Here is a 54,167-nt window from a genome sequence, read left to right as displayed (position 1 = left end):
ATCCGGCCGAGAGCTGCGAACCCTGACGGGAACCCTCGTGATGGGATCACCGCTGCATGAGCAGATGCAGACAGCGCTGCGCAGTGCCGAGGAAACGGGCATTGACTATGAAGTCTTGGAAGCGGATGCCTTGGCCTCCCGTTTCCCGCAGTACCGGGTCGACGACGGCGACCTGGCAATCCTGGATGTCAAGAGCGGCTTCGTCCGTCCCGAGCTCACGGTGTCGACCGCCGCCAGGCTCGCCCAGGCGCGCGGCGCCAGCCTCATCACTGACACCACAGTGACCTCGGTCAGCGGAACGCCTAGCGGGGCAGTCGTGACGACGGCCCAGGGCGAGCACCATTTCGACCGTGTCGTTGTGAGCGCAGGCGGATGGACGGCGAAACTCCTGCCGGACTTCCGCGGAATCGTCGAGACTAGGAGGCTGATCTCCAGTTGGCATTTTGCGCTTGAACCCAACTATGTGCCCGGGATCCTTCCTTTCATCCGGACAGAGCCGACATATTGCTATGGAATTCCCACCGCGGACTATACGGCGATGAAAATCGGCCTCGGCTATTCGTCCCACCTTGAAGTGGATGACCCCGACGAGGTGGAGCGGGTCGTGCGTCCCGATGAAATGGCGCCTTTTCAGGAGACCATCTCCCGCTACCTTCCGGGCCTTGATCCCCACCCGATGCGCACCGAGACCTACCTCGAAACCTACACAGACTCGCGCCGAGAATGGATCGGCGCCCATCCCGGGACGGACAACATCATCGTCCTCACGGGTTTCTCCGGCCATGGCTTCAAGATGTGCCCGGCGATCGGCGAAATCGGAGCCAGCCTGGTCCTCGGCGAACCCTCGCCTGTGGACCTTGGCTTCCTCCAGAAGTTCCATGCGGAAGGACCGGTTCTTACCTGAGCTGCCGGCCTCCCCATCATGAGTCCGCGCAATGACGCGCGTCCCACAAACCCACCGCACCCAGACGATTTGAGGTGACGAACCATCATGACCAGTCACGGGTCCATGTCCCGGATCCCCCCACCCCTAGAACGCAACCTCAGCCGCCGCAGCCTGCTCAAGGCTGCTGGGCTGGCAGGTGTGAGCGCCCTCGCGCTCTCGGGATGCGCCGCACTCGGAACCCAGCGCGAGAACGCCGTTGTTTTCGTGTCCGACGGCGGCGAGTACCAAGCCGCGCAGCGAAAGGCGTGGCTCACGCCCTTCCAGCAGCAGAATCCTCGGCTTCGGCTGGTGGAAGACGTACCCAAGAACTACGCGAAGCTGAAGGCCATGGTCACCAGCGGCAATGTTCAGTGGGACCTGATGACAGCCACCGGCGACTTCGGGTACGGCAGCGACCGGGCGGTCCTGGAGGCCTGGGCCGGCCTGGATCTCCCCACAGGCCAGCTGCTTCCGCAGTACGTCCACGAGTGCGTGGTCGGGCACACGATCTTCTCCAACGTCATGGCCTACCGCACGGACCGCTTCAAGGGTGCAGGCCCACAGAGTTGGGCCGACTTCTTCGATCTCGACAAGTTCCCCGGAAAGCGGGCGTTGCGGAACTCATCCAGCGGGTCCGTTCTGGAAATCGCCCTGATCGCCGACGGCGTGGCGCCTCAGGATCTCTACCCGCTCGACTTCAAGCGGGCCTTCGCGAAACTCGACACCATCCGCCACCAGACGATCTTCTGGACCACCGGGGCCCAGTCCGCCCAGCTGCTGGCGGATGGGGAAGTGTCCATGGCCCAAGTGTGGAACGGGCGCGTGTACAACCTGCAGAAATCCGGCGCCCCGATCGCCATCCAGTGGAACCAGCATTTCATCCAGGCAGACACCCTGGTGGTTCCGCGGGGCGCAAATGCCGAGTACGCCGCGAAGCTGGCCGCATACATGCTCGCCGCTGAGAACAACGCCAAACTCTCCCAGTACATCCCCTACGGCCCCACGAATCAGGAGTCCCTGGCGCTCGTGGACAAGAACATGAAGGAGCACCTTCCGACGAGCTATCTCGACATCGGAATCAATCCCAACAATGAATGGCTCAATGCCAACCGTGGGGATGTCAGTTCGCGGTGGCAGAAGTGGGTGACCTCGGCATGATCCAAGAAGTGGCTCCACCGGCACAATCCTCCCCAGCGCCGTCCAGACGGTCTCCGGCTCGGTCGCCATGGGGTGCCATGATCTGGCCGGGACTGGCGTTCATGGCACTGCTCTTCATCCTCCCGTTCGTGCAGACGGCCGTACGCGCGCTCACGGACCCGGGCCCGCAGAATTTCGCCATCTTCGTCACCGATCCGGTCTATTCGAGGTCTCTGGTCACGACGTTCGTCACGGCGTTCTTCGTAGCGACGGTTGCGCTCCTCATCGCCTACCCCTACGCCTACATCATGTATGCCGCCCCGAAGGCGATGGCGGCCGTGTTGATGGTCCTCGTCCTGCTGCCGTTCTTCACCAGCCTGCTGGTCCGGACCTATGCCTGGACTGTGTGGCTGCAGGAGACGGGAATCATCAACTCGGCACTGCTGAACATGGGACTCATCCACGAACCCCTGCAGCTGATGCGCAACACCTTGGGGGTCACCATCGGTATGACGCATTCGCTCCTGCCGTTCCTGGTCTTCCCGATCTACTCCTCCATGCTGCGGATCCCGCCGGATCTGGTCCCGGCGGCCCGGACACTGGGAGCAACACCCTCCACCGCCTTCCGGACCGTGTTCTTGCCGCTGACCTTGCCCGGCGTGCTCTCAGGATTCCTGATCGTGTTCGTCATGTCTTTGGGCTACTACGTGACACCGGCGCTTCTGGGATCCCCCAAGGACTCGATGCTCTCCGAACTCGTGGTCAATCAGGTAGAGCAGCAGATCCAATTCGGCACGGGCAGTGCCATCGGCATTGTCCTGCTCGTGCTGACCCTCGTGATTCTCTTCGTGGGGACCAGGGCCGTGAGCTTCAAGGACATCGTCACGGGAGGCCGTCCATGACCAAGAACATCCCCTGGGGGCTGAAAGCCTTTGGGGTGGTCGTCGGCATCCTGCTGATCATGCCCACCCTGGTCGTCATCCCCATGTCGTTCTCCTCGAGCGCCCTGCTCAAATTCCCGCCCGAGGGCTTCAGCCTGCATTGGTACGAGGTGTTCTTCACCGATCCGCTCTGGAGCTCCGCGGCGCTGCGCAGCCTTGAGGTGGCATCTCTTACCGTGGTGTGCTCGGTCATCCTGGGCCTGGGAACGGCCCTGGCCATGATCCGAGGTCGCTTCCGCGGCAAGTCCCCGATCCAGGTGCTCATCCTCAGCCCCATCATCATGCCCATCGTGGTGCTGGCCGTCGGACTGTACTTCGTCTACAGCGACTGGAAGATCCTCGGCTCCGTCGGCGGACTGGTCCTCGCCCACACAGTGATCGCCTATCCGCTGGTCTACCTCTCGCTGTCCACAGCGCTCAAAGGCCTGGACAGCCGACTGGAGGATGCATCGGCCAGTCTTGGCGCTTCGAAGGCGTACACCTTCCGGCACATCACCTTGCCTCTGATCGCGCCTGGCCTGCTCACGGGAGCCTTGTTCGCCTTCATCATGAGCTGGGATGAGCTGATCCTCTCCATCTTCCTCACCGGCCCCACCATCAAAACCCTCCCGGTGGTCATGTGGGACCAGGTGCAGACCGAACTGTCCCCAACACTGGCCGTTGCCGCGACCATCGTCATGCTCGTCACCATCGTCCTGATCATGTGCGCACTACTGATCGGCACGCGCAGGAAGGCCCTGAAACCATGACCCAGACACAGCTCACACATCCCGTTGCCATGACCGCCACTGGCGGGGAGCTGCGCATCTCCCACGTGCGGAAGTCCTACGGGAACAGCCGCGGGGTTGAATCAGTCTCCATCGACGTCAGGCCCGGCGAATTCCTGACCATGCTCGGACCCTCTGGGTCGGGGAAGACCACCACGCTGAATCTTGTGGCGGGATTCCTCGATCCGGACGAGGGGTCCATTGCCCTCGACGGCAAGGAACTCTCCGGCGTCCCGCCGCACCGGCGGGGAATCGGCATGGTCTTCCAGCAGTACGCCCTGTTCCCGCACATGACGATCGAGGAGAACGTCGGCTACCCGCTGAGGGTGAGGAAGATTCCCCGCGCCGAGCGGGAAAGCCTTGTGGCGGGCGCGTTGGAGCTGGTGCAGCTCACGCCCTACGCCAAGCGCAAGCCGTCTGAACTCTCGGGCGGCCAGCAGCAGCGCGTGGCCCTGGCTCGTGCCTTCGTCTTCAAGCCCCGGCTCCTGCTCATGGACGAGCCCCTCGGCGCCCTCGACAAGAAGCTCCGGGGAGCCATGCAGGTCGAAATCACACGAATCTGCCGCGAGCTCGGTGCGACGGTCGTCTACGTCACTCACGACCAGGAGGAGGCTCTGGCCATGAGCGACCGGATCGCGATCTACAACGACGGACGGATCGAACAGCTGGGCACGGCCGAAGACCTCTATGAGCGCCCTGCGTCCCTTTTCGTCGCGGACTTCGTTGGCGAGTCCACCGTCATCAAAGGCAGCTACGGGAAGGGGGCGTTGGCCCACGAAGGCCATCGCCTCTCTACCCAGGGCGCCTATGGCTCGGTCGCCGAGGATTCCGCGGCCGCCGTCGTCATCCGCCCAGAAGACCTGACGGTCGTACCCGCATCCCAATCGGTCGGGCTCCCGGAATCCCTCAACACGCTTGAGGCAACAGTCACCGAGTGCGTCTACCTCGGGCAAGCGCGGAAATGCCTGCTCGCAACTGCCTCAGGCTTGGTGATCAACGCGAGAGTGCCTCTGCACGCCTCTAGGGACCACTTCCATCCCGGGGACCGCGCCATCGTCGCGTGGGACCCGGCCAACTCGGTGCTCCTTCCCGCCGCGTAGCCCGGCCACAAAACCCTGTTCCCTACCCATTCCCCATCGAATACGAAAGAAAGCAAGCATGACTACCAAACCCGTTGTCACCTTCGACTGCTACCGAACCCTGGTTGACTTCGACCTCAACCGGGCCACCCTGCCGATCATCAAAGACCGCCTGGACATGGTCGGCGTCGACCACGAGGAATTCCTGGACAACCTGCGCGTCATGCGCTTCCAGGGCGTGGCGAACCCGTACCAGCGCTACACCGACATCGTGAAGCAGACCCTCGAGACGTGCATGCTCCTGCACGGAGTGCCCTTCAAGGACGAAGACCACGAGCAGCTCATGGAGGAGGCGAAGAAGTTCCCCGCGTTCCCGGAGGTTCCCGAGGCCCTCGAGCGGTTGAAGGCCGGTGGCTACGAGATTGCGATCATCACCAACAGCGACAACGATCTGATTCCGTACCACGTGGCGAATATCGGGGTGGAATTCGACTATGTCGTGACGGCCGAGCAGGCCGGCGCCTACAAGCCGCGGGATCGCGCGTTCGAGTACCTCTTCAGCGTGCTGCCCCAGGAACTGGACCAGATCACCCACGCCGCCCAGGGCTGGGAGTACGACATCATGCCGACCAAGAAGTACGGCATTCGGCGGGTCTGGATCAACCGCTACAACCGCAAGGGCAGCGACTTCTACCAGCCGTATGACGAGCTGCCGGACCTGTCCGGACTGCCCGCCCTGCTCGGCGTCTGAACGCAGGGCAGGCGCCCCGGACCTCCGTCTGGCTCACCAGATGGAGGTCCGGGGTGGCCTATCCTGAGGGACCACCTCGACTGCGGGGCCCGCGTAGCCGTGTCGGGGTCCTCCATGGATCACCGGCATACTGGAGAGCGAAAGGGGAGAACGCCCATGAGTCTCGTCAACGGTCCTGTCACGTTTCAGCGGAAAGTGACCGCCGACCTTATTGCCGAGTATTTGCGCGACCGGATCCTCGATGGGACGTTCCCGCCATCAACGAGCATCAATGAGGTCCAGTTGGCCGCTCAACTGGACATCAGCCGCGGTCCGGTCCGTGAGGCGGTTCAGCGGCTGGTCCAGGAAGGGCTGCTCGTCAGTACGCGCAACCGTGGTACATCGGTGGTGGAGCTCGGGCCAGAGGATATCGAGGACGTCTATGCGGCCCGCAATGCCATCGAGCGGGAAGCGGGGCGGCTCGTGCTCCGACGTGACACGACCGAGCTGACCGCGAAGCTTGATGCCGTTCTGGATCGCATGTTCCAGGCCTTGGAGAACGACAAATGGCATGACGTTGCCACGGCGGACTTGAAATTCCACCAGACAATCGTGCAGGCGACCGGCAGCTCACGGCTGGAGAGAATGTTCTCGACGCTCGCCGCTGAAACACTTCTCTGCGTGCGGCAGTTCCAGCACGTTTTTGAGCGCAAGGAAACCATTCTGGAACAGCACAGGCGTCTTCGCGATTTCATCGCAGCCCGCGACGAGGATGGCTATCTCGCCGAAATTGAATGGCACCTCAAGAATTCGATTGTGACACTGGAAGCCGCTCGTAAACAGCGCGACTCCTGATCCGACTCGTTGAGGGGTCACTTCCCACCCCTTGAGTGGCCACCCAACGGAAGCGGACGACGGCGGCCGCGCGCCGCCGTCGTCCGCCCCGCCTGCACGAAGTGGCCAGTCAACGGGCACGAGGTGGCCACTCAGCGGGGGTGCCGTCAGCGCTCGACGGCGGGCCGCCCCTGGTAGCGCGACGCGCCGCCCGCGCCGAACATCGACGAGGCCAGCGGCGTCGCCTTGAAGGACACGACCTGCGCCGTGCCGCCCTCGGCGAAGAGCGAGACGCGGTTCGCCCCCGCCGCCGGGAAGACCTGGTCCGTGATCGTGGCCCGGCCGCCCTGCGCGAAGACCTCCACGGAGGAACGGTCGAGGTAGATGCTCAGCTCGAGGGTGCCGTCCGCCGCGAGCTGGACCGGGACCGACTCGAACGAGGGGAACAGCGGCGAGAACCCGACGTCGCCCGACGTCCGCCGGTCCACGAACACGCGTCCGGTCCCGCGGTCGTAGCCCACGACCGTGCCGGTCGCGCCGTCGGAGTGCACGGTCACGCCCGTGCGCTCCGCGCTCCCCGGCTTGAGCACGACGTCGAGCCGCTGCACCTGCCCGTGCGCCGTCGAGGGTAGCTCGCGGGTGCCCGTCACGTCCGTGCGGGCGAGCTTGTGGCTTGGGCTCGCGCCCAGCGCCGCGGCCTCGGCGACCGGTCGCTGGACGAGCTTCGGGCCCGCGGGCGTGCTCTCGAGCGCGACCTCGCGCGGCAGGGCCATTGCGCTGCGCCACGGATGCGTCGGGATCTGGTTGGCGTAGTCCCAGTTGTTCATCCAGCCGAGCATGACCCTGCGGCCGTCGGGGGCGTGGTTGAACGAGACGGCGGCGTAGTAGTCGCGGCCCCAGTCGAGCCAGTCGTACTGCTGCAAGCGCGGCGTGGCGGGGGCGGGGCCGAGCCGGAACTCGTCGGCGAGGACGTGCCCCCAGCCGAAGCGGTTGTTGTCTACGATCCGCAGGCTCGCCTGCCGCCCGGCGAACTCGCGCACGTCCCAGCTGGCCCAGTCGAGCGCCTCGCTGTTCGCGCCGGTCGCGGTCCGGACCACCTGGCCGTCGACGACGAGGTTCACCGTGGTCTCGTCGGAGCGTGGCACGACGGCCTCGTCGGTGAGGACGACGTGGTCGAGCGTGAGGTGCCCCCAGCCGCCCGTCGCCTGGTCCACGACCCGCAGCTGGGCCTGCCGGCCCGCGAACTCCGCGACGTCCCAGCCCTTCCAGTTCAGCGCGCCGGCCTCCTCGCCCGCCGCGCGCCGCACGACCTGCCCGTCCACGAGCAGCTGGACCTCGAGCACCTGCCCGCTCGCGGTGTCGCGCCGGCCGCCGCCGATGAGCATCGCGAGGTTGCGGTGCGTGATCGCGAACGACGGCGATGTCAGGGTTCCGTGCCGATGGTCGCCGGCCCCGGTGGGAGCCTCGAAGGTGTTCACGCGCCAGGAGCCAAGGTAGTAGTCCCCGCCGCGGTCGACGGGCTGCTCGGCGGCGGCGAGGTCCCCGGTGCCGGACCAGCCGCCGGCCGCGAGCGTGCCGGATTCGAAGCCGTCGAAGAGCAGCTGGCCCGCGGGCGGGGTGTTGTCGAGCTTGTCCGAGACGCGCGGGTGCTGCCCGCCGCCGACGAGGAAGTTCAGGTACGGCTGGTCCACCGTGAACTGCGGGGACTCCATGCGCCCGAGGGGCCAGTCAAAGTCGTTGAAGGAGTTGACCAGGCCCGCGCCGACGAAGCCCGAGACGGCGTTCTGCCCGGGCAGCGTGCCGGCGGCCGGCGCCGAGGCGAAGGGCCCGTCCTTCCAGTTGCCCGGCTCGTTGGCGACGGTCCAGCCCTCGTACGTCCCGCCGTCGAACCCCCACAGCCGCTGCCCCTCGGGCAGGGCGTCCGCGGGCCGCGTCGACTCCGAGGTGAACGTGGTGCCGTCGAAGCTGCCCACGAAGTACTGGCCGCCCGAGCCGCCCGCGACCGCGCCGGGGTTGATGTTGACCACGAGCACCCACTTGAGGTTCGCGGGGTCGCCGTCGACCGCGAGCGGGAACAGGTCCGGGCACTCCCACTGACCGCCTGCCGCGTTCGCCGGGCCGAACTCGCTCAGCGGCGTCCAGTCGACGAGGTTGTCGGAGCGGTAGAAGAGCACCTTGTGCTCCTGGGCCTCGACGGCAGCCATGACCCAGTAGCTCCCGCCTGGCCCCTCGTAGCGGATCACCTTGGGGTCGCGGAAGTTCGCGGAGCCGCGGTCGAGGACGGGGTTGCCGGCGTACTTGGTCCACGTCGTGCCGCCGTCGGTGCTGTAGGCGAGCGACTGCGCCTGCCGCCCCGCGAGCGGGGAGCCGGGCTTGTACGCGCTCGTGTAGATGGCGACGAGCGGCGGGTTGTCGGGGGTGCCGAAGCCGGAGGCGTTCGCCTCGTCCATGACGACCGAGCCCGAGAAGACGTCCTCCTGGTCGTCGAAGCTCAGCGCGAGCGGCTGCTCGGTCCAGTGCATGAGGTCCGTCGAGGTCGCGTGGCCCCAGGACATGTTGCCCCACGTGTTCCCGAGCGGGTTGTGCTGGTAGTAGAGGTGGTACGTGCCGTTGTGGTAGACGAGGCCGTTGGGATCGTTCATCCAGTTCTGCTGGGGCGTGTAGTGGTAGGCGGGGCGGTATGGCTCGGTGCCGAGCTCGCCCGCCTCTGCCGGTGCCCCGGCGAGGGCCGCGGCGAGCAGCGCGGCCGCCGCGCCGAGGCTCGCGGCCCGGCGTCGGGGGTTCGGCCGATGCCCCTGCGTTCCCTCGGTTCCCTGCTCTGATGCCCCGCCTGTCGATTCCTGACGTGCTCGGCCGCCTCGCCGTGCCATAGATTCCGCCCTTCTCTGCGCGATGGTGACAACGTTGTCACCCGGGTTGCACGCTAGGAATTGTCCAGCGGACAAGTCAAGGGTTCGGGGTGGTGCCACAAGGTTTTGGCAGACGACGGCGAGCGGCGGCCTAAGTGCCATCGTGCAGGCGGGCGCCCCGCAGGTTGAGTGGCCAGATCCCCGGAGTTGGTTGGCCGGAGAGCCCTAGGACGTGATGTGGCCATTCAACGTGGGGGCTATGACCCCTCAGCGTGTGGAGATGGGCAGAGGCCCGGACGGGGTCGCCGTCCGGGCCTCTGGGGTGTGGTCCGCCGAGGTGTGGCGGACGGTCTGGGTGGGGCCCGGCGAGGGGCCGGGCGCCCAGGAGCCTGCTACTTGTACAGGCCCTCGCCGCCGACCTTGAGGTTGGTCGGCAGGTAGCCGTACGGGCCGAGCCCGTTCTGGCCGAAGCTGCGGTCCACCTGGGTCACGCCGCCCTTGAAGTTGATCTTCACGGTCGGGGACAGGGAGCCGCCGCGCACGCCGTTGACGTTGTCGATGAACGACTGCACGAGGCCGTTGGGCTGCACGTAGTGCGAGTAGGCCTGGAACTGGCGGCCGTTCTGCTGGGACGAGATGGTCCCGCTCGGGTTGTTGGCCGGCAGGTTCAGGTCCGTCGGCGAGCCGAGGGCGAGGCCCGAGCCGTTCACGGGCTGGAAGTCGGAGCGGATGCCGTCGCCCACGAAGCCGTAGACGCCGTCAGGGCCGCGCATGCCGTCCGAGTAGGTGAACTGGTGCGAGATCGTGTACAGGTAGTACTTGTTCTTGCCGTCCTCGTTCTGGATGAAGATCTGGGGACGCTCAGTCTGGTCGTTGACGCAGTTGGCCGAGAGGATCGGCGGCAGGAACGACCACTTGGTCAGGTCCTTGTTGTCCGCCACGGCGAGGCCGACGTTGGCGGTCTGGTAGTAGGCGCCGGTCGTCGAGTTGACCTGCTCGGCGGTCTCGGCATGCGGGTCGCCCGGACGGTAGCCCAGGTCCTCCTCGGTGCAGCGGTACTCGCCGCGGTTGCCGCCGGTGTTGCCCTCGAAGACCATGAAGGTCTTGCCCGGGTGCGCCGGGTCCTCGAACGTGTACGGGTCGCGGAACGCGAAGCCGGGGTTCTGCTCCCTGGTCTGGTACATCTCGCCGTCCGGCTCGAGCAGCTTGGTGTGCTCGAAGCCGTCGAACCACACGCGGTCCTGGTCGGCGTGGATGTTGCCGAGGGCCTTGGCGATCGCCGCGTCGGGGGCGATCCCGCCGCCGCCCGCGTTGCGCTCGGCCACGTCGTAGAACGTCGTCGCGGTGTAGAAGACGTTCACGTGGTTGCCCTGCATGAGGCGGGTCGAGCCGGACCACTCGGTGTTGCCGATCGAGGAGCCGTCGACGAACAGGTGCCCGCCGTAGTTCCACTTGTCCTTGGCCGGGTCCGCGTTCGTCTTGCGGTAGAAGAAGCCGATGCGCGCGTTCCAGTGGCGCTGGTCGAAGCCGTAGCCAGCGTGGCGGTCCGCCACGAGCGAGAAGATGACGTCGAACCCCTTGTAGCTGATCTGGTTCGCGTGCTCGTCCGTGAGGGACCAGGTGTCCCAGACCCACACGTCGTCGTTCATCGCCGGGAAGTCCTCGGGGATCTCCGGCATCGTGACGTCCGGGCTCATCGAGTTCTCGCCCGGGGCGACGTTCGGGTCGCTCTGCGCCATGATCTGGCGGGCGTCGGCGCGGGTCCACTTGGACGTGAAGTTCGCGGCCGGGTCGAACGCCTGCTGCGAGTGCTCGGTCGGCAGGGCGAAGCCGGGCGTGGGGGCAGGCATCTCGGACGACGGCGGGTCGGCCGGGATGTTCGCGAGCGCGGCGGGGGCGGCGGTGAGGACCGCGGCCGTGACGAGGGCCGTCGCGGCGGCGACGCGCCGCCGCCGGCGGCCCGTGGGCCGCGGAGGCTGCTGGAGATTCAGCATGGTGTGCTCTTTCAGTGGTTCTGTCAGGGGACCATGTTCGGCGGGCACACCGCTGTCCTGGGACGCGTTCGTCCTCAGGACGACGTCGTGCCCAGTGGCCCGCGCACCGGTCGGAACGCGGGCGGCTGTGCGGCCCGAGGGAGGGCCGCAGCTCCAAGCCTAGGAAAGCCTGGAAGGGCCTCTCAACCGGCCTTTGACAGATTGCGTAAGCGCTTGCACAAATTCATCTACGCGCGCGATGCCAAGTCAGAGCGAATGTGTCAAGTAAAGAAATATGACGCGCGGGAGGCGCCGTCAGCCCATCGCTGCTAGGCGAAATGTGTCCAGCTTCACGGCGCCCCCGACGGCCTCGACCCGCAGCGAGCGCTCGCCCGCCGGCGGGAACGTCAGGGCCGTGAGGGTGCTCCGCCCGCCGTCGACGAACACCTCGACCGAGGAGCGGTCCACGTACACCCGCAGCCGCACGGCCTGAGCGCCGGGCGTCCCCGGGGACGTCCGCGGGGCCCGGTACGCCTCGAGCGAGGCCTCCCTGGGGGTGCCTGCCGCAGCCGCGCCCGCGGCCTCCCCGAAGAGCCCGGAGGCGCCCCGGGCGAACGCGTCGTCCCGGGCCACGAAGGCCTGGCCGCGGGCGAAGTCGTAGCCGACGGTCGCGTACGGCTCGTCCCCGGCGAGGAGCTGGATCCGGGCCTCGCTCGCGCCCTGGCCGCGTGCGAGCTCGGCGTCGAGGACGAATGCCCCGCCGCCGGGCTGGTCGGCCTCGAACGCCGACTCGGGGGATCCGGGGGACCCCGGTGACAGGGTGCGCGGCCCGGGGGACGCCTCCCCGCTCTCGGCCTCCCCGAGCGCGGCGATCGGCTCGGACGCGAGCCGCGGCCCGCCGTCGTCCGTCACGAGACGCACCGTGCGCACCACTGAATCCGCGCCCATCCACGTGCCCGTGGGCACGTTGCGCGCGTAGGCCCAGTTGTTCATCCAGCCCATGAGGTAGCGCGATGCGCGCTGGTCCGCGGCGTGCGGGTCGGCCCACGTGAGGGCCGCGTAGAAGTCCGGGCCGTCGTCGGCCCAGCGGTGCGAGGGCTGGGCCTGGTCCGGGACGAACTGCCGGCCGTCCCACTGCCCGACCCAGTACGCGGTCCCCGTCGTGCGGCCCTCGGCGGCTCCGTTCGCGCCCGCCATGAGGACCCAACGCGGCCGCTGCGGGTCGCCGTCGAGGGTCAGCTCGAAGAGGTCCGGGCACTCGAGCGTGCCGAGGCCCGGCGACTCGAAGCCCGAGGCGTAGGTCCACGAGCGCAGGTCGGTGGAGGTGTAGAAGCCGATCTTGGGGCCCTCCGCCAGGGCCATGACCCACTGCCCGCGGGCCTCGTCGCGGAGGACGCGCGGGTCGCGCCAGTCGTGTTGGCCGGGGTTCTCCATGATCGGGTTGGCGGGGTCGCTGCGGAACGACTTCCCGCCGTCCGTCGAGCCGAAGAGCGACTGCCGCTGCACGCCGTCGTGCTGCTGGGTCAGGATCGCGACGACGGCGCCCCGCCCGAAGCCCGCCGCGCCCTCCTCATCGATGAAGGCCGTGCCTGTCTCGATGTCCCCGAGCCCGTTCTGGAACTTCTCGATCGCGACGCCCTCGTCCTTCCAGTGGACGAGGTCCGTGCTCGACATGCGCCGCCACGAAGTGCCGTTCCCGTGCGGGTGGTCCGCATTGAACAGGTAGTAGGCCTGCCACACGCCGTCGACGAGGAGCGGCCGCTGCGGGTCGTTCATCCAGGCCTCGGGCGGGGTGTTGTGGAAGACGGGGCGGTAGGGGTCCGCGGGCTCGGCCGGGGCAGCCGTCTCGGCGGCGTTGGGCGCGGGGGAGGGCTGCGGGGCGAGCGTCGTCAGGACGAGCGCGAGGACCGCGGCGAGGACGACGGCGCCCCCCGCCGCCGCGATCAGCAGCCGGCGGGCGCGGGGCGGGAGGGCTGCGAGCGGGTTCGGGCGGCGGGGCAGAGTGTGACTGGCGGAGGGGGTGCGAGGAGTCTGAGCCATGACCGTAGGGGATTCGGGGGACAAGTCAGCCCTCGATGCTACGCGGACAGGCTGGACGAATCCCGAGAGCATGCTGGACGGGTCAAGTCCGCGGCCAGCGGGCTTTCGGTGGCGGAGGCCACGCGACGAGCCTACCCGCCCGCGGGACTCACGCCTTGTCGCGGCCGGCGGCCTGGTCCCGGATCGTGAGCGTGCCCGCGAGGTCGAGGTCCGCCTGCGTCCCGGGGTAGCCGGACTCGGCGATGAGGATCGCGCCGAAGGCGGCGGACCAGAAGGTCTTGACCTCCTGGCGCGCGGTGCGGTCGATCCGCCAGCCACGCCGCTCGAGCATGCGCTCGAGGTAGCGCTCGGACATCCGGAACAGCAGGCTCAGGTGGCCCTTGACCACGGGGCCGAGCTGGGGCTTGGCGCGGGCGAGTGCGAGGGCGCTGATGACGACGGGCAGAGACGGCGTGACGAGCACGGTCCGGGCGATCGCGCGGCGGAACGCGGGCGCCGAGGACATCCGCGAGCCTGCGCCCTCGATCCGGCCGGCGTCCCGGAGGAGGAGCAGGAAGGCCGCGTGCACGAAGAGGGAGTCCTTCGAGCCGAAGTGGTACGTGATCTGGTTCGGGAACACCCCGGCCGCGCCGGCGATCTCGCCGACCGTGACGGAGTCCGCGGGCCGGGCGGCGAAGAGGGCCGCCGCCGCGCGGACGATGCGCTCGCGGGTGTGCGCTCCCCGCGAGCGGGACGCGTCCCGAGACTGAGTCATGCGTGCCCTGGCCATAGATGAAGTCTAAAGTTCGGCAAAGTTGTATGCTGTACAAGCAAGCTTCTTGTATCGCATACAACTGTTTTCGCAGGGCGTTGAGGGGGACACGTGGGGCACACCGAGATTGTGATCACCGGAATGGGCGCGACCACGCCGCTCGGCGGCACCGTCCCCGAGCTCTGGGACGCCATGCTCGCCCTGCGCTCCGGGGTCCGCAGCCTCGACGGCGCCGGGATCCCCGGCTTCGACGGCTCCCTCCCCGTGCGCATTGCGGGCACGCTCGCCGTCGAGCCCGAGACCGCGCTGACACCCGCGCACGCCCGGCGCCTCGACCGCAGCCAGCAGGCCGCCGTCGTCGCGGCCCGCGAGGCGTGGCAGGACGCCGGCGCCCCCGAGGTCGACGGCGACCGGCTCGCCGTCGTGATCGGCACTGGCATCGGCGGCGTTCAGACGCTCCTCGCCCAGGACGACGTGCTCGAGCGCTCGGGCGCGCGGCGCGTCTCGCCGAGGACCGTCCCGATGCTCATGGCCAACGCCGCCGCCGCGCAGCTCAGCATCGAGTACGGCGCCCGCGCGGGCGCCTCGGCCCCCGCCTCGGCGTGCGCCTCGGGCGCCGAGGCGATCGTCCAGGCGGCCCGGCTCATCGAGTGCGACGAGGCGGACATCGTCATCGCCGGCGGCGCCGAGGCCGCCATCACCCCCCTGACCATCGCCGGCTTCGCCCAGATCGGCGCGCTGTCCAAGGACGCCGGCGACCCTGAGAAGGCCTCCCGGCCCTTCGACGCGCACCGCACGGGCTTCGTGCTCGGCGAGGGCGCCGGCGTCGTGGTCCTCGAGCGCGCCGAGCACGCCCGCGCCCGCGGGGCGAGGGCCCGCGCGGTCCTCGCCGGCTACGGCGTCACGGCGGACGCCTTCCACATCACCGGCACCGACCCCGAGGGCGCGGGCCAGGTCAAGGCGATCCGCAAGGCCCTCGGCAAGGCCGGGCTCGCCGCGGGGGACGTCCAGCACGTCAACGCGCACGCGACCGGCACCCAGGTCGGCGACGTGAGCGAGGCACTCGCGGTCCGCGAGGCGCTCGGCGGCGACGTGGCCGTGACCGCGCCCAAGGGGGCCCTCGGCCACCTCGTCGGGGCGGCCGGCGCGGTCGAGGCGATCCTCACGGCCCGCACCATCGAGACCGGCGTCATCCCCGCCACGCGCAACCTCGAGGAGCTCGACCCGGAGGTCGAGCTCGATGTCGTCGCCGGGTCGCCGCGCGAGCTGCGCGTCGAGGCCGCGGTTTCCAACTCGTTCGGCTTCGGCGGGCACAACGTGAGCCTCCTGCTCACGCGCGCCTGAGCGGTCAGGCGCTTCGCCCCTGGCGCGCCTACCAGAGGCGCGCCTGGCGCAGGAGCAGCTCGCGCCGCACGGCGTCCCGGCGCTCCTCGATCCGCGCGTCCCAGGCCCGGTCGCGCTGGGAACGCGTGAGTCGCGAGCGGACGACGGCGGCGACGGCCCCCCAGAGGCCCCTCGCCTCGCTCCGGGGCTCGGCATCCTCGGCGGGCGTCCCGCGCGGCGGTTCGACGCGGAGGTCGAGGTCGGCGACCTCCATCGCCCGGTCGACCGCCTCCTCGAGGGCCTCCTCCTGCGCGACGGTGAGCCGCACCCCAGGCAACGTGGCGAGCGTGCCCTGACCCGGCGCCGTCGTGCGCCCGACTCCGACCGTGTATTCCGGGCCGATCCAGACGTCCCCTGTGATGACCGTGCGCATGTCCTCTCCCGTTCCCCCCGACCAGTGATGTGCCCTGCGGTCCTCGACCCCAGTGAGACGCCCCTGCCTCCCGCTCGCGACGTGGACTCCCCTGTGGACAACCCTGTTCGTGCTCACGCATCCAGCATCCCGCGCGAAGAGGACAGCATCGGTCCGCTGCCGGGGCCATGATGGAGCCATGCCAGACACGACGCAGCGGGTCCTGACCCTGCTCAGCCTCCTCCAGTCGCGGCCCGTGTGGACCGGCGCCGAGCTCGCCGAGCGGCTCGGGGTCACGACCCGGAGCATCCGCCGCGACGTCGAGCGGCTGCGCGAGCTCGGCTATCCGGTCCGCGCCGAGCACGGCACGGGCGGCGGCTACCAGCTCGGGGCGGGCAAGGCGCTGCCGCCGCTCCTGCTCGACGACGAGGAGGCCGTCGCCGTGGCCGTGAGCCTGCGGCTCGCCGCGGGCGGGACGGTCGCGGGGCTCGGCGAGGCGGCCGTGCGCTCGCTCGCGAAGCTCGACCAGGTGCTCCCGTCGCGGCTGCGCGCCGAGGTCAAGGGCGTCATCGACGCGACCGTGAGCCTCGACAGCCCCGTCACGGCCGTCGACGCGGACGTCCTCGTGGCGCTCGCCCGCGCGATCCGCACGCCCGAGCGGGCGACCTTCGACTACACGAAGTCAGGCGGGGAGCGCTCGGAGCGGCGAGTGGAGCCCTACCGACTCGTGGCCGCGGCCCGGCGCTGGTACCTCATGGCGTGGGACCTGGACCGCGAGGACTGGCGGACCTTCCGGCTGGACCGCATGGCCGCGGCCCGCGGGACGGGCTGGCGGTTCCAGCCGCGCGACGCGCCCGACGCCGTCGCCTACGTCCAGGCCTCGATCACGCAGGCGCCGTACCAGTTCGTCGCGAAGGTGCGCATCCACGCGCCGGCGCACGAGGTGGCCGAGCGCGTCCCCTCGACGATGGCCGTCGTCGAGCCGGACGGGGACGACGGCGCGATCCTCACCGCGGGGGCGGACGACCTCGACTACGTCGCGTACCACGTGGTCCGGCTCGGCTGGCCGGTGACCGTGCTCGAGCCGCCGGAACTGCGCGAGGCCATGCGCACGCTGGGGGAGCGGCTCACGGCTGCGGGGGCGTAGCGAGGGGGTCGGGCAAGACGGCGCGTGCCCGCCTCGGGCGGCGGCGCTCAGCTGCGTGCGGGGACCTTCCGGGCGTCCCTGCCCGTGGGGCGGGGCTGCCCGTCGCGTGGGCCAGCATCGTCCTCTGCCTGCTCCTGGAGCCACTCGAGCTTGTGCTCGTGGACCAGGGTTCGCCGCTTCACGATGAGTCCTTTCGCCATCCGGCGTCTCCGGTGAATCGGAGGCCGGTGAATGTGGGACCGGTAGATTGATGGAGGACTGTTGCCCGGTGGGGGAGGGTTCAACCCACTGAGGAGGGCTCGCTTCGGTTCAGCGGAACGGCCGACGGCGCCCGGCCCACCGACCGCCGCTCCACGAGGTCGGCGGCCAGGCTCGGCCCGGGCTGCGGCGCCTCGCCCCGCAGCTGCGCGAGCAGCCAGCGGGCGGCCTCCTGGCCCATGTCGTACACCGGCTGCGCCACGACCGTCAGCGGGGGCTCCACAAGCTCCGTCCAGGGGAAGCCGTCGTACGCCACGACGGAGATGTCCTGCGGGATCCGCAGGCCCCGCCGCCTGAGCTGGCGCAGCACCTCCATGGCGATGAGGCTGTCCGAGCAGACGACGGCGGTCGCCGGCTCGGGTGCCTCCAGCAGCTCCGCGGTGGCCGCGGCGATGGCCTCGTCCGAGGTCGCGTTGAGCTTCACGAGCGTCCGGTCCCACGATTCACCCGCCTCGTCGAAGGCCCTCTCGATCCCCTCGATGCGCTCGGACACGGGGGAGATCCCGAGCTCCGCCCCGCGGGCGTACGGCTGGGGGGACTTGAGGCTTGAGACGTAGCCGATCCTGGAGTGTCCGGCCCCGAGCAGCAGGCGCCCGACCTGGAGCGCCGCGTCCCGGAAGTCGACCATCACGGACGGGACCTCGAGGGTCCGGACGCGGCGGTCGAAGAGCACGAGCGGGCGCCGGCTGTCGAGGACTGACTTGAGGTGCGCAGTCTCGGTGCTCGAGCACGGCGCGACGATCAGGCCCGCGACCCGCTGCTCCTGCAGCAGCTCGACAGCCTCGACCTCCGCCTCGAGCTCCTCGCCGGTGTTGGCCAGCACCACGCTGTAGCCGGCCTTGCGCATCACGTCCGAGATACCGCGCAGGGCCAGCCCGAAGTGGGGGTTCTCGATGTCGCCCACCACGACCCCGATGGAGGTGGACCTCCCGCTGGTCATGCTCTTGGCCAGGAGGTTCGGCCGGTAGCCCAGGCGGTCGGCGGCCTCGAGCACGAGGGAGAGCACCTGCTCGCTGACGGACCCGTAGCCCCCCAGCGCCCGCGCGGCCTGCGCCTTGGAGACTCCTGCCTCGCGCGCCACATCGGCGACCGTGGCCTCGCGGCCCCGCCGTCCGCCGTCGTCCGTCATCGTGAAATCCTCCGCCGGTTGGGTTGACGCTCACGCTGCAACGTGAGTACAGTCACATTATCCCAATTTTGAGACCGGTCTCAAGCACAGGAAAAGAGACCGGTCTCACGACACCGAAACGGAATCAGATGGAACGTCGCACCTTCATCCGCACCGCTGCTGCAGCCGCGGCGGCCTCGCTCGCTCTGTTCATGTCGGCCTGCGGGGGGAACTCGACTGCCTCCTCCTCCGCGGACAACCCCTACAAGCTCATCACCCCCGGCCAGTTCCGCGTGGCCAGCATGGGCGATGCCAAGCCGTACACCTACACGGACGCGTCCGGCAACTTCACCGGCTTCGACGTGGAGTTCTTCAAGGACGTCGCACACCGCGTCGGCGTGGACAACGTGGTCTTCACCGGCCAGGACTTCGCGGCCATCCTCCCGGCGGTCGCTAACGGCCAGTTCGACGTCGGCGTCGCGGCCATCGGCATCACCGAGAAGCGCAAGCAGACCGTGGACTTCTCAGAGGGCTACCTCGCCGGCTACCTGACCGTGATGACCACCAAGGAGTCGGGCATCACGAACGAGCAGGGCCTGAGCGGCAAGCGCCTCGGCGTCGTGCAGGGCACGCTGCAGGAGCAGTACGCGGTGAAGAACTTCGCCAGCGCGAGCCTCGTGCGCTTCCCGGACAACAACGCCGCCGTCTCAGCCCTCAACGGCGGGACCGTGGACGCCCACTTCCTCGACTACGAGGCCTACAAGGAGTACGCGACCAAGTACCCCTTCGTCAGCGCCGCGGACATCCCCTCCTTCGACGCCCCGGCCGGCTTCGCCATCGCAAAGGGCAAGCCGGAGCTGAAGGCGGCCCTCGACAAGGCCGTCAAGGAGGCCATGGCCGACGGGACGTGGAAGCGCCTCTACGAGAAGTGGTTCCCGGGCTCGCCGATGCCCAAGCAGTACCTGCCCGCCTCGGAGCAGTAAGCCCGACGGCGTCCAGCGCGGCGGGGTGCCCGACCGGGCCCCCGCCGCCCTCCCGCCCCTGACGACTGAGAGTCTGACATGGACCTTTTCGACAACCTCGCCAAGACCTTCCTGGACTTCGAAGCCATGGCCGAGGTCTTCCCCCAGCTGCTGCAGGTCGGCCTGGCCAACACGCTCGTGATCTCGATCGCCGCGACCCTGATCGGCACCGCGATCGGCATGGTCCTGGCCATCATGGGCATCTCGCCCCTGGCCTGGCTGCGCTGGCCGGCCCGCATCTACACCGACCTGTTCCGCGGCCTGCCGGCCATCGTGACCATCCTGCTGATCGGGCAGGGCTTCGCCCGGTTCAGCCAGCAGGTCTTCGGCCCGAGCCCGTACCCGCTGGGCATCTTCGCGCTGTCCCTCATCGCGAGCGCGTACATCGGCGAGATCTTCCGCGCCGGCATCCAGGCTGTGGACAAGGGCCAGCTCGAGGCCTGCCGGGCGCTGGGCATGAGCTACGGCCGGGCGATGCTGCTCGTAGTCGTCCCGCAGGGCATCCGCCGGGTGCTTCCCGCGCTGGTGAACCAGTTCATCGCCATCGTCAAGGACTCCAGCCTCGTGTACTTCCTCGGCCTGCTCGTCTCCGAGCGCGAGCTGTTCCGCGTCGGCCAGGACGCCGCCGTGCTGTCGGGCAACCTGTCCCCGCTCGTGCTCGCGGGCCTCTTCTACCTCGTGGTCACCGTCCCGCTGACCCACCTCGTCAACTACATCGACCACCGCTTCCGCACCGGCCGGCGCAAGGCCGCCGCCCCCGTCTCGGGCCTGCGCGAAGTCGATGAGCTCAACGAGACGAACGCCGTCGCAGGGACCAGGTGAGCGCCGTGCAGACCACACCCCACACCGGCCCTACGGAGACCGACATGACCACCGTCGCCAGCAAAACCCCCGAGACCCGCGCCGCCGCCCGCGCCTCGTCCGCCCGCGCCGCCGCCGCGCAGGACGCGCCGAACGCTGAGTACCACGGCTCGAGCCTCGAGCTGCGCAACCTCACCATGGCCTACGGGCCCATCAAGGTCCTGCGCAACGTCAGCCTGGCCATCGCCCCCGGCACCACGACCTGCATCATCGGCCCCTCCGGCTCCGGCAAGTCCACGCTGCTGCGCGGCATCAACCGGCTGCACGAGCCGAAGTCCGGCGACGTGCTCCTCGACGGGAAGTCCATCCTCAAGGAGAAGCCGGACGTCGTACGGCGGAAGATCGGCATGGTCTTCCAGCACTTCAACCTCTTCCCCGACCACACGGCGCTGCAGAACGTGGCCCTCTCGCCGTGGAAGGTCAAGGGCATGCCGAAGGCCAAGGCCTTCGAGATCGCCCGGGCCCGCCTCGAGGAGGTCGGGCTGGGGGAGCGCGCCGACCACCGCCCGCGCGACCTCTCCGGCGGCCAGCAGCAGCGCGTCGCGATCGCCCGCGCCCTGGCCATGGAGCCTCAGGTCATGCTCTTCGACGAGGCCACCTCGGCCCTCGACCCCGAGCTGGTCAAGGGCGTGCTGAACCTCATGGCCGGCCTGTGTAAGAAGGGCATGACGATGGCCGTGGTCACCCATGAGATGGGCTTCGCCCGCAAGGTCGCCGACCAGGTGGTGTTCATGGACGAGGGCGAGGTCGTCGAGGCCGGGACCCCGGACCAGCTCTTCGACCACCCGCAGTCCAAGCGCCTGCAGAAGTTCCTCTCGGAGGTGCTGTGATGGGGGGACTTCCGGGAGCGGATGAGGAGCCGGGCGAGGCTGAGATTCGCCCCGCCATCCGCACAGCGATTGTCGGCTTCGGCGTCTCGGGCCGCGTGTTCCACGCCCCGCTGCTCGCCGCGAACGCCGACTACGCCGTCGAGGCCGTCGTCACGGGCAACCCCGAGCGGGCCGCCGCCGCACGGCGCCGCTTCCCCGCGGCCCGCGTCGTGCCGGACTACGCGTCGCTCCTGCGCCTCGTGGACGACGGCGAGCTGGCGCTGGACCTCGTGGTCCTCGGCACCCCGCCCGCCGGGCACCGGGCCGAGGCGCTCGCGGCGATCCAGCGGGGCCTGCACCTCGTGGTCGACAAGCCCTTCGCCGCCTCCGCCGCCGACGCCGAGGCCATCATCGCCGCGGCGGACGACGCCGGCACTCGCCTCACGGTCTTCCAGAACCGCCGCTGGGACGCCGACTTCCTCACCCTCGCCCGGCTGGTCGAGTCCGGCCGCCTCGGCCGGGTCCGCACCTTCGAGTCCCGCTTCGAGTGGTGGCGTCCCGAGGGCTTCGGCAACTGGCGCGATTCGACTCCCGTCGCCGAGGCCGGGGGCCTGCTCTTCGACCTCGGCAGCCACCTCATCGACCAGGCCGTGCGGCTCTTCGGCCCCGTCGAGGAGGCGAGCGCGCAGCTCCGACGCCACTCCGGCCCCGTCGAGACCGGCGCTGACGAGGACAGCTTCGTGACCCTCCGCCACGCCTCCGGCGTCGTGAGCCGGCTCTGGATGAACGGGCTCGCCCCCGCCGTCGGCCCGCGCTTCCACGTCCTGGGGAGCGAGGCCGGGTTCACGAGCTGGGGCCTCGACGGGCAGGAGCCGGCCCTCGACGCCGGTGCCGATCCCGCGGAAGCGGACTACGGCGTCGTGCCCCCCACGGCGTGGGGGCGGCTTGCCAGCGGCGGGAGCCAGGAGCCCGTGCCGTCCGAGCGCGGCGACTACCCCGCCTTCTACCGCCTCCTCGCCGCCGCCCTGCGCGGCGAGGGCCCGCTCCCCGTTGACCCGGAGGAGTCCCTCGAGGTGCTCCGCCTGATCGAGCAGCTCCACGAGAAGACGCCCATCCGCACCACCGCAGAGACCCTGCAGACCGCACGAACCTAAGGAAATCCCTCCATGTCTGAAGTGAACGCCCCCCGTTCCGTGGCCGTCATCGGCGGCGGCGTCATCGGCGTCTCGACTGCCGTCCAGCTCCTGCGGCGCGGCGCCGAGGTCACCCTCATCACCGAGGCCGGGCTCGCCTCGGGCGCCTCCGGGCGCTCGCTGTCCTGGCTGAACTCCGCGGGAGAGCGCTCCAAGCCCTACCACGAGCTGCGCCTGGCCGGCATCGACCGCTACCGCACCCTCTTCGCCCAGGACCCGAGCCGCGAGTGGCTGCAGTTCGGCGGCGGCCTCTACTGGGGCGCTGGCGACGGCGAGGCGACCCTGGCCCGGCACGAGTACGAGCTCTCGCACGGCTACGACTCGAAGCTCGTGGGCCCGGAGACCGTCGGCTCCCTCACCCCCGGCATCAACGCCGCCGCGGTGGCCGAGCAGTCGATCTTCAACCCGGGCGAGGGCTGGGTCAGCCTGCCCGAGCTCATCGACTTCCTCATGGCCGAGTTCGCCGAGCGCGGCGGCCGCCTGGTCCAGAACGCGGGCAAGGCCTCCGTAACGGTCGACGCCGGGGGCCGCGCCGCCGGGGTCGAGACCGAGGCGGCGGGCAGCTTCGCGGCCGACGCCGTGCTGGTCGCCTGCGGCCCGCAGACCCCCTCCGTCGTCGCCCCGCTGGGCGTCCACATCGGCGACGCCTCCCCGGTGTCGATGCTCGTGGTCACCGAGCCCTTCGAGACCAAGGCCAAGGCCGTGCTCAACACTCCGCGCGCCGCGATCCGCCCGAACCCGGGCTCGACGATCGCGGTCGACCACGACTGGTACGAGGAGCACATCGTCCAGGACGAGGCGGGCGTGTACTCGATCCCCGAGCCCGTGGTCGGCGAGCTCCTGGCCGAGGCCGGCAGGCTGCTGGCCGGGACCCCCGAGCTCAAGGCGGCCCACTGGAAGATCGGCCTCAAGCCCATCCCCGGCGACGGCGAGCCGGTGTTCGGCGAGCTCGAGAAGGTGCCCGGCTGCTTTGTGGCGTTCACCCACTCCGGCGCGACGCTCGCGCTCATCGCGGGCGAGCTGCTCTCCGGCGAGATCGTGACCGGCCGGAAGCACCCGATGCTCGCGACCTTCCGCCCGGAGCGGTTCGAGAGGAACTGACCACAGCCTCGGACGCGGTTGCCCCTGAGGGGGCAACCGCGTCGTCGTGCTTCCGCGACCTCCGTGGGGCCCGCCTGTCCTTTCGGGTCTTGACCCGGCAGAGCCGCCCTCCTAGCGTCGGGGCAAGCGAAAGGAGCCCTGCGATGACCGCGTCGCACGAGACCGTACTCGCCGAGCTGGCCGGGCATCTGAAGCCGGTGTTGGACCAAAGCCCTGACGGCGTCTACCTCTGGCTCGATGAACAGCACAAGGTCTGCAACGAGCAGTTGGCCACGATGTTCGGGTACGACGTCGCCGAGTGGCAGGCGGTCGACGACTTCGCGGCGGCGTTCATCGCGGAGGAGAGCCGATCACTGTACGTCTGGCACTACCAGCACGAGGTCGCCGAACTGCGGTACCCGGTGTCCTTCCGGTTCCGCGGCAGGCGCAAGGACGGATCGACCTTCGACGCGGAGACGGACATGATCCCGCTGACGTACGCCGGGCATGTCGTGGCGTACCACTTCGTCCGCCAGATCGGCGCGTAGGGTTCTTCGGACAAGGAACAGGTGGGGGCGGTGCGTGCACCGCCCCCACCCGCTCGCGGGAAGACCCCCGATCAGTAGGCGAACTGCCACATGTAGCGGCGCCCCTCGAGCGAGTAGCCCCGCACGGCGGCGTAGTGGGCGGCGAGGCGGAACGCCAGCGTGTAGAACACGAGCGGCGCGACGAGCGCGCGCATGCCCGCGGGGATGCCCGGGAGCTCGAGCTCGCGGCTGTCGATGCGGAAGGTCTCGCCGCTGTACTTCTCGAGGAAGCGGTCGGCCCGCTCGGCCAGGGGCCGCGTCTCGTCCTCGGGCAGGTACAGGAGGGCCTTCGTGTCCCTGTCGAAGACCTCGAAGGGGCCTTGGAAGAACTCGTTCGCGTTGAGGGTGGCCGCGTGCATCCACTGCATCTCCTGGAGGAAGCAGCTCGTGAAGGTCGAGCCCATGCCCTGGAGGGATCCCGAGGCGATCAGGTAGGTCACCCGGACGTCCTTCATGTTCTCCGCGATCTTGGCGGCGTAGGGCTCGAAGGCCAGGACCGCCGTCTCGGCGGCGGCGGGGAGCGCCCGGAGGGCGGCCAGCTCCGCGGACACGTCCTGCCCCTCGCGCTTGAGCAGGGCGAGGGCCAGCAGCTGCAGGAGCATCTGGCTGCCGTCGCCGGCCTGGGCGACGAAGGGAGTGCGGACGGCCTTGGCCAGGCCGCCCTCCGCGTTCAGGGTGACTGCGGCGACGGTTGCCCCCCGTTCGCGGGCCCACGACGCCGCCCGGACGGTTTCGGCGGTCATGCCCTCGGCGGAGAGCGCGATGACCAGGGCTCCCGGCCCGACGCCGGGGGAAGCCCGGTGGTAGAACTCGTCGGAATTGACGGCCGTGACGGGAGTGCCGCTCCGGCTCTCGAGGAGGTACTGCGCCGCATTGAGGCCGGAGAGGGAGCCTCCCGCTCCGACGAGGTACACGCGGCGGATCCCGTCCAGTGAGGCGATGTAGGAATCGACGGCGGGCCAGAGGCCGAGGGCGTGCTCCTGGGAACTGCGGACGGTGGCGGGGATGCCCTTGACGGGCTGGGGGCCGAGGAAGGTTCCGTCGGTCATGGTGGTGCTCCTTGGTTTGCTGGTCGGTGGTGGGCGTGAGGGCGCTGGAGGGAGGTCAGCGGGTCGGTGCGCCGATGTCCGCGGCGAGGGGTTCGCCGTGACCGAAGGCGCCGAAGGCGGTGCAGGTCTTGGCTGCGGCCGCCGCCGCGTCGCGGAGGAGGAGGGCGGGGTCTTCCTGGCGCAGGAGGCCCACGAGGACGCGGGCGCAGAAGGTGTCCCCTGCCCCCAGGGTGTCGACGGCCTGGTCCGTGGGATGCGCGGGGACGGTCCAGCGTCGGAGCCCGCTGCTGAGGACGGCGCCGCGCGTCCCCCGGGTGAGAAGGCTCCACCTCGAGCCCGATGCTTCGGCCAGGGCCACGAGATCCTCGAACTCCCGCTCATCGAGGCCCCCGCCGGAGTAGGAGGCCAGATAGCACGAGCTGCCCAGGAGGCGCACACGCTCCGGGGTGGCACTGACGCTGAAGTCGTACGAGACCCGGGTCCTGGCGGCGAGGTCGGGAATCCACTGGTCCAGTCCGCTCGAGGCCCCGACGTGGACGGCGTCGACGTCCTCGATCCGCCGCAGGTCCGCGACGCTCGGCTGGAATCGCGAGACGCCCAGGTCCGAGGAGAGGAAGACGCGATCGCCGCCGTCGTCGTGTCCGATGAGGCAGAAGGCGGTGGTCCCCTGCGCGCGCCGGAGGCCGCCCGTGTCCACGCCTTCTTCGTGGAGCGCGCGTTCGATGGCGTCCCCGGCGGCGTCGTGGGCGACCTGCCCCAGATAGGAGGATTCGGCTCCGAACCGGGCGGCGAAGGCCGCGACGTTGACGGTGTTGCCGCCGGGGAACATCATGCCCAGGGCCGGGTAGCAGTCCACGACGTTGTCGCCGATGCCGGCGATGCGGACCGATCGCTTCACAGTGCCTCCGGGAGATTCTCAGGTACTTGGGTCCGGACCCAATCCACGGGCTAAAATAAGGTTGGGTCCGGACCCAACCGCTAGGAACGTATCTTGGGCAGTTGGAAAGTGTCAAGGGTCATGCGGCCGCGAACAAGGGAGTAGGGATGTCGGAGGAGTCGAGGGGACGCGACGTTACCGTCGCCGACGTCGCGCGGCTCGCCAGGGTGGGGAAGTCCACGGCGTCCCGCGCCCTCGGCTCCTACGGCTCGGTGAGTCCCGACGTGCGCCAGCGCGTTCTGGCGGCGGCCAAGGAGCTGAACTATCGCCCGAATGAGGTGGCGCGGGCGATGAACACGGGCCGCTCGCGCACCCTCGGCGTCATCGTCGGCGACATCGAGAACCCCTACTTCAGCATGGCCATGCGCGGCATCACCGACGCCGCGAACGCGGCGGGCTACGACGTCATCCTCGCCAACACGTCCGAGAACCTCGAGACAGAGATCCACGCCGTCAGAGTCTTCCTCGACAAGAGGGTCGACGCCGTCGTCGCCGCCCCCTCGTCCGCCTACGCCGTCGACCATCTGCGGGATGTCAGGGCCTCAGGCCGGCCGCTCGTCCTGCTCGACCGCGAGGTGCCCGGCCTGGAGGCCGCGTCCGTGAGGGTGCACATCGCCCCGGCCGCGCGGGAGGCGACGGCGACGCTCGTGCAGCTCGGGCACCGCCGGATCGCCTACCTCTCGGCCCTGCTCACGGACGGGGAGCAGTTCTCGGGCTTCCCGCTCGGGATCTCGTCGGTCGAGGATCGGCTTCGGGGCATCCTCGACGCCCTCGAGGACGCCGGTATCGTTCCGGACCCCGCCCTGCTCCGCTTCCAGGCGTCGACGTCCGAGCGCGTGGCCGCCGCGATCGACGAACTCCTCGGCCTGCAGGAGCCGCCCACCGCAGTCCTCGCCTCGGACAGCACGATCGCCCGGCATGTGATGCTGGCGCTCAGGGAGCGGGGAGTCCGCGTGCCCGACGACCTTTCCCTCATCGTCCTGGACGACTTCCCGTGGGCGCCCTTGGTCTCCCCGGCACTGACGGTCGTGGCCCAGCCGATCTATGAGGTAGGCCTGGCGGCCGGGCGTGCGGCCTTGGACGGCATCGAGGGGCGCCCCAGTGATCCCCCGCCGCTCGAGGCCACCCTCATCCTGCGGAGTTCCCACGGTCCCCGGCGCCAGCCGGTTCGCCCACCCGAGTAGTCGCGGGTCGGCTCGCGAGGGCCGCCACCGCGACCACCTCCGGGCGGCCGGGGCCGGGGCCGGGGGCCATGTCGACGAGCGCTAGCTGTGCGAGCGCCAGCCGCTGGCCGGGGAGCGCCCGGCCCCGGCCCGTCGCCGTGACGTGCGGCCGGAACCCCACGCCGGTGAACTGCGGGTTCTCGAAGCCGAAGCGCCCCGCGAGCTCCGCGGCGAGCCGGCGCGAGAGCCACGCGTGCAGCGCCTCGAGCCCGGGGTGCGGCTCGACGAGGGCCACCAGGGTGTCGTGCCGGGCCCCGAAGAGCTCCTCGGCCCCCGCCACGCACGCGAGCGCCGAGTGCCCTCGCGCCGCGTCGCCGAGGACGTGCGCGAGGAGGGGAGTGCCCGCCGTCGTGCGGAAGACCGGCGCGACGGTGACGTGCAGCGGCCAGTCGCGCACGGCGTAGCGCTCGCCGACGGCCATGGGGGCCAGGGGGAGGACGACGGCGAAGCGGCGCCACCCGCCGTCGCGCGCCCCGCGGTGCGGCGGCTTCATGTGTGCGAGTCTAGGCGGGTCCCGCAGCCCCGCTGGCTAGGCTGGCCCCATGGCTTCCGCACCCGCCCTCCGCGTCGCCGTCCACGGCGAGCCGCTGGCCTACCTCACCGGCGCAATCGAGGCGGGAGGGGGCGTCGTCGTCGGGCTCCGGGACGAGCCCGAGGCCCTCGTCCTCGACCACGGCAACGACAAGGCAGCGCTCAAGGGCATCCTCGACGCGACGCCGTCGATCCGCTGGGTCCAGCTGCCCTCGGCCGGGATCGAGGCCTACGCCGACGCCCTCGCCGCGCACCCCGGGAAGGTCTGGACGAGCGCGAAGGGCGCCTACGCCAAGCCCGTCGCCGAGCATGCCCTCGCCCTGACCCTCGCGCTCTTGCGGCACCTGCCCGAGCGCGCCGCTGCCCGCTCGTGGGGGCGGGCCTCTGGCACCTCGCTGCACGGCCTGCGGGCGCTCGTCGTCGGGGCCGGCGGAGTCGGGCTCGAGATGCTCCGGCTGCTCGCGATGTTCGACGTCGAGGCCGACGTCGTGCGCCGCACCCCCGCGCCCGTCCCCGGCGCGCGCAGCACGACGACGGCCGCCGACCTGCCCGCCCTCCTCCCTGAGGCCGACGTCGTTGTCGTCGCGGCCGCGCTCACCTCCGGGACGGCGAGGCTCATCGGCGAGGCGGAGCTCGCCGCGATGAAGCCGAGCGCGGTGCTCGTGAACATCGCCCGCGGAGGGCTCGTCGACACCGACGCGCTCGTCGCGGCGCTCTCGGACGGGCGCATCGCGGGGGCGGGCCTCGACGTGACGGACCCTGAGCCGCTGCCGGACGGGCACCCGCTCTGGGACGAGCCGCGGGCCCTCATCACACCGCACACTGCGGACACGATCGAGATGATCCGCCCCCTTCTCGGCGAGCGGGTCACCGAGAACGTGCGCCGGCTCTTGGCGGGCCGCCAGCCCGAGGGCCTCGTGGACGCCGCCGCGGGCTACTGACGCCTGCGAGGATGGAACGGTGACGACCCTCAGGACGAGCCGAGCAGGCACCGTGACTCCCCGATCCCTCTACCGCGCGCTCGCGCTGGCCGAGATGGCCACGTGGACCCTCCTCATCCTGGGCATGGTGCTCAAGTACGGGCTCCGCGTCGGCGACTGGCCCGTGCAGGTGGCTGGCATGGCGCACGGGATCGTCTTCGTCTCCTACGCCGTGACGGCCGCGCTCGTCGGGGTGAACCAGCACTGGCCCCTGGCGCGGATCGCCGCGGCGGTCGCGACCGCTGTCGTGCCGTATGCGACGTACCCGTTCGACCGGTGGCTCGAGCGCCGCGGCCACCTCGAGGGCGGCTGGCGGCGCGAGCGCACCGAGGACCCGCGCGACCACACCGCAGCGAGCGCCGTCCTGCGCACGCTGCTCGCGCACCCCGTCGCGCTCGGTGCGGGGATGGCCGTGGCGGTGGCCGCGATCGTGGGCACACTCCTGTTCCTCGGGCCGCCCACGGAGTGGGGCCGTTGAGCGTCGGCCTCGAACCGGGGCTGGGCGTACGAAACTGCACAATTCAGGGGCTGATCGGGCTCGCCGAGGCCGGATCCGCCCCTGAATTGTGCAGTTTCTGACGGTCCGGGCCGCATCCCTTCCAGGCGTGGCCGGGCTAGATTGGGGCGCATGGCAGACGCTGAGGAGACCCAGGACTCGCCGCTCGTGGGGGAGGCCGCGACCGTCGTGCTGCTGCGCGAGAGGTCCGCGAACGCTGGGCCGCACGGGCCCGGCGTGGAGGTGCTCCTCCTCGAGCGGCCGCACTCCGGCACGTTCGCCGGCGCGTGGGTGTTCCCGGGTGGGCGCGTGGACCCCGAGGATCTCGTCGCCGGGGACTCCGCGGCCGATGCCGGCGAGGTCCCTGCCACGGGACCCGAACGCGGCTTCGGCCGGCCCGCCTGGCGGGGTGTGGCACCCGAGCGCGGTGCGGCGCTGGCCCGGGCGGCCCTGCGCGAGACGCTCGAGGAGACGGGTCTCGCCCTCGACCCCTGGGTCCTCGTCCCGCTGTCCCACTGGATCCCGCCGCTCGGGGCGCCGAAGCGGCTGCGCACGTGGTTCTTCCTCGCGGAGCACCCCGGCGGCGAGGTGCGGCTCAACCCCGGCGAGCACGTCGGCTTCGAATGGCTCACGCCCGCCGCAGCGCTCGAGCGGCACGCGGACGGCGACGTCGTCCTCGCCCCGCCCACGTGGATCACCCTGCACGGCCTGCGCGGCGCTGGCAGCGTGCGGGAGGTGCTCGAGGGACGCGGCGCCGAGCCCGGATTCGAGCGCTACTTCAGCCATCCCCTCCGCGGGGAGGGCGGCGTGCGCGCGGTCATGTGGTCAGGGGACGCCCAGTACGAGGACCCCTCCGCGGACGGGCCCGCACGCCACCGGCTCTGGACCGAGTCCCTGCCCTGGCGCTACGAGCGCACCGTCTGAGTCAGAGCTCCTCGAGGCGGGCGCCGTCGAAGAAGCGGCCGGCCTTGTAGACCATGGGATGGGCCTCTCCCACCTCGGCGTGGCGGACGCGGCCGACGAAGATCGTGTGCGTCTTGGCCTGGAAGCGCTCCTTGATCTCCGCCTCGAGCGAGGCGGACGAGCCGTCGATGAGCGGCGTGCCGTGGGGGCCAGCGTGCCACTCGAGGTCGGCGAACTTGTTCGCGGCCTTGGAGGCGAAGGTGCGCACCGTGCCCAGCTGGGCGTTGCTGAGGATGTTGATCCCGAGGTGCGAGGACTGGAACAGCGCGGGGTAGGTCGAAGACGTCTTCTGGACGCAGACCAGCACGAGCGGCGGGTCCAGGGAGATCGAGGCGTAGGAGTTGGCGGCGAGGCCGCGCGGCCTTCCCTCGTTGTCGATGGTCGTCACGACAGTGACTCCCGTGACGAACTGCCGGTTGAACCCCTTCAGGACCTCCGACGGGAGATTGCCGGAGAGGGTGTCCACGACGACGTCCGGGGCCTCCTCGAAGGCGGAGTCGAGGGAGGGGACGCCGAGGTCGGCCAGGAGCTCGGCGGAGTCCCACGTGACGCGCTCGTAGGCGATGCGGCCGTCGCGCAGCGTGAGGGCGTTGGAGCCGCGGGTCTCGACGACGCCGCCCGTGGGCGGGACGCCGCGCAGCGGCTGCGTGAACGTGCCGGTCGTCGTCCAGAAGATCGCGACGTCGTCGCCGCTCGCGATGACCTTGTCGATGCGCGTGGTGAGATCGGGGAATGCTGCCCGGACTTCGGCGATCTCCTGCTTGAGCTCGGCAAGGCCGGTGACCTTCTTCGTCCCGGTGCTCTCGCGCTGGTAGTCAGCCGTGACGATCGCGTCGAACGCGTCGACGTCGCCCTCGTCCCAGGCCGCCCTCCAGGCTGCTGTCACAGTGTCGGTGATCGTCGGTTGCATGCCACAACCGTAGGACTCGATGTGCATCGGCGCGAGGAGACGCGTAGCGCGCTGTGAGGGTCAGCCCGCCGTGGCGGCCTCCGCCCGGTGCTTCGCGAGCGCCGCCCGCACCACGGGCGCAAGCCGCCGCACGCCCTCGCGGATCTGCTCGGGCGAGACGCCGCTGAACGCGAGCCTGAGCTTGCTGCTCGGGATGTCCGACGGCGTGAACGCGGCCCCGGGGATGAACACGACGCCGGCGTCGATCGCCTCGTGCAGGAGCGGGTACGTGTCGATCCCCTCGGGCAGGGTGACCCAGACGAAGAAGCCGCCCTCCGGCGTCGTCCACTCCGCCTCGGCGGGGAAGTGCTCGGCGAGGGCCTCGAGCATCGCGGCGCAGCGCTCGGCGTAGACCGCCCGGGCGTCGGCGAGGTAGCTGCGCCAGTCGAAGGAGCCGAAGAACTCGCTCACGATCAGCTGGCTCAGCGTGGACGGGCACAGCACCACGGCCTCCGCCGCGAGGTAGAAGCGCCGGTAGAGGTGCCGCGGCACGAGGGCCCAGCCGAGCCGCACGCCGGGGGAGAAGATCTTCGAGAACGAGCCGCAGTAGATGACGTCGTCCGGGTTGTCGGCGCGGAGGGGCCGCAGCGGCTTCCCGTCGAAGCGCAGCATGCCGTACGGGTTGTCCTCGAGGACGAGGATGTTGTGCTCGCGGCAGATGTCCACGACCTTCTGGCGCCGCTCGGCGGCGAGCGTGATCCCGGAGGGGTTGTTGAAGCTCGGGATCGTGTAGAGGATCTTGATCCGCTTCCCGGCCTCCTCGAGCTCGCGGATCCTGGCCTCGAGCTCCTCCGGGACGAGGCCCTCGGCGTCCAGGGGGACGGTCTCGACCTGCACCTGGTAGGCCTCGAACGTGTTGAGCGCGCCTACGTAGGTCGGGTCCTCGACGAGCACCACGTCGCCCGGGTTGCAGAAGACCTTCGCCGCGATGTCCTGCGCGGACTGCGAGCCGGTGGTCACGACGACGTCCTCGGGCGAGGCGCCGGCGATCCCCTCCTCGGCCATGATCTCGCAGATGAGCTGCCGCAGCTCCTCGGTGCCCTTGCCGCCGCCGTACTGCAGCGCCGTCATGCCCTGCTCGGCGATGACCCGCCGTGCCGTCTCGGCGACGGAATCGAGCGGCAGGCGGGTCAGGCTCGGGGCGCCGCCGGCGAGGGAGACGAGGCCCGGGCGGATCGAGATGTCGAAGACGTCCCGGACGGCGGACTGCCTGATGTTGTGCGCGCGGGCGGAGAACAGGGATTCGTGGCGGTGGCTGGCTTCGGCGCGCTCGAGGGCCGTCTGCGTCTCGGCGGTGAGCTCTGTGGCGGTCAGCATTCCGGCGGTCATGTCCTGTGAAGTCACTCACACATCCTAACGCCCGAGTTGTTGGATATGCACTTTTTGTTTCTTCTGCGGCCGCTCGTGCCGCGCACGACGGCGGCGCCTCACCGTTGCCGGTGAGGCGCCGCCGTCGTTCTTGCGGGTGCGGGACGCTAGCCCCGCCTCAGGATGCCGTACTCGTTCAGCTACGCATGGTGGCGGCGGCTCGTCACCGCGCCGTAGATGCCCAGGACGACGAGCGAGCCGAGGATCGCGACGATCCAGGTCTGCAGGCTCCAGAACTCGTTCAGGCCCACGCCGAAGATGGCGCTGCCGATCCAGCCGCCCAGCAGGGCGCCCACGACGCCGAGCAGCATCGTGATGATCCAGCCGCCGCCCTGACGGCCGGGCAGGATTGCCTTGGCGATGGCGCCGGCGATGAGTCCGAGGATGAGGAATGCGAGGATGCTCATAGTCAACTCCTTCTCGTCCGGCCGCCAGAGTGGGTCGGCCGGTTGGTTCCGGTTGCTGTGATGAGGCGCTTGATGGGTCGCTGTGGGCCCTAAGGGCCGTCAGCGGTCGGTGACGTCCTTGGCGGCGTCCTTCAAGTGCTCGCCGGCCTGCTTGAGTCCGGCCTTCGACTGCTCGGCCTGTCCTTCGGCCTCGAGCCGCTCGTTGTCCGTGGCGTCTCCGAGGCTCTCCTTGGCCTTGCCGCTGAGTTCCTCGGCCTTGTTCTCGAACTTGTCTCCAATGCCCATGTGCGGTTTCTTCCTCCCGTCGCGAAGCGGCCTGTGTGCCCCTCCTGTGGGCGTGCGCTCCATCCTTTCTCCGGCGGTGCCGGTCGGGGTGGCGCACGCTGGATTATTGCCCTGCGCGCGCCAATCAAAACATCTGCCCCCGACGGCGGGGCTTCATTCTGGCGCCGGGGCGCCCCTACGTGCTGTGGGCGTGGTCGCGCCGCCGGGGGCCATGCTCCCGCTGGGCGCGGGTGCCGTTGGAGTGCCCGGCGTCGACGCGCTCGCGCTCGGGGCGGTGCAGCTCGATGAGCGCCCTCGCCATGTCCCGGGCCCGCGTCGCGGCCTGGGCGTCGCCCTCGAGCGAGGCGACGATGGCGCCTTTGGTGAGGATGTGGAAGGACCAGGCGAAGCCTTGGGGGTCCCGCAGTCCGCTGGCCTCGGCGAGGTCGGCGAGCTGCGCGCGGATGCGGGTGAGGTAGTCGATGCTTGCCCGCCCGAGAGGGTGGTTCGGTCCCATCTCGATCATGACCTGGAGGAACGTGCCCACCTCTGCCACATCGCGCTGGAACCAGTCGTCCAGGACCTCGAACGCCGCGAGGAGCGCCTCCTCGGGGGTGCTGGACCCCTCGGCGGCCTTGGCGAGGGCGGCCCGCCGCTCCGCGAACCATCGCTCCATGTAGGCCATGACGAGCGCTTCCTTGGAGGGGAAGTGGCGGTAGAACGTTGCCTTCGCAACCCCTGAGCGCGCAATCAGTTCGTCCACCCCGACGTCGCGGATGCCGCGCCTGGCGAAGAGCTGGAATGACGTCTCCAGGATCCTCTCTCGCGCGCTCGGGCGCGCAGTAGCCCCGTGGGAGAGGCCGCTTTCTCGACCATTCATGCGCCCATCATACGCGCTAGACAGACCTGTCTGTCTGTGTGTAATAATCCTCGCAGTGAGACAGACAGGTCTGTCTCATCACTGGGCAGTAGCGGCCACGCCGTCGTCTGAGCAGTGACGACGAGCGGCCGTCCAAACAACCCGCACCGGTGCAGCGGTGCGGATGAGGAGGGCACTGTGAGTGAAGTCAGCGGGACCGAGGAGAGATCGGCCCACGCCGCGGAAGCGGATGATGACCTGGGTGCGGATGGGCGGGCCGCCGAACTGGTGGAAAATCACCTCGGCGTGGCCGATGCGCTCGCACGAAGGATGCGGGTGCCCGGGCACGACATCGAGGACCTGCGGCAGGTTGCGCGGCTGGGGCTTGTGACAGCCGCCGCGCGATACCGCGAAGGACGCGGGCACGGATTCGTGCCATACGCCGTCCCGACGATCACGGGGACGGTCAAGCGCTACATCCGGGACCAGTCCTGGGTGGTCCGGCCGCCGCGCTCCCTCCAGGAGCTCCGGCTCCGGGTGAATGCGGCCCGCACACGGCTGGCCCAGGACCTGGGCCGCGAGCCCACCGTCGCGGAGCTGAGCCGGGAGCTCGGGGCGCCCGAGGAGTCCGTGGCGGAAGTCCGCGTGGCGAGCGCGGCCATGTCCCCCGTCTCCCTCGAATCGCTCGACGGAACCCCCGACTCGCCGCCGGATGCGTCGCTGCGGGTCGTCGGCGTCGTCGACCCCGGCTACGAGCGCGTCGAGGAGCGCCAGCTCCTCGCCACGGCCCTCGAGGGCGCGTCCGAGGCCGACAGGCAGCTCCTGAAGATGCGCTTCGTGGACCAGATGAGCCAGAGCGAGATCGCCGCCGAACTCGGCGTGAGCCAGATGCAGGTGTCGCGGCTCCTGAGCCGGCTGCTCGCGCGCATGCGCCGCAAGGTGGCCGCATGAGTGGCACGGGAGGCGGCGCGGCCGGCTGAGACGACCAGCCGGCGGCCGACGGCGCGGGGGCACCGTGCGCGGTGCCCCCGCCCCCGTGCGTCAGCCGATTCCCCGTCCTCGCGTCAACTGCGCGGAACCCAGCGCTTCGCGCTGCCCGGGCCGGACTCCAGGAGAGCGGAGCGGCCAGGCGGCGCCCGGGAGCGCAGGGCCGCCGCGCCCGGGCGGGCGCAGCAAGTGGGCCGGCCCCGAAGGACAGCGTCCGATTGACCGCGCGCGGGCTGTGTGGAGCCGCGGTCGGCGGGCAATAGCCGAGTGCCGGACAGAGAGGAGTCCTCTATGCGCACCGTCATAGCCCACGGCATGCCGGCGGCGGAGGCGGGCGGAAGCTCCGCCGTCGTCGGCACGATCCCACCCGAGCCGCAGCCGCCGAGCATCCCGCCCGAGCCCGGGCCGGAGCCGGGCGGCCCCGAACGGGGCCCGAGCACGTTCCCGCCGATCGACCCCGACGCCGAGCCGCTCCCGGAGCCGGGGCGCCCCTCGCCGGGGGGCCCGGTGCCGGGCGAGCCCCCGATCCCGCCGGACGGCCCCGTGCCGCCGGGCAAGGAGCCGGGCTCGCCAGGCCCCTTCGGGCACGATCCGCTGGGGCACGATCCTCTGGGGCGTCATCCAGTCGGACGCCGTCCCGCCGGGCGCGAGCCCGCGCCCGACCGCGAACCGCCCGGGCCGGCCGAGCCGGTGCCTGGGGAACCGGAACCGAGGGAGCCGTTCCCCGCTGAGCCCGGCCCGGACCGGCCTGGGCCCGACCCCGACGCCCCGCGTCCGGGCCCGCCCGAGGATCCCTACGCCCCCGTGACTCTCCCCCCGGAGTCGCAGGACCCCTATAAAGGGGAGCCTGGAGCCGACGACGGCGGCGGCCCGGGCGAGGGCCAGTGAGGGCGTGATGCCCTGACGGCCCAGCCCGTCACCCCGCGGCGAATTCCCCCGCCGCGAGCGTGCGAGGACCCCGGTGAGCCCGACGATACGGGCCCGGGGTCCTCGCCACGTCTGCGGGACCACATTGAACGACGGGCCGCCGTCGGGCAGAGTCGAGGGGAACCCCAGCTAGGGGAAGCCCGCGAAAGGAGCCCCATGTCTCCCGTCCTGCCGCGCCTCGAGGAGGCGCTCGGCGCGCAGAAGGTCTCGACCGATCCCGGGACCCTCGCCGTCTACTCGCGCGACGAGGGCCCGCACCCCTCGGGCATGCAGGCGCTCGCTGTCGTCTTCGCCGAGAGCGTCGAGGACGTGCAGGCCACGGTCCGCGCGTGCGCCGCCGCCGGCGTGCGGATCGTGCCCCGCGGCGCCGGCTCGGGGCTCTCGGGCGGGGCGGCGGCCCTCGACAACTCGATCGTGCTGAGCCTCGAGCGGATGAACCGCATCCTCGAGATCCGCGCCGAGGACGAGGTCGCCGTCGTCGAGCCCGGAGTGGTCAACGCGGACCTCAACGCCGCGGCCGCCCCCTACGGGCTCATGTACGCGCCGGACCCTGCGAGCTACACGTTCTCCACGATCGGCGGCAACATCGCAACCAACGCCGGCGGGCTGCGGTGCGCGAAGTACGGGGTGACCCGCGAGGCCGTCCTGGGCCTCGACGTCGTGCTCGCGGACGGGACCCTCGTGCGCACCGGGAAGAACACCTTCAAGGGCGTGGCGGGCTACGACCTCACGGGCCTCATCGTCGGCTCGGAGGGCACGCTCGGGATCGTCGTCGGGGCGACCCTGCGCCTGCGCTACCTCCCCGTGGACGTGCAGACGATCGCCGCGTTCTACCCCGACGTCGCCTCCGCGGCCGCGGGCGTCCTCGCCGTCGGCCGGGCCCGCGTGCAGCCGGCCATCATGGAGCTCATGGACGCGGGCACGATCGCCGACGTCGACCGCCTCCACGCCTCGGGCCTCGCCGCCCGTGGCCAGGCGCTCCTGCTCATTCAGACCGACGGCTTCGGCGCGGCGGCCGAGGCCGACGTCGTCCGCCGGGTGCTCGCGGAGACCGGCGCCGCCGTCTCGAGCGAGGACCCCGAGGAGGCCGAGCGGCTCGTGTTCATGCGCCGCAACTCCCGCGGCGTGGGGGCCGACGACGCCTTCCGGGTGGGCGAGGACGTCGCCGTCCCGCGCTCGCGGCTCGTCGACTACGCGCGCGAGCTCGGGGGGATGGCCGCCAGGCACCGCGTCAACCTCAAGATCGTCGCGCACGCCGGGGACGGCAACCTGCACCCGACCTTCTGGGTGGACCCGCTCGCGCCCGGCGCCGCCGAGGCCGCCGCCCGGCTCGACGCCGCCCTCGACGACTCGATCGACGTGGCCCTCGCGATGGGCGGCACGATCACGGGCGAGCACGGCATCGGCTCCTTCAAGCTGCGCTGGCTCCCGCTCGAGCAGGCCGAGCGGGTCCGCGAGCTCCAGGCCGGGATCAAGGCCGTCTTCGACCCGGAGGGCATCCTCAACCCCGGCAAGGCGTTTTGAGCTGACCACGCATCTTGGGGACGTGACCCCGGATCGTTGGGAGGTGACCCCGCAACGCTGGGAGGTGACCCCGGATCGTTGGGACGTGACCCCGCAACGCGTGGGCGGCGGTCAGCGCATGGCCGCGACGGCGGCGAGCCCCGCCGTGGGCGTCGGGTCGGGGAACACGCTTGGCGCGGGCTCGGCCACCGGCTCGAGGCCGATGGACACTGGCTCGGCCCCGACGCTGTACAGCCGCCCCCGCACCTCGACGTCGAGCCGGTCCACCCCGTCCGGACCCTCGGCGAGGCCGAGCGGCCCGGGCTCGAGCGTGAGCGTGATCGCCTCCGCCGTGAGCCGCACGGCGAGCGTGCGGCCGCGCAGCCGGAGCCGGAACGCGAGGCTCTCCCAGCCCTCGGGCAGGCGCGGGTCGAAGCGCGGCGCCGCGCCCTGGTCGCGGAAGCCCGCGAAGCCGTTCGCGAGCGCGGCCCAGACGCCGGCCGCCGAGGCCGTGTGCACGCCGTCGACCGTGTTGCCGTGCAGGTCGTCGAGGTCGATGAAGGCGGCCGTCGTGAAGTGCCCGAGCGCGGTCGCGCGGTACCCGACCTCGGCGGCCATGATGCCCTGGACGCACGCGGAGAGGGTCGAGTCGCCGGTCGTGATCGGGTCGTAGAAGTCGAATGCGCGCTGCTTCTCCTCGGCCGTGAAGTCCTGCCACTGGAGGAACATCGCGAGCACGGTGTCCGCCTGCTTGAGCACCTGGTGGCGGTAGATCACGAGCGGGTGGAAGTGCAGCAGGAGCGGGTACTTCTCCCGCGGCGTCCGCCAGTCCCACGGCTGGAGGGTCATGAAGTCGTTGTCCTGCGCGTGGACGCGCTGCTCCGCGTCGTAGGGCAGGGACATGCGCTCGGCGGCCACGGCCCACAGGAGCCGGTCGTGCTCGCCCACCGAGGGGTGGTCGAGCGCCGCGGCCGCGCGGAGGTTGAACCGCGCCATGACGTTCGTGTACAGGTTGTCGTTCACGACGGCGGTGTACTCGTCCGGGCCGGTCACGCCGTGCAGGTGGAACTTCCCGTCCTTGCCGAAGAAGCCGAGCGAGGCCCACATGCGCGCGGTCTCGACGAGGAGCTCGGCACCCTCGCCGGCGCGGAACGCCTCGTCGCCCGTGGCCCACGCGTAGCGCGACGCGGCGAACGCGATCGCGGCGTTGATGTGGAACTGCGCCGTGCCGGCGGCGTAGTAGGCGCTCGCCTCCTGGCCGTTGATCGTGCGCCACGGGAACAGCGCGCCGTCGACGTTGAGCTCGGCGGCCCGGGCCTTGGCCGCGGGCAGCATGCGGTGGCGGAACTCGAGCACCTGGCGCGCGGCCTCGGGCGCGGTGTACGTCAGGTAGGGCATGAGGTACACCTCCTGGTCCCAGAAGTAGTGCCCCTCGTATCCCGAGCCGCTCACGCCCTTGGCCGGGATGCCGGCGACGCCGGCCTGCGCGGTCGCCTGGGCGAGCTGGAACAGGTTCCAGCGCACGGCCTGCTGGAGCTCGGGCTGCCCGCCGATCTCGACGTCGGCGATCGCCCAGTACCGCGCGTAGTGTGCGGCGGACTCTGCCCCGAGGTCCCCGATCCCGCGCAGCGCGGCCTCCGCGGCGGCGAGGAGCGCGTCGACGGAGGTCCTGGTGTCCGCGGGGCCCGTCGCCATCCCGGCATAGGAGTCGAACTCCTCCCATTCCGGCCACTCCGGCTCGGGCGCAGGCTCGACGGCGTACGCGAGCCGCTTCTCCAGCCGGAACTCCTCGCCCGGGTCAAGCGGGAGGACGTACCGGACGGTGCTGCGGTCGCAGTCCGCCTCGGTCGAGAAGGGCGGGACGGTCGCGTTCGTCTCGTGCTCGACGGCGAGGGCGATGCGCTGGCGGGACTCCGCCGTCGCCCACGCGAGCCGGAGCGAGCCGTTGACGCCGCCCTCGGCGCGCAGCGGGGACAGGACGCGGCCGGCGTGCCGGCCGGAGCGGCGCGGATCATGCGAGGAGTGGTCCTCGGAGGGCTGGTCCTGGCGGTTGACGACGGCGGAGGCGACGTCCGCGACGACGCGGCGGTCCGCGGTCACGACAAGCTCGATCGCGAGGCTCGCCCGGGAGGCGGCGCCGACGGCGCGGCGCTCGCGCGTGGTGACGACGGCGCCCGAGGAGGTCTGCCACACGACGGTGCACTCGTAGACGCCGGCCGCGAAGTCCAGCGCGCGGCGGTAGTCGAGCACGGGCGTCGCGGCGAGGGTCAGCTCCTCGCCGTTGATCCGCACCGCGGTCTCCTGGCCGTCCGGGACGTAGAGGATGCGCTGGCCCTGCTTCGCGAAGCCGTACGCGTTCTCGGCGTGCCGGATGTCGAAGGTCTCATGGAAGCCGTTGATGAACGTCCCGGGCAGGTGGGCGTCCTGGGCCGAGGCGTGCGCGCCGCGGAGGCCGAGGTGACCGTTGCCGAGCGTGAAGAGGGTCTCGAGGGTGCCGGCGTCGTCGGGCACGTGCGCGGTCTCGACGAGGGACCAGGGCTCGGCGGGGAAGCGGCGGCGGTCAGCGGAGACGATCGTCATGGTGCGTCCTTCGGGGGGAAGGGAAGGAAATCCAGGGTGTGAACAGGGGGTGCTGGGTGTTGCAGGTGTGGGCCTGATCCGTGGGGGGCGGGTCAGGCCGGGGAGGGGGTACGACTAGAGCAGCTCGTCGAGGTCGCCGACCACGAGGCTCGCCCCGGCCTCGAGCAGGGCGTCACGGCCGGCGCCGCGGTCGATCCCGACGACGGCGCGGAAGCCGCCGGCGGCCCCGGCCTGGACGCCCGAGACGGCGTCCTCGACCACGAGGCACGCGGACGCCGGGGTGCCGAGGAGCTCGGCCGCCCGGGCATACGTCGCCGGGTGCGGCTTGCCGGGCAGGCCCTCGGCGGCCGCCGTCGCGCCGTCGACCACCACGGGGAACTCGCCCGCAAGCCCTGCCGCGCGCAGGACGGCGGGGGCGTTGCGGGAGGAGGAGACGACGGCGAGGCGCAGCCCGCGGGCCTGGGCCTCGGCGATGAAGCGGACCGAGCCGGCGAAGGGCTCGACGCCCTCCGTCTCGACGATCTGGGTGAAGATGTGATTCTTGCGGTTGCCGAGGCCGTGGACGGTCGTGCTCTCGGGGCTGTCGTCCTCGGGACCCTCGGGCAGGACGATGCCGCGGGAGGCGAGGAAGTCCCGGACGCCGTCGAACCGCGGCTTGCCGTCGATGTGGTCGAAGTAGTCCGAGTCGGCATACGCCGGCGCCCCACCCACCTCGGCGAGGTAGGCCTCGAAGAGGCGGCGCCAGGCGAGCTCGTGGACAGTCGCCGTGGGGGTCAGGACGCCGTCGAGGTCGAAGAGGACGGCCTGGGTGCCGGCCCAGAGGTCGGTGTGCTGCTCCTGCTGTGTGGTCATGGTTCTCTCCTGGCATGGCGGCCGGGTGTGTGGGCGCGCGCAGGCGCGGGGCGGGGCTGGGGGATGTGAAGCTGTGGGGAGGAGTGCCGCCGGGCCGCTCGGATCACAGCGGCCGCGGGCGGGCTGGCCGGGCGCAGGTCGCGCGCGCCGCCCGAGGGCACTCACTCCACGGTACGTCCCGAGGGGGCGGGATCGCGAACCGAGACGCGCTGCAGCCATGGGCTCACGGCCTCAACCCTTTCGACGGGGAACCAAGGAGCCGGAACTGGATCACAGTCTTCTCCGTGGTGCCGACGATGAACTGTAAGCGCTTACATTCCCGTCGTGCAAGCCCCTCCGCTCCACTGCAGGAGGCCGGAAAGAGGTACAGAAGAAGCCCCGAAAGAGGCCCTTCAGGCCTGTTGACCCTTGGCGCGGGGGAGTATCAGGATGGAATCGGCTGGACGGCGAAGGCTGGTGTGGTCACCCGGGCCGGGCTGGCGCGCCGCAGTCGCGAAGGAGGAGCCCATGCCCAAAGTCAAGGACCTCATGACCGACCACGCCGAGTGCATCGGCGAGAAGGACACGCTGCGCCGCGCGGCCGAGAGGCTGCGCACGCTCGACGTCGGCTCAATGCCCATCTGCGGCGAGGACGGCAAGATCCACGGCATGCTGACCGACAGGGACATCGTCGTGAAGTGCATTGCCGAAGGCGGCGATCCTGACATGGTGATCGCCGGCGACCTCGCTCAGGGCCGGCTGTACTACGTCGACTCCGAGGCATCGATCGAGGATGCCATCTCCGTCATGAAGGAGCATCAGGTCCGGCGGCTTCCGGTGATCCACGACCACCGGCTTGTCGGGATCCTGAGCCAGGCTGACGTGGCCCGGCACTACGCCGAGGAACGCGTTGGCGAGCTGGTTGAGGGCATCTCGGAGTAGACTCCGCCCGTCCCACCGAGGCAGGCGCCCCCGCGGCGCCTGCCTCCTGATATGTGCCCTGCTCGCCGCTGGCCCGCTCGCGGCATGCTCGTCCGAGCCCACGCAGGAGGCCCTCGCGCAGCCGGTCGAGGAGGCCGCCGCGGCCGTCGCCTCCACGGAGCTCGCCGTGAGCCTGCGCGCCGAGGGGCGCACCACCTCCGCCGCCGCCTCGACGCTCGCCGGAGACATGCTGGACGAGCTCGACAAGGCGGCGAAGGACCTCCACTCCCTTGAGGCCCGCACACCCGAGGAGCGCCGCGCCCTCGACGACGCCGTCGGCGCCGTCGCGGCCGCCCAGCTCGCCGTCCTCCGCGCCCGCGACACCCTCGCGCACGACGGCGCCGGGCCGGCGCTCGAGGGCACGCTCGCCGAGCTGCGGGCCTCCGGGAGCGGACTTGTGGGGCTCGAGCCGGCCGTGGGGAAGGCCTCGCCGTGAAGCGCATCCTCGGCGTGGCCCTCGGCATCCTCACGGCGATCGGCGGCTTCGTCGACATCGGGGACCTCGTCACGAACGCCGTCGTCGGCTCGCGCTTCGGCCTGTCCCTCGTGTGGGTCGTCGTGCTCGGCGTCGTCGGCATCTGCCTCTTCGCCAACATGTCCGGCCGCGTCGCGGCCGTCTCGGGCCGCGCGACCTTCGAGGTGATCCGCGAGCGGCTTGGGCCGCGCACGAGCCTCGCCAACCTCGCGGCGTCGTTCCTCATCAACCTCCTCACCGTCACCGCCGAGATCGGTGGCATCGCCCTCGCCCTCCAGCTTGCGAGCGGGGTCGACTACCTCCTCTGGGTGCCGATGGCGCTCCTGGCCGTGTGGCTCGTGGTCTGGCGGGTCAAGTTCAAGGTCATGGAGAACGTCACGGGCCTCGTGGGCCTGTGCCTCGTCGTGTTCGCCGTCGCCCTGTTCCTCCTGGGCCCCGACTGGGGGACCCTCGGGCAGCAGGCCCTCGCGCCCGCCGTGCCGGCCTCTGAGGGGGCCGGGACCTACTGGTTCTACGCGATCGCGCTCTTCGGTGCCGCGATGACCCCCTACGAGGTCTTCTTCTTCTCCTCGGGCGCGGTCGAGGAGCGCTGGCGGGAGAAGGACATCGCGCAGTCCCGCGCCAACGTGCTCGTGGGCTTCCCGCTCGGCGGTTTCCTCTCGGTCGCGATCGCTGCGTGCTCCGCCGTCGTGCTCCTGCCCGCCGCGATCGGCGTCACGACGCTGTCCCAGATCGCCCTGCCCGTCGCGCAGGCGGGCGGCCAGCTCGCGCTCGCCGTCCTCATCCTGGGCGTTGTCGCGGCCACCGTCGGCGCGGCGCTCGAGACGACACTCTCGAGCGGCTACACGCTCGCGCAGTTCTTCGGCTGGTCCTGGGGCAAGTTCCGCAAGCCCGCCCAGGCGGCGCGCTTCCACCTCTCGATGATCGTGTGCCTGCTCGTGGGCGGGGGCATCCTCGCCACGGGCGTCGACCCGATCCTGGTCACCGAGTACTCGGTCGTGTTCTCCGCCGTCGCCCTGCCCCTGACGTACCTGCCGATCCTCATCGTCGCCAACGACCCGGCGTACATGGGCAGGCACGTCAACGGCCGCGTGGTGAACGCGCTGGCCATGGCCTACCTCGTGGTCATCCTCGCGGCCTCGCTCGCCGCGATCCCCCTCCTGCTGATGACGGGGGCAGGGCAGTGACGGGGGCGGGGCCATGAGCCGCCGTCGGGGCCGAGTCGAGGCGGCGCCCGAGCGGCTGCTTCCCGCGCCGCAGCCCGCCGGGCGGGTCCTCGACGCGCAGCTGCACCTGCTCGACCGGCAGATCCTCGACGCCGACGATGTGCCCGTGACGACCGTCGACGACGTCGAGCTCACCGGGCCCGAGCCCGGCGAGCCTATCCCCTTGGGCACGCCCCCGCCGCACATCACCGCGCTGGCGACCGGTCCCGTGCTCGCCACGCGGATCTTCGGCGGCCGGCCGCCCTCCCGCCGTCTCATCCGGATCCCGTGGACCGACGTCGCCGAGGTCGGCACGGTCGTCCGGCTGGGCGTGCGGGCCGACGGGCTCGACGCCGCGTGGGTCGAGCAATGGATCCGCACGCACGTCATCGGAAGGATCCCCGGAGGACGCCATGATCCTCACTGACCTGCTCGCCTGCGAGGTGCGGGACGTGCAGGGCCGACGGCTCGGCGAGGTCTCGGACGTGCGCTTCGCCCTCGACTCCGCGCCCGAGGGCCAGCTCCTGGCCCAGGCCCGGCTTGTCGGGATCATCGTGAGCCCGCGCACGGCGTCGTCCTTCATGGGCTTCGAGCGGCAGTCGCTGACCCAGCCCTGGCCCATCGCGCAGCTCCTGCGCTGGTGGCACCGCGGATCGTTCCTGGTCCTGTGGGAGGACATCGCGAGCATGGGCCCGGGGCAGGTGTCCCTGCGCGCGGACTATGCCGCCTACGAGTCGGGGCTGCCGCGCTGAGCGTGTCCCCCGTCACCAGAAGAATGTTTCGGAGTCCGTGCCTCGGGCAAAGAAACCGGCATGAACACTCTTCTGATCATCGCCGGCGTCATCGCGATCATCCTGCTCCTCGTGGGCGGCTTCAACCAGGCGCTGAACTTCCTCCTCTGGGTGGGCATCATCCTCCTCGTCCTCGCGGTCATCGGCTGGGTCATGGGCCGTGCCCGCGGCGGCGTGAGGTAGCTCGGGGCGCTGTTTCGGTGCTGCAGCGCCCCGTCGGCATGGCGCGCGCCCGCCTCTGCCATGGCGGGCGCGCGCGTGCGTAGCATGGGGCCATGTCCGCGTATACGATCACGCGCAGCGCCTTCATCGCCGCCCCTCCCGAGGCCGTGTTCCCGCTCGTGAACAGCTTCCACGAGTGGAGGAAGTGGTCCCCGTGGGAGGAAGTCGATCCAAACCTCCAGCGCACCTACTCCGGGCCTGAGTCCGGGGTGGGTGCCACGTATGCCTGGAGCGGCAACCGCAAGGCCGGCGCCGGGAGCATGCAGATCCTCGAGGCGGAGGAGCCCCGCAGCATCCGCATCCGGCTCGTCTTCCTCAAGCCCTTCCGCGCCGTGAACCCCACGGGCTTCACGTTCGAGCCGGACCGCGGCGGCACGCGCGTCACGTGGGCGATGACGGGAGAGAACAAGGGCCTCGTGGCGCTCTTCGCCAAGTTCATGGACATGGACAAGCTCGTGGGCCGCGACTTCGAGAAGGGCCTCGCGAACCTCGCCAGAGCCGTCGAGCAGAAAAGCTAGGGCAGCCGTCCGGGGCGCAGCACCGCGGCCTGGCCGGCGCGCGCCGGGTCCAGGGGCACGGGGCTCACGAGCACGGCCGGTCCCCGGCGCAGCGTCCCGCTCGAGAGGGCCTGGCAGCGGATCCCGCCCCGGCCCCGCATCGCTGCGTGCGCGCCCGGGGCCAGCATCCGGTCCATCCACGCGCACGGGTGCGCGGGCCGCCCGCCGCGCAGGAGCACGCGATCGCCGCCCGATTCGAGGGCGAACTCGACGCCCACCAGCGGCGACAGCTCGGCCCCGCGCAGGATCACGTTCCGCCGCGTGAGGAGCGGATCGAGGGGATCGGTCCCCAGCTCGTCCGCGATGGCCTCGAGCCCCTCGACGGCGAAGAGCGTCACGGCCGCGTCCATGTGTGCGGCCTTGCCGAAGAACCTGTCGCCCACGATCCCCTTGCCGGCGACCAGCTCGATGCGCTCGGCATCCTCGCTGGGCACGTCCGCGGGGCCGTCCTTCGCCCGGCCGAAGTACGCATGCGCCGGGGAGACCAGCAGGTGCAGGATCTCCACGTCATAGCGGAACGAGAGGGCCGGTCCGGGCTGCGTGGGCTCGCTCATGGCTCCACGCTACGCCCCGCCCGGAGACGCAACACACGAGTGGTCCAATTGAGTGAGGTAAGCCTTACCTCTTATCCTGTCGGGCATGACTGGACAGCCCCGCCTCGCCGGCGTCTCCTTCGCGGCCGGGCTCGCGGACCACGGAGACAGGCTCGCCGTCGTCGCCGGCGACAGCGCGCTCACGTACCGCGAGCTCGCGCGGCGCGTCGACGGCGTCGTCCGCGCCCTCGGCCCCGTGCGCCGGCTCGTTGCGCTCGAGGCCGCCAACGACGTGCCCTCGCTCGTGGCCTACCTTGCCGCGCTCGCCGGCGGTCACCCGCTCCTGGTCCTCCCCGCCGGCAAGCCCGACGCGCTCAAGGCGCTCCTCGACGCCTACGATCCCGATGTCGTCGTCCGCGCTGCCCCGCACAACGGAGCGCACGACGCACAGCACGCAGCGCACGACGGCGGCGCGCTCCCGGGTGCCTCGCCCGCCGACGGGCCCCGGCTCGAGGAGCGCCGGGACGGCACGCGCCACAGCCTCCACCCCGAGCTCGCGCTCCTGCTGAGCACCTCCGGCTCGACCGGCTCGCCCAAGCTCGTCCGCCTCGGCCGCGCCGGCGTCGAGGCCAACGCCGCCTCGATCGCCGAGTACCTCCACCTCCGGCCCGAGGACCGCGCGGCGACGACCCTGCCGCTCTCGTACTGCTACGGGCTCTCAGTGGTCAACTCCCACCTCGCGGTCGGCGCGGCCCTCGTGCTCACCGACCTCTCGGTCGTGGACCAGTGCTTCTGGGACCTCGCCCGCGCCCGGCGCGTCACCTCCTTCGCGGCCGTTCCGTACACGTTCGAGCTGCTCGAGCGCGTGGGCTTCGCCGACATGGACCTGCCCCACCTGCGGTACGTCACCCAGGCCGGCGGGCGCCTCGACCCGGACCGCGTGCGGCGCTATGCCGAGCTCGGCCGCAGGCGCGGGTGGGACCTCTTCGTCATGTACGGCGCGACCGAGGCGACCGCCCGCATGGCCTACCTCCCGCCGGACCTCGCCGCCGAGCACCCCGCCGCGATCGGAGTCCCGATCCCGGGCGGGTCCTTCCGGCTCGAGCCCGTCGAGGGGCTCGAGGGCCCCGACGGCGAGCCCGCGCGCGAGCTCGTCTACGCCGGCCCGAACGTCATGCTCGGCTATGCCGAGCGTCCCGAGGACCTCGCCCTCGGCCGCGCCGTCCACGAGCTGCGCACCGGCGACCTCGCCCGGCGGACGGGTCCGGGGCTCTTCGAGATCGTGGGCCGGCGGTCCCGGTTCGTGAAGATCGTGGGCCTGCGCGTGGACCTCGGGCAGGTCGAGCGGCTGCTCGCGGATGACGGCGTGATGTCCGCTGCCGCGGGAAGCGACAGGGCGGGAAGCGACGCCCGGCTCGTGGTCGCCGTCGAGACGGGACTCGAGACGGGAGAGGCACGAGCCGACGTCGGCCTCCTCGCCAAGGACCTCGCGGCCCGCCTCGGGCTCCCGCGCGCCGCCGTCGCCCTCGTCGCGGTCGAGGCGATCCCGCGCCTGCCCAACGGCAAGACCGACTACCAGGCGGTCCTCGCCCTCGCGTCCGGGCCAGAGACGGAGCCCCCGGCCGCCGGCCCGCGCCCCCAGGCCCCGCTCGCCGTCCCCGGCTCCTCGGCGGACGTCGCGCGGATCTTCGCCGACGTGCTCGAGGCCGAGCACGTGGGCGGCGAGGACACGTTCGTCTCCCTCGGCGGCGACTCGCTCTCCTATGTCGCCGCCTCGGTGCGGCTCGAGGAGGCCCTCGGGGCGCTCCCGGCGAACTGGCACCTCATGCCCGTCGCCGAGCTCGCGGCCGCCGCGCCGGACGCCGCGCTGGATGCCCCCGGGGGCCCGGCCGGCCCGGGGTTGGCCGCGGCGGCCGGGGAGCCCGCGCGCCCTGGCGCGTGGCGGCGTCGTCCGCGGGCCCTCGCGAGGGCGCTCGCCGCGCCCATGGAGACGGGGATCGTGCTGCGCGCGGTCGCGATCGTGTTCATCATCGCGACCCACATCGAGCTCTTCATCTGGCCCGGCACCGCCCACATGCTGTTCGCGCTCGCGGGGTTCAACTTCGCACGGTTCCAGCTCGCGGGCCCGCTCGCGCAGCGGCTGCGCGGGCAGCTTCGCTCGCTCGCCAGGATCGTCGTGCCGAGCGTCGCGCTCATCGCCTTCGCGTTCCTCGCCACGGACCAGTACGGCTGGCAGAACGTCGTGCTGCTCAACGCCGTCCTCGGCCCGGAGGGCTGGAACACGACCTCGCGGTTCTGGTTCGTCGAGGAGCTCGTCTACGTCCTCGCGGGCGTCACGGCCCTCCTCGCGCTCCCGTGGGCAGACCGGGCGCAGCGCCGGTTCCCGTGGGCGTTCCCGCTCGGCCTGTTCGGCGTGGCGCTGCTCGAGCGGTACGAGCTCGTCCCGTCCCTCGCGCACCAGGGGCCCGTGCTGTGGCTCTTCGCGCTCGGCTGGGCCCTGGCCGCCTCGCGGACGCTCATCCAGCGGGCCCTCGTGACCTTCCTCGCGCTCGTGACCGTCCCGGGGTTCTTCGAGAACGAGTACCGCATCGCGACGATCCTCGCCGGTGTGCTCCTGCTCGCGTGGCTCCCGCGCCTGCCGGTGCCCCGGGCGCTGCACCGGCTCGTGGCGGTGCTCGCGGGGGCGTCGCTGTACGTGTACCTGACGCACTGGCTCGTCTACCCGCTCGTCCTGGAGCGGGGCGCCGCGCTGGGCCTCGACGCTGGGGCGGGCAGCGCGCTCACCGGCCTCGCCGTCGTCGTCTCCCTCGCTGTCGGCGTCGGGTACTGGGCGGGCGCGACCAAGGTGATGGCCGGCGTCGAGCGCCGCTGGCGCGCACGACGGCGTGCGGCGGCCCCGGCGGATCGGCCTGCGGCCGAGCGGGTCAGCCGATGATGGGGCGCTCCTCCGGCAGCCGGTAGAGCCGCGGCCGGGCGGAGAGCGCGAGCGCCGAGGCCACCGTCACGGTGCCGACGCGGCCGAGGAACATCAGGGCCATCAGGACGAGCTGCGCCGAGGCCGGGAGGCCCGGCGTGATGCCCGTGCTCAGCCCGACGGTGGCGAAGGCGGAGATCGACTCGAACAGCACCTTCTCGAGGCTGTGGTCGGTGAGGAGCAGCAGGAGGACGGTCCCCGCCATGACGGCGGCCACCGCGAGCAGGGCCACCGAGACGGCCTGGCGCTGGACGGGGGAGCTGATGCTGCGGTGGCCGATCGTGACCTCGTCGTGGCCCCGGACCTCATTGAGGATGATGAATCCGAGCACGAGGAAGGTCGTGATCTTGATGCCGCCGGCGGTGGCCGCGGGGCCGCCGCCGATGAACATCAGGACGTCGGTGAGGACGAGGGTCTCCGGCGCCGCGGCGCCGTAGTCGATGCTGTTGAAGCCCGCCGTGCGGGGGAACACGCCGCCGGCCAGCGCCCCGAGGAACCTCCCCTCGGGGGACATCCCGCCGAGCGTCTCGGGGCGGGTCCCTTCGAAGGCGGCGAACAGGGCCGTGCCCACGGCGAGCAGGCCCAGGGTTCCGTACACCACCAGCCGGGTGTGGACGGACCAGCGCCGGGGCCTCAGCCCATGCTGGCGCAGCTCGGCGTAGACGGGGAAGCCGAGGCCGCCGGCGACGATGGTGGCGCAGATCGGCATAATCACCCACGGATCCTCGGCGTAGCCGACGAGGTTGGTGCTGTAGAGGGAGAACCCGGCGTTGTTGAAGGCCGAGACGGCGTGGAAGAGGCCGTGCCAGAGCGCGTCGCCCGGGGAGTAGCCGTCCGCGGCGAAGCGGACGGTGAGGACCGCGGCGCAGGCCGCCTCGGCCACGGCCATGATCCGCACGATCCGGAACAGGACGTTCCGGACGTCGCCGAGGTTGAGGGCGTGCGTCTCCGACTGGGCCAGCAGCTGCCCCTGCAGGCGCAGGCTCTTGCGCACGAGCAGCGTCAGCAGCGTTGCCACCGTCATGATGCCCAGCCCGCCCGCCTGGATCAGGCCGAGGATCACCGCGTGGCCGAAGGGGGTCCAGAACGTCGGGGTATCGACTGTGGCCAGGCCCGTGACGCACGTGGCCGAGACGGCGGTGAAGAAGGCCGGCATGACCGGATCCGCCGCCGGGTCGGTCCGGGACAGCGGGAGCATGAGCAGCAGCCCGCCGGCGATGATCACGCCCAGGAAGCCCAGGGGGACCAGGCGGACGGGGTGCAGGTACCAGCCGGGCGGCCCGGCGGGTCGCTGCCGGTTCCCTGCCGGTGCCGGCTTGATTGACTGGGCCACGCTTCCAACGTAGACGCCGCGGTGCCCGCGCGGACCGGTTGAGGGCGTTAGGGCTTCGTAAAGACGGGATGGAACCGGCCCTGGGCGGGGGATCGTAGGTCTTGGCGGCCGGTTGGCTCTCCCTCACAGAAGGACCTGCGTTGATCCATCCACCCGAGTACACGATGCCTGACAGCGTTCCCGGGGCTGCCCGGACCAAGGCTCCGGGGGACAGGCTCGGACGCTGGCTCATGGAGAAGCAGGTGCACCAGCCCGTGGGGCCGGAGGCGGCGGAGGACCATGTCGAGCAGCACAGCTGGTGGAAGGTCATGTGCCTCACCGGCGTCGACTACTTCTCCACCCTCTCGTACCTTCCCGGAATCGCCGCCCTCGCCGCCGGTGCCCTCTCGCCCCTCGCGACGCTGCTGATCGTGGCGCTGACGCTGCTCGGCATGCTGCCGATGTACCGGCGAGTGGCCAGGGAGAGCCCGCACGGCCAGGGATCGGTGCACATGCTGGAGACCCTGCTGCCGTTCTGGCGGGGCAAGGTGTTCGTCCTCGTTCTGCTCGGCTTCGTCGCCACGTCCTGGATCGTCACCATCACCCTCTCCGCCGCCGACGCCACGGTGCACCTGCTCGAGAACCCCTTCCTGCCCCCGGCCCTCCACGGCCAGGCAGTGCCGATCACGGTGGTGCTGCTCCTAATCCTCGGGGGAGTCTTCCTGCTCGGCTTCACGGAGGCGGTCGTCGTCGCCATCCCCCTGGTCGCCGTGTTCCTGGGATTGAACGCGATCATCATCGGCCGGGGGCTTCTGGAGATCCTCACCCACCCGGCGGCGCTCGAGCAGTGGGCGGCCGCCCTGACCGCCTCCGGCGGAGGCGGCCTCGGCGGGCTCCTCGTCCCGGCCCTCCTGGCCTTCCCCCTGCTGGTCCTCGGCCTGTCCGGCTTCGAGACCGGCGTCAGCATGATGCCCCTCGTCGCCGCCAGCGGGAGGAACCCCGAGGAGCACCTCGCGGACCGCGTCCGGAACACGCGCAAGCTCCTCACCACGGCCGCCCTGATCATGAGCGTCTACCTCGTCGGCAGCAGCCTTGTTACCACCCTCCTGATCCCGTCCGAGGCCTTCGCCGAGGGCGGCGGGGCCAACGGCCGCGCGCTGGCCTACCTCGCGCACGAGCAGTTCGGGGAGGGCTTCGGCTCGGTCTACGACATCAGCAGCATCCTCATCCTCTGGTTCGCCGGCGCCTCGGCCATGGCCGGCCTGATCAACATCGTGCCCCGCTACCTGCCGTCCTACGGCATGGCCCCGGACTGGGCGCGCGCGGTCCGGCCCGTCGTGCTGGTCTACACCGCCGTCAGCATCCTCATCACCATCGGCTTCCGGGCGGACGTCAACGCCCAGGCGGGGGCCTATGCGACGGGGATCCTCGCGATGATGGTCTCCGGCGCCGTCGCCGTCACCATCTCGGCCCTCAAGAAGCGGCAGCGGGCGGCGAGCGTCGCCTTCGCTGTCCTGACGGTGGTGATGCTGTACGCCCTCGTCGCCAACATCGTCGAGAAGCCCGACGGGATCACGATCTCGGCCCTCTTCATCGCCGGCATCGTCGTCGTCTCGCTCGTCTCGCGCATCACGCGCACCACGGAGCTGCGCGCCGACCGCATCGAGTTCGACGCCGCGGCGCGCCAGTTCATCGTTGATTCCCTCGTGTTCGACGGCCGGCTCAACCTGATCGCCCACAAGCCCGAGACGCGCCAGCCCGCCGAGTACGCGGCCAAGGAGGCGGACCAGCGGGGCATGAACCCCGTCCCCGGAACGGCGGACGTGATGTTCCTCGAGATCGACGTCGTCGACCCCTCAGACTTCAGCGACGTGCTCGTCGTCCGCGGGGTCGACGTCGGCGGCCACAGGGTCCTGCGGGCCGCGAGCCCGGCCGCGCCCAACGCGATCGCAGCGATCCTGCTGGCCCTCCGCGACGCCACCGGCGTCCGGCCGCACGCCTACTTCGAATGGTCGGAGGGCAACCCGCTCACCCACCTGATGCGCTACCTCCTGCTCGGGCAGGGCGATACCGCTCCCGTGGTGCGGGAGATCATCCGGGAGCACGAGCCCGACCCGGCTGCACGCCCGGGCATCCACGTCGGGTGACGCGCCAGGCCCCGCCGGGCCACACCAGGCTGCTAGGCCAACAGCGGGGCCTCCACGGCTCAGTCCTCGTCTGGCCCCTCGGCCGGGTCCTCCGAGTGCGCCCTGATCTCGGTCGCGTCCATGTCCGTGTCGCCCTCTGCCGGCGCCTCGGTGTGGACCCTGTCCTCGCTGTCGGGCTGGAATCCTGTCATGGCTCATCCCCTCGTGCAGTGAGTGGTTCCTCCCCCCGATTCCAGCCTAGACCCCGCTCGTGGACCGGGCTATGGACGCGCGGGGCTACTTGAGGCCCAAGACGTCGTCGAGCGGGACGCCGTTGACGTAGACCTCGGCGCGCTCGGCTCCGGACGCGGTCATGGCTGAGTGCTCGAGCTGGGCCTTGGCGCGCGGGATGTCGCAGGTCCCGGCGAGCATGAACGTCCCGCTGAGCCAGACGGTGATCGTGCGGCCGTCGTAGGAGCCCGCGATGTACTCGAGGTCCGACTGGTAGAGCGCGTTGTACAGCCCCGACTGGCCGACGAGCGGGCGGTGGTCGGCGAGCAGCCGGCGCAGCGTGGGGCCGACCTGGTCGCGGAAGCGCTCGGGCGCCGTGAAGGTGGCGACCACGCTGTCGCCGCAGCCGATCCGCGCCCCGGAGGCGCCGTCGTCGTCCATCGCGATGTAGTAGACCGTCAGCGGCGCGACCTGCTCGGGGAGCTGGGCCGGCGCCGGCGTCGTCGACGCGAGCGGGGGGGTGGGCGCTGCGGACGACGGCGTGCGGCCGGGCTGCGCTGTCCGGGAGGGCGCCGGGGTGCTCGCCGTGGGCGAGGGGGAGGGGCTAGGGCCCTGTCCCGGCCCGGGGGAGGGGACGCACGCGGCGAGGGCGAGCGCGAGGGCGAAAGCCATCGCTGCCGCCGTCGTTCGCCTGGCCATGTCGGCTCCTTGCTCGCCACTCCCGTCCCTCAACGGTAGGGCCGGCGCGGGCCGCGGAGCGTGCCGTCCGCTTCACGCTTCCGCCGCACTTGGGACACGGGGCGGCAACGGCGGCGGCGCCGGGGGCCGACGGTCATCACGGGCAGGACACATCCTCAACGCAGAGCGCCGCCGCGTCCCGCGGGCGGGGGCCCGTGGACGCGGCGGCGCTGTGCGGCGTGGTGGGCGCGGCCTGTGCCGTGCCGCTGCACGGGTCAGTTGGCGGAGGCGACCTCGGCCGCTGCGGGGGCGGCGAGGGCGGCGAGGACGCCCTTGATGCCCTCGACGACCTCGGCGTCGTCCTTCGGGTCGAGCTGGGCGAAGCGCGCGTACGAGGCGCCGACGGCGAGCTTGGCGTCCTCGAGGACCTCGGCGCCGGCGATCTTGAGGGACTTGCGGGCGTCGTCGTGCGCCCATACGCCGCCGTACTGGCCGGCGGAGGTGCCGATGACGGCCGCCTTGGTGCCGGTCGCGGCGCCCTGGCCGAACGGGCGGGAGATCCAGTCGATCGCGTTGTTGAGGACTGCCGGCGTCGTGCCGTTGTACTCGGGGGTGATGAGGAGGATGCCGTCCGCGGCGGCGACGGCGGCGCGGAGCTCGGCGGCCTTGGCCGGGACCTTGCCCTCGACGTCGAGGTCCTCGTTGTAGAACGGGATCTCCTCGAGGCCCGAGAACGTCGCGACGGCGGTGCCCTCGGGGGCGGCCTGGGCGGCGACCTCGGCGAACTTGCTGTTCACGGACTCGGCGCGGAGGCTGCCGACAAGGGTCAGGATGGTGGTCTCGGCCATGGTGTTCTCCTCGATGGTCAGGGGCTCCGGGCGGGGCACCCGGTGCTTCTGTGATGTGTCAACCATCTGGAGGGCGGGGGTCATTCCGCGAGTTGACGTGGCCTTCGTCACACGCGGGGTCACCTCCCAACGTTGCGGGGTCACGTCCCAATGTTGCGGGGTCACCTCTCAACGTTGCGAGGTCACCTCTCAGCGTTCTGGGGGTCAATGTCAGTGCAAAGACCCCGCATGGCAGGGAGGTGACCCCGGATCGTAGGGAGGTGACCCCGGATCGTAGGGAGGTGACCCCGGATCGCAGGGAGGTGACCCCGGATCGTAGGGAGGTGACCTCGGATCGTAGGGAGGTGACCCCGGAACGTGGGAGGGTCAGGCGGAGACCAAGCCGTGCCAGTCGGGGGCGAGCGGGAGTCCGTGCGCCTCGGACACCGAGTGGTGGGTCACCTGGCCCGCCGCGATGTTGAGGCCCGCGGCCAGTGCCGGGTCCTTCTCGAAGGCCCCCGCGACGCCGAGGTCCGCGAGCAGGACGCCGTAGCGCAGCGTGACGTTCGTGAGGG

The 54,167-nt window shown here is 71.1% G+C and carries 55 protein-coding genes (2 of these 55 running past the window's edge); 31 read left to right on the top strand and 24 right to left on the bottom strand.

Annotated features, from left to right (window positions below):
• From solA to ACUYMY_RS16880, 7 genes are all read left to right on the top strand, one after another.
• Positions 1 to 904, top strand: partial view of an N-methyl-L-tryptophan oxidase gene (gene solA, locus ACUYMY_RS16910; RefSeq protein ID WP_481704680.1) — the 3' portion only. The gene continues 233 nt to the left of window position 1, outside the view; only the last 904 of its 1,137 coding nucleotides appear in the window; its start codon lies off the left edge, out of view; it ends in the stop codon at positions 902 to 904.
• 105 nt (positions 905 to 1,009) lie between these two features.
• Positions 1,010 to 2,083: an ABC transporter substrate-binding protein gene (locus tag ACUYMY_RS16905; RefSeq protein ID WP_481704679.1), complete on the top strand. Its 1,074-nt coding sequence runs from the start codon at positions 1,010 to 1,012 to the stop codon at positions 2,081 to 2,083.
• Between the two features lie 77 nt (positions 2,084 to 2,160).
• Complete coding sequence (locus ACUYMY_RS16900) at positions 2,161 to 2,964, top strand: ABC transporter permease (RefSeq protein WP_481704678.1); 804 nt, start codon at positions 2,161 to 2,163, stop codon at positions 2,962 to 2,964.
• Positions 2,961 to 3,752, top strand: coding sequence for an ABC transporter permease (locus ACUYMY_RS16895; protein ID WP_481704677.1), 792 nt, complete (start codon positions 2,961 to 2,963; stop codon positions 3,750 to 3,752). The genes ACUYMY_RS16900 and ACUYMY_RS16895 overlap by 4 nt, the downstream gene beginning before the upstream one ends.
• Complete coding sequence (locus ACUYMY_RS16890; protein WP_481704676.1) at positions 3,749 to 4,870, top strand: ABC transporter ATP-binding protein; 1,122 nt, start codon at positions 3,749 to 3,751, stop codon at positions 4,868 to 4,870. The genes ACUYMY_RS16895 and ACUYMY_RS16890 overlap by 4 nt, the downstream gene beginning before the upstream one ends.
• A gap of 58 nt (positions 4,871 to 4,928) precedes the next feature.
• Positions 4,929 to 5,600 (top strand): haloacid dehalogenase type II, encoded by a 672-nt coding sequence (locus tag ACUYMY_RS16885; protein ID WP_481704675.1) that lies wholly within the window; start codon positions 4,929 to 4,931, stop codon positions 5,598 to 5,600.
• A 156-nt stretch (positions 5,601 to 5,756) separates the two neighbouring features.
• Positions 5,757 to 6,434 carry a GntR family transcriptional regulator gene (locus ACUYMY_RS16880; protein WP_481704674.1) on the top strand — a complete coding sequence of 226 codons (678 nt, stop codon included), beginning with the start codon at positions 5,757 to 5,759 and terminating at the stop codon, positions 6,432 to 6,434.
• 146 nt (positions 6,435 to 6,580) lie between these two features.
• On the opposite strand, the gene ACUYMY_RS16875 is transcribed toward ACUYMY_RS16880, so the two are convergent.
• The 4 genes from ACUYMY_RS16875 to ACUYMY_RS16860 all read right to left on the bottom strand — a co-directional run bounded on the left by ACUYMY_RS16875 (position 6,581) and on the right by ACUYMY_RS16860 (position 14,044).
• Positions 6,581 to 9,283, bottom strand: a complete 2,703-nt coding sequence (locus tag ACUYMY_RS16875) for a GH32 C-terminal domain-containing protein (protein ID WP_481704673.1) — start codon at positions 9,281 to 9,283, stop codon at positions 6,581 to 6,583.
• 371 nt (positions 9,284 to 9,654) lie between these two features.
• Entirely contained in the window at positions 9,655 to 11,256 is a 1,602-nt protein-coding gene (locus tag ACUYMY_RS16870) for a glycoside hydrolase family 68 protein (protein WP_481704672.1), read from the bottom strand.
• A gap of 294 nt (positions 11,257 to 11,550) precedes the next feature.
• Complete coding sequence (locus ACUYMY_RS16865) at positions 11,551 to 13,275, bottom strand: glycoside hydrolase family 32 protein (protein ID WP_481704671.1); 1,725 nt, start codon at positions 13,273 to 13,275, stop codon at positions 11,551 to 11,553.
• 148 nt (positions 13,276 to 13,423) lie between these two features.
• Positions 13,424 to 14,044 (bottom strand): TetR/AcrR family transcriptional regulator, encoded by a 621-nt coding sequence (locus ACUYMY_RS16860; RefSeq protein WP_481704670.1) that lies wholly within the window; start codon positions 14,042 to 14,044, stop codon positions 13,424 to 13,426.
• A 93-nt stretch (positions 14,045 to 14,137) separates the two neighbouring features.
• On the opposite strand from ACUYMY_RS16860, the gene ACUYMY_RS16855 reads away from it, so the two are divergent.
• Complete coding sequence (locus tag ACUYMY_RS16855; RefSeq protein ID WP_481704669.1) at positions 14,138 to 15,370, top strand: beta-ketoacyl-[acyl-carrier-protein] synthase family protein; 1,233 nt, start codon at positions 14,138 to 14,140, stop codon at positions 15,368 to 15,370.
• Between the two features lie 28 nt (positions 15,371 to 15,398).
• Here the strand turns inward: ACUYMY_RS16855 and ACUYMY_RS16850 are convergent, their stop codons facing one another.
• Positions 15,399 to 15,782, bottom strand: a complete 384-nt coding sequence (locus ACUYMY_RS16850; RefSeq protein WP_481704668.1) for a hypothetical protein — start codon at positions 15,780 to 15,782, stop codon at positions 15,399 to 15,401.
• Positions 15,783 to 15,960: 178 nt separating this feature from the next.
• On the opposite strand from ACUYMY_RS16850, the gene ACUYMY_RS16845 reads away from it, so the two are divergent.
• Positions 15,961 to 16,908 (top strand): helix-turn-helix transcriptional regulator, encoded by a 948-nt coding sequence (locus ACUYMY_RS16845; protein WP_481704667.1) that lies wholly within the window; start codon positions 15,961 to 15,963, stop codon positions 16,906 to 16,908.
• A 47-nt stretch (positions 16,909 to 16,955) separates the two neighbouring features.
• On the opposite strand, the gene ACUYMY_RS16840 is transcribed toward ACUYMY_RS16845, so the two are convergent.
• Both ACUYMY_RS16840 and ACUYMY_RS16835 read right to left on the bottom strand, forming a co-directional pair.
• On the bottom strand, positions 16,956 to 17,090 hold the full coding sequence (locus tag ACUYMY_RS16840) for a hypothetical protein (RefSeq protein WP_481704666.1): 135 nt from the start codon (positions 17,088 to 17,090) through the stop codon (positions 16,956 to 16,958).
• 98 nt (positions 17,091 to 17,188) lie between these two features.
• The gene (locus tag ACUYMY_RS16835; RefSeq protein WP_481704665.1) at positions 17,189 to 18,295 is read right to left on the bottom strand and encodes a LacI family DNA-binding transcriptional regulator; all 1,107 of its coding nucleotides are present in this window, start codon (positions 18,293 to 18,295) and stop codon (positions 17,189 to 17,191) included.
• Positions 18,296 to 18,423: 128 nt separating this feature from the next.
• Here ACUYMY_RS16835 and ACUYMY_RS16830 point away from each other — a divergent pair, with 128 nt between their 5' ends.
• The 6 genes from ACUYMY_RS16830 (at position 18,424) to ACUYMY_RS16805 (ending at position 23,787) form a co-directional block, all read left to right on the top strand.
• The gene (locus tag ACUYMY_RS16830; RefSeq protein WP_481704664.1) at positions 18,424 to 19,257 is read left to right on the top strand and encodes an ABC transporter substrate-binding protein; all 834 of its coding nucleotides are present in this window, start codon (positions 18,424 to 18,426) and stop codon (positions 19,255 to 19,257) included.
• A gap of 78 nt (positions 19,258 to 19,335) precedes the next feature.
• A complete protein-coding gene (locus tag ACUYMY_RS16825; protein ID WP_481704663.1) occupies positions 19,336 to 20,118 on the top strand; it encodes an amino acid ABC transporter permease in 783 nt (260 codons plus the stop codon).
• Between the two features lie 44 nt (positions 20,119 to 20,162).
• The gene (locus ACUYMY_RS16820; protein WP_481704662.1) at positions 20,163 to 20,987 is read left to right on the top strand and encodes an amino acid ABC transporter ATP-binding protein; all 825 of its coding nucleotides are present in this window, start codon (positions 20,163 to 20,165) and stop codon (positions 20,985 to 20,987) included.
• Positions 20,987 to 22,120, top strand: coding sequence for a Gfo/Idh/MocA family protein (locus ACUYMY_RS16815; protein WP_481704661.1), 1,134 nt, complete (start codon positions 20,987 to 20,989; stop codon positions 22,118 to 22,120). Before ACUYMY_RS16820 ends, ACUYMY_RS16815 begins: the two co-directional genes overlap by 1 nt.
• Positions 22,121 to 22,132: 12 nt before the next feature.
• On the top strand, positions 22,133 to 23,260 hold the full coding sequence (locus ACUYMY_RS16810; protein ID WP_481704660.1) for an NAD(P)/FAD-dependent oxidoreductase: 1,128 nt from the start codon (positions 22,133 to 22,135) through the stop codon (positions 23,258 to 23,260).
• A 143-nt stretch (positions 23,261 to 23,403) separates the two neighbouring features.
• Positions 23,404 to 23,787, top strand: coding sequence for a PAS domain-containing protein (locus ACUYMY_RS16805; RefSeq protein WP_481704659.1), 384 nt, complete (start codon positions 23,404 to 23,406; stop codon positions 23,785 to 23,787).
• 71 nt (positions 23,788 to 23,858) lie between these two features.
• Here the strand turns inward: ACUYMY_RS16805 and ACUYMY_RS16800 are convergent, their stop codons facing one another.
• Positions 23,859 to 24,875, bottom strand: coding sequence for an SIS domain-containing protein (locus ACUYMY_RS16800; protein WP_481704658.1), 1,017 nt, complete (start codon positions 24,873 to 24,875; stop codon positions 23,859 to 23,861).
• 55 nt (positions 24,876 to 24,930) lie between these two features.
• Positions 24,931 to 25,773, bottom strand: coding sequence for a PfkB family carbohydrate kinase (locus tag ACUYMY_RS16795; protein ID WP_481704657.1), 843 nt, complete (start codon positions 25,771 to 25,773; stop codon positions 24,931 to 24,933).
• Positions 25,774 to 25,919: 146 nt separating this feature from the next.
• Here ACUYMY_RS16795 and ACUYMY_RS16790 point away from each other — a divergent pair, with 146 nt between their 5' ends.
• Positions 25,920 to 26,996, top strand: coding sequence for a LacI family DNA-binding transcriptional regulator (locus tag ACUYMY_RS16790; protein ID WP_481704656.1), 1,077 nt, complete (start codon positions 25,920 to 25,922; stop codon positions 26,994 to 26,996).
• On the opposite strand, the gene ACUYMY_RS16785 is transcribed toward ACUYMY_RS16790, so the two are convergent.
• On the bottom strand, positions 26,941 to 27,528 hold the full coding sequence (locus ACUYMY_RS16785; protein WP_481704655.1) for a 2'-5' RNA ligase family protein: 588 nt from the start codon (positions 27,526 to 27,528) through the stop codon (positions 26,941 to 26,943). The two genes, ACUYMY_RS16790 and ACUYMY_RS16785, sit on opposite strands and share 56 nt — an antisense overlap.
• A 49-nt stretch (positions 27,529 to 27,577) precedes the next feature.
• On the opposite strand from ACUYMY_RS16785, the gene ACUYMY_RS16780 reads away from it, so the two are divergent.
• From ACUYMY_RS16780 to ACUYMY_RS16770, 3 genes are all read left to right on the top strand, one after another.
• On the top strand, positions 27,578 to 28,507 hold the full coding sequence (locus ACUYMY_RS16780) for an NAD(P)-dependent oxidoreductase (protein ID WP_481704654.1): 930 nt from the start codon (positions 27,578 to 27,580) through the stop codon (positions 28,505 to 28,507).
• A gap of 52 nt (positions 28,508 to 28,559) precedes the next feature.
• Positions 28,560 to 29,024: a DUF3817 domain-containing protein gene (locus ACUYMY_RS16775; protein WP_481704653.1), complete on the top strand. Its 465-nt coding sequence runs from the start codon at positions 28,560 to 28,562 to the stop codon at positions 29,022 to 29,024.
• Between the two features lie 150 nt (positions 29,025 to 29,174).
• Complete coding sequence (locus ACUYMY_RS16770) at positions 29,175 to 29,966, top strand: NUDIX hydrolase (RefSeq protein WP_481704652.1); 792 nt, start codon at positions 29,175 to 29,177, stop codon at positions 29,964 to 29,966.
• 1 nt (position 29,967) lies between these two features.
• Here the strand turns inward: ACUYMY_RS16770 and ACUYMY_RS16765 are convergent, their stop codons facing one another.
• The 6 genes from ACUYMY_RS16765 to ACUYMY_RS16740 all read right to left on the bottom strand — a co-directional run bounded on the left by ACUYMY_RS16765 (position 29,968) and on the right by ACUYMY_RS16740 (position 34,278).
• Complete coding sequence (locus ACUYMY_RS16765) at positions 29,968 to 30,915, bottom strand: flavin reductase (RefSeq protein ID WP_481704651.1); 948 nt, start codon at positions 30,913 to 30,915, stop codon at positions 29,968 to 29,970.
• Between the two features lie 60 nt (positions 30,916 to 30,975).
• Positions 30,976 to 32,283: an aminotransferase-like domain-containing protein gene (locus ACUYMY_RS16760; protein WP_481705088.1), complete on the bottom strand. Its 1,308-nt coding sequence runs from the start codon at positions 32,281 to 32,283 to the stop codon at positions 30,976 to 30,978.
• 179 nt (positions 32,284 to 32,462) lie between these two features.
• Entirely contained in the window at positions 32,463 to 32,729 is a 267-nt protein-coding gene (locus ACUYMY_RS16755) for a GlsB/YeaQ/YmgE family stress response membrane protein (RefSeq protein ID WP_481704650.1), read from the bottom strand.
• 99 nt (positions 32,730 to 32,828) lie between these two features.
• Positions 32,829 to 33,014 (bottom strand): CsbD family protein, encoded by a 186-nt coding sequence (locus ACUYMY_RS16750; RefSeq protein WP_481704649.1) that lies wholly within the window; start codon positions 33,012 to 33,014, stop codon positions 32,829 to 32,831.
• 175 nt (positions 33,015 to 33,189) lie between these two features.
• Positions 33,190 to 33,873, bottom strand: coding sequence for a TetR/AcrR family transcriptional regulator (locus ACUYMY_RS16745; protein WP_481704648.1), 684 nt, complete (start codon positions 33,871 to 33,873; stop codon positions 33,190 to 33,192).
• 78 nt (positions 33,874 to 33,951) lie between these two features.
• Positions 33,952 to 34,278, bottom strand: a complete 327-nt coding sequence (locus ACUYMY_RS16740) for a hypothetical protein (RefSeq protein WP_481705104.1) — start codon at positions 34,276 to 34,278, stop codon at positions 33,952 to 33,954.
• Between ACUYMY_RS16740 and ACUYMY_RS16735 the strand changes: the two genes are divergently transcribed.
• The 3 genes from ACUYMY_RS16735 to ACUYMY_RS16725 all read left to right on the top strand — a co-directional run bounded on the left by ACUYMY_RS16735 (position 34,183) and on the right by ACUYMY_RS16725 (position 37,290).
• Complete coding sequence (locus ACUYMY_RS16735; RefSeq protein ID WP_481705087.1) at positions 34,183 to 34,803, top strand: sigma-70 family RNA polymerase sigma factor; 621 nt, start codon at positions 34,183 to 34,185, stop codon at positions 34,801 to 34,803. The two genes, ACUYMY_RS16740 and ACUYMY_RS16735, sit on opposite strands and share 96 nt — an antisense overlap.
• A 327-nt stretch (positions 34,804 to 35,130) precedes the next feature.
• A complete protein-coding gene (locus ACUYMY_RS16730) occupies positions 35,131 to 35,727 on the top strand; it encodes a hypothetical protein (protein WP_481704647.1) in 597 nt (198 codons plus the stop codon).
• Between the two features lie 195 nt (positions 35,728 to 35,922).
• Positions 35,923 to 37,290, top strand: coding sequence for an FAD-binding oxidoreductase (locus tag ACUYMY_RS16725; RefSeq protein ID WP_481704646.1), 1,368 nt, complete (start codon positions 35,923 to 35,925; stop codon positions 37,288 to 37,290).
• A gap of 111 nt (positions 37,291 to 37,401) precedes the next feature.
• Here ACUYMY_RS16725 and ACUYMY_RS16720 read toward each other — a convergent pair whose 3' ends face one another.
• The gene (locus ACUYMY_RS16720; protein ID WP_481704645.1) at positions 37,402 to 39,849 is read right to left on the bottom strand and encodes a glycoside hydrolase family 65 protein; all 2,448 of its coding nucleotides are present in this window, start codon (positions 39,847 to 39,849) and stop codon (positions 37,402 to 37,404) included.
• 114 nt (positions 39,850 to 39,963) lie between these two features.
• Positions 39,964 to 40,701 carry an HAD family hydrolase gene (locus ACUYMY_RS16715; protein ID WP_481704644.1) on the bottom strand — a complete coding sequence of 246 codons (738 nt, stop codon included), beginning with the start codon at positions 40,699 to 40,701 and terminating at the stop codon, positions 39,964 to 39,966.
• A gap of 507 nt (positions 40,702 to 41,208) precedes the next feature.
• On the opposite strand from ACUYMY_RS16715, the gene ACUYMY_RS16710 reads away from it, so the two are divergent.
• The 7 genes from ACUYMY_RS16710 (at position 41,209) to ACUYMY_RS16680 (ending at position 44,872) form a co-directional block, all read left to right on the top strand.
• Entirely contained in the window at positions 41,209 to 41,622 is a 414-nt protein-coding gene (locus ACUYMY_RS16710) for a CBS domain-containing protein (protein ID WP_481704643.1), read from the top strand.
• Positions 41,603 to 42,097, top strand: coding sequence for a hypothetical protein (locus ACUYMY_RS16705; RefSeq protein WP_481704642.1), 495 nt, complete (start codon positions 41,603 to 41,605; stop codon positions 42,095 to 42,097). The genes ACUYMY_RS16710 and ACUYMY_RS16705 overlap by 20 nt, the downstream gene beginning before the upstream one ends.
• Positions 42,094 to 43,323 carry an NRAMP family divalent metal transporter gene (locus ACUYMY_RS16700; RefSeq protein WP_481704641.1) on the top strand — a complete coding sequence of 410 codons (1,230 nt, stop codon included), beginning with the start codon at positions 42,094 to 42,096 and terminating at the stop codon, positions 43,321 to 43,323. Before ACUYMY_RS16705 ends, ACUYMY_RS16700 begins: the two co-directional genes overlap by 4 nt.
• Positions 43,324 to 43,336: 13 nt before the next feature.
• Positions 43,337 to 43,768, top strand: coding sequence for a hypothetical protein (locus ACUYMY_RS16695; protein WP_481704640.1), 432 nt, complete (start codon positions 43,337 to 43,339; stop codon positions 43,766 to 43,768).
• Positions 43,755 to 44,093 carry a PRC-barrel domain-containing protein gene (locus ACUYMY_RS16690; RefSeq protein WP_481704639.1) on the top strand — a complete coding sequence of 113 codons (339 nt, stop codon included), beginning with the start codon at positions 43,755 to 43,757 and terminating at the stop codon, positions 44,091 to 44,093. The genes ACUYMY_RS16695 and ACUYMY_RS16690 overlap by 14 nt, the downstream gene beginning before the upstream one ends.
• A 60-nt stretch (positions 44,094 to 44,153) precedes the next feature.
• A complete protein-coding gene (locus ACUYMY_RS16685) occupies positions 44,154 to 44,315 on the top strand; it encodes a hypothetical protein (RefSeq protein WP_481704638.1) in 162 nt (53 codons plus the stop codon).
• Between the two features lie 92 nt (positions 44,316 to 44,407).
• The gene (locus tag ACUYMY_RS16680; RefSeq protein WP_481704637.1) at positions 44,408 to 44,872 is read left to right on the top strand and encodes an SRPBCC family protein; all 465 of its coding nucleotides are present in this window, start codon (positions 44,408 to 44,410) and stop codon (positions 44,870 to 44,872) included.
• On the opposite strand, the gene ACUYMY_RS16675 is transcribed toward ACUYMY_RS16680, so the two are convergent.
• On the bottom strand, positions 44,869 to 45,465 hold the full coding sequence (locus ACUYMY_RS16675) for an MOSC domain-containing protein (protein WP_481704636.1): 597 nt from the start codon (positions 45,463 to 45,465) through the stop codon (positions 44,869 to 44,871). The two genes, ACUYMY_RS16680 and ACUYMY_RS16675, sit on opposite strands and share 4 nt — an antisense overlap.
• 85 nt (positions 45,466 to 45,550) lie before the next feature.
• Between ACUYMY_RS16675 and ACUYMY_RS16670 the strand changes: the two genes are divergently transcribed.
• Entirely contained in the window at positions 45,551 to 48,379 is a 2,829-nt protein-coding gene (locus tag ACUYMY_RS16670) for an AMP-binding protein (protein ID WP_481704635.1), read from the top strand.
• Here ACUYMY_RS16670 and ACUYMY_RS16665 read toward each other — a convergent pair.
• Positions 48,369 to 49,751 (bottom strand): TrkH family potassium uptake protein, encoded by a 1,383-nt coding sequence (locus ACUYMY_RS16665; RefSeq protein WP_481704634.1) that lies wholly within the window; start codon positions 49,749 to 49,751, stop codon positions 48,369 to 48,371. The two genes, ACUYMY_RS16670 and ACUYMY_RS16665, sit on opposite strands and share 11 nt — an antisense overlap.
• A 164-nt stretch (positions 49,752 to 49,915) precedes the next feature.
• Here ACUYMY_RS16665 and ACUYMY_RS16660 point away from each other — a divergent pair, with 164 nt between their 5' ends.
• Complete coding sequence (locus ACUYMY_RS16660) at positions 49,916 to 51,877, top strand: APC family permease (RefSeq protein ID WP_481705086.1); 1,962 nt, start codon at positions 49,916 to 49,918, stop codon at positions 51,875 to 51,877.
• Positions 51,878 to 51,936: 59 nt separating this feature from the next.
• Here the strand turns inward: ACUYMY_RS16660 and ACUYMY_RS16655 are convergent, their stop codons facing one another.
• The 4 genes from ACUYMY_RS16655 to ald all read right to left on the bottom strand — a co-directional run.
• The gene (locus ACUYMY_RS16655) at positions 51,937 to 52,068 is read right to left on the bottom strand and encodes a hypothetical protein (protein WP_481704633.1); all 132 of its coding nucleotides are present in this window, start codon (positions 52,066 to 52,068) and stop codon (positions 51,937 to 51,939) included.
• Between the two features lie 85 nt (positions 52,069 to 52,153).
• Positions 52,154 to 52,786 (bottom strand): hypothetical protein, encoded by a 633-nt coding sequence (locus ACUYMY_RS16650; protein ID WP_481704632.1) that lies wholly within the window; start codon positions 52,784 to 52,786, stop codon positions 52,154 to 52,156.
• 254 nt (positions 52,787 to 53,040) lie between these two features.
• Positions 53,041 to 53,613: an NAD(P)H-dependent oxidoreductase gene (locus ACUYMY_RS16645; RefSeq protein WP_481705085.1), complete on the bottom strand. Its 573-nt coding sequence runs from the start codon at positions 53,611 to 53,613 to the stop codon at positions 53,041 to 53,043.
• Between the two features lie 366 nt (positions 53,614 to 53,979).
• Positions 53,980 to 54,167 carry the 3' end of an alanine dehydrogenase gene (ald, locus tag ACUYMY_RS16640; RefSeq protein ID WP_481704631.1) on the bottom strand. 931 nt of this gene lie beyond the right edge of the window, so 188 of the gene's 1,119 nt are visible here — the last part of the coding sequence; its start codon lies beyond the right edge, outside the window; it ends in the stop codon at positions 53,980 to 53,982.

It is taken from the genome of Sinomonas sp. T428B (assembly GCF_056780155.1).
The sequence above is the reverse complement of the archived record's forward strand: the minus strand, read 5'-3'. Positions and strand labels throughout refer to the sequence as shown.

Excerpts from the sequence above, each read along its gene's own strand:
- ACUYMY_RS16905 (WP_481704679.1), top strand. The coding sequence starts at position 1,010 with ATGTCCCGGATCCCCCCACCCCTAGAACGCAACCTCAGCCGCCGCAGC.
- ACUYMY_RS16900 (WP_481704678.1), top strand. The coding sequence starts at position 2,161 with ATGATCTGGCCGGGACTGGCGTTCATGGCACTGCTCTTCATCCTCCCG.
- ACUYMY_RS16895 (WP_481704677.1), top strand. The coding sequence starts at position 2,961 with ATGACCAAGAACATCCCCTGGGGGCTGAAAGCCTTTGGGGTGGTCGTC.
- ACUYMY_RS16890 (WP_481704676.1), top strand. The coding sequence starts at position 3,749 with ATGACCCAGACACAGCTCACACATCCCGTTGCCATGACCGCCACTGGC.
- ACUYMY_RS16885 (WP_481704675.1), top strand. The coding sequence starts at position 4,929 with ATGACTACCAAACCCGTTGTCACCTTCGACTGCTACCGAACCCTGGTT.
- ACUYMY_RS16880 (WP_481704674.1), top strand. The coding sequence starts at position 5,757 with ATGAGTCTCGTCAACGGTCCTGTCACGTTTCAGCGGAAAGTGACCGCC.
- ACUYMY_RS16875 (WP_481704673.1), bottom strand. The coding sequence starts at position 9,283 with ATGGCACGGCGAGGCGGCCGAGCACGTCAGGAATCGACAGGCGGGGCA.
- ACUYMY_RS16870 (WP_481704672.1), bottom strand. The coding sequence starts at position 11,256 with ATGCTGAATCTCCAGCAGCCTCCGCGGCCCACGGGCCGCCGGCGGCGG.
- ACUYMY_RS16865 (WP_481704671.1), bottom strand. The coding sequence starts at position 13,275 with ATGGCTCAGACTCCTCGCACCCCCTCCGCCAGTCACACTCTGCCCCGC.
- ACUYMY_RS16860 (WP_481704670.1), bottom strand. The coding sequence starts at position 14,044 with ATGGCCAGGGCACGCATGACTCAGTCTCGGGACGCGTCCCGCTCGCGG.
- ACUYMY_RS16850 (WP_481704668.1), bottom strand. The coding sequence starts at position 15,782 with ATGCGCACGGTCATCACAGGGGACGTCTGGATCGGCCCGGAATACACG.
- ACUYMY_RS16845 (WP_481704667.1), top strand. The coding sequence starts at position 15,961 with ATGCCAGACACGACGCAGCGGGTCCTGACCCTGCTCAGCCTCCTCCAG.
- ACUYMY_RS16835 (WP_481704665.1), bottom strand. The coding sequence starts at position 18,295 with ATGACGGACGACGGCGGACGGCGGGGCCGCGAGGCCACGGTCGCCGAT.
- ACUYMY_RS16830 (WP_481704664.1), top strand. The coding sequence starts at position 18,424 with ATGGAACGTCGCACCTTCATCCGCACCGCTGCTGCAGCCGCGGCGGCC.
- ACUYMY_RS16825 (WP_481704663.1), top strand. The coding sequence starts at position 19,336 with ATGGACCTTTTCGACAACCTCGCCAAGACCTTCCTGGACTTCGAAGCC.
- ACUYMY_RS16820 (WP_481704662.1), top strand. The coding sequence starts at position 20,163 with ATGACCACCGTCGCCAGCAAAACCCCCGAGACCCGCGCCGCCGCCCGC.
- ACUYMY_RS16815 (WP_481704661.1), top strand. The coding sequence starts at position 20,987 with ATGGGGGGACTTCCGGGAGCGGATGAGGAGCCGGGCGAGGCTGAGATT.
- ACUYMY_RS16810 (WP_481704660.1), top strand. The coding sequence starts at position 22,133 with ATGTCTGAAGTGAACGCCCCCCGTTCCGTGGCCGTCATCGGCGGCGGC.
- ACUYMY_RS16805 (WP_481704659.1), top strand. The coding sequence starts at position 23,404 with ATGACCGCGTCGCACGAGACCGTACTCGCCGAGCTGGCCGGGCATCTG.
- ACUYMY_RS16800 (WP_481704658.1), bottom strand. The coding sequence starts at position 24,875 with ATGACCGACGGAACCTTCCTCGGCCCCCAGCCCGTCAAGGGCATCCCC.
- ACUYMY_RS16790 (WP_481704656.1), top strand. The coding sequence starts at position 25,920 with ATGTCGGAGGAGTCGAGGGGACGCGACGTTACCGTCGCCGACGTCGCG.
- ACUYMY_RS16785 (WP_481704655.1), bottom strand. The coding sequence starts at position 27,528 with ATGAAGCCGCCGCACCGCGGGGCGCGCGACGGCGGGTGGCGCCGCTTC.
- ACUYMY_RS16780 (WP_481704654.1), top strand. The coding sequence starts at position 27,578 with ATGGCTTCCGCACCCGCCCTCCGCGTCGCCGTCCACGGCGAGCCGCTG.
- ACUYMY_RS16770 (WP_481704652.1), top strand. The coding sequence starts at position 29,175 with ATGGCAGACGCTGAGGAGACCCAGGACTCGCCGCTCGTGGGGGAGGCC.
- ACUYMY_RS16765 (WP_481704651.1), bottom strand. The coding sequence starts at position 30,915 with ATGCAACCGACGATCACCGACACTGTGACAGCAGCCTGGAGGGCGGCC.
- ACUYMY_RS16760 (WP_481705088.1), bottom strand. The coding sequence starts at position 32,283 with ATGACCGCCGGAATGCTGACCGCCACAGAGCTCACCGCCGAGACGCAG.
- ACUYMY_RS16755 (WP_481704650.1), bottom strand. The coding sequence starts at position 32,729 with ATGAGCATCCTCGCATTCCTCATCCTCGGACTCATCGCCGGCGCCATC.
- ACUYMY_RS16750 (WP_481704649.1), bottom strand. The coding sequence starts at position 33,014 with ATGGGCATTGGAGACAAGTTCGAGAACAAGGCCGAGGAACTCAGCGGC.
- ACUYMY_RS16745 (WP_481704648.1), bottom strand. The coding sequence starts at position 33,873 with ATGAATGGTCGAGAAAGCGGCCTCTCCCACGGGGCTACTGCGCGCCCG.
- ACUYMY_RS16735 (WP_481705087.1), top strand. The coding sequence starts at position 34,183 with ATGCGGGTGCCCGGGCACGACATCGAGGACCTGCGGCAGGTTGCGCGG.
- ACUYMY_RS16730 (WP_481704647.1), top strand. The coding sequence starts at position 35,131 with ATGCGCACCGTCATAGCCCACGGCATGCCGGCGGCGGAGGCGGGCGGA.
- ACUYMY_RS16725 (WP_481704646.1), top strand. The coding sequence starts at position 35,923 with ATGTCTCCCGTCCTGCCGCGCCTCGAGGAGGCGCTCGGCGCGCAGAAG.
- ACUYMY_RS16720 (WP_481704645.1), bottom strand. The coding sequence starts at position 39,849 with ATGACGATCGTCTCCGCTGACCGCCGCCGCTTCCCCGCCGAGCCCTGG.
- ACUYMY_RS16715 (WP_481704644.1), bottom strand. The coding sequence starts at position 40,701 with ATGACCACACAGCAGGAGCAGCACACCGACCTCTGGGCCGGCACCCAG.
- ACUYMY_RS16710 (WP_481704643.1), top strand. The coding sequence starts at position 41,209 with ATGCCCAAAGTCAAGGACCTCATGACCGACCACGCCGAGTGCATCGGC.
- ACUYMY_RS16695 (WP_481704640.1), top strand. The coding sequence starts at position 43,337 with ATGAGCCGCCGTCGGGGCCGAGTCGAGGCGGCGCCCGAGCGGCTGCTT.
- ACUYMY_RS16690 (WP_481704639.1), top strand. The coding sequence starts at position 43,755 with ATGATCCTCACTGACCTGCTCGCCTGCGAGGTGCGGGACGTGCAGGGC.
- ACUYMY_RS16685 (WP_481704638.1), top strand. The coding sequence starts at position 44,154 with ATGAACACTCTTCTGATCATCGCCGGCGTCATCGCGATCATCCTGCTC.
- ACUYMY_RS16680 (WP_481704637.1), top strand. The coding sequence starts at position 44,408 with ATGTCCGCGTATACGATCACGCGCAGCGCCTTCATCGCCGCCCCTCCC.
- ACUYMY_RS16675 (WP_481704636.1), bottom strand. The coding sequence starts at position 45,465 with ATGAGCGAGCCCACGCAGCCCGGACCGGCCCTCTCGTTCCGCTATGAC.
- ACUYMY_RS16670 (WP_481704635.1), top strand. The coding sequence starts at position 45,551 with ATGACTGGACAGCCCCGCCTCGCCGGCGTCTCCTTCGCGGCCGGGCTC.
- ACUYMY_RS16660 (WP_481705086.1), top strand. The coding sequence starts at position 49,916 with ATGCCTGACAGCGTTCCCGGGGCTGCCCGGACCAAGGCTCCGGGGGAC.
- ACUYMY_RS16655 (WP_481704633.1), bottom strand. The coding sequence starts at position 52,068 with ATGACAGGATTCCAGCCCGACAGCGAGGACAGGGTCCACACCGAGGCG.
- ACUYMY_RS16650 (WP_481704632.1), bottom strand. The coding sequence starts at position 52,786 with ATGGCCAGGCGAACGACGGCGGCAGCGATGGCTTTCGCCCTCGCGCTC.
- ACUYMY_RS16645 (WP_481705085.1), bottom strand. The coding sequence starts at position 53,613 with ATGGCCGAGACCACCATCCTGACCCTTGTCGGCAGCCTCCGCGCCGAG.